At 71.1% G+C, this 57,671-nt stretch carries 46 protein-coding genes and 1 tRNA gene (2 of these 47 only partly in view); 22 read left to right on the forward strand and 25 right to left on the reverse strand.

Annotated features, from left to right (window positions below):
* The 7 genes from rho to P2L57_RS01855 all read right to left on the reverse strand — a co-directional run.
* On the reverse strand, positions 1 to 4 hold the 5' portion of the coding sequence (rho, locus tag P2L57_RS01825) for a transcription termination factor Rho (protein ID WP_275807025.1). Its footprint begins 2,009 nt before the window's first position; 4 of the gene's 2,013 nt are visible here — the first part of the coding sequence; it begins with the start codon at positions 2 to 4; the stop codon falls past the left edge of the window.
* 507 nt (positions 5 to 511) lie between these two features.
* On the reverse strand, positions 512 to 1,459 hold the full coding sequence (thrB, locus tag P2L57_RS01830; protein ID WP_275807027.1) for a homoserine kinase: 948 nt from the start codon (positions 1,457 to 1,459) through the stop codon (positions 512 to 514).
* Positions 1,460 to 1,794: 335 nt separating this feature from the next.
* The gene (gene thrC / locus P2L57_RS01835) at positions 1,795 to 2,859 is read right to left on the reverse strand and encodes a threonine synthase (RefSeq protein WP_275807607.1); all 1,065 of its coding nucleotides are present in this window, start codon (positions 2,857 to 2,859) and stop codon (positions 1,795 to 1,797) included.
* 61 nt (positions 2,860 to 2,920) lie between these two features.
* Positions 2,921 to 4,213: a homoserine dehydrogenase gene (locus P2L57_RS01840; protein ID WP_275807029.1), complete on the reverse strand. Its 1,293-nt coding sequence runs from the start codon at positions 4,211 to 4,213 to the stop codon at positions 2,921 to 2,923.
* 104 nt (positions 4,214 to 4,317) lie between these two features.
* The gene (lysA, locus tag P2L57_RS01845; protein WP_275807032.1) at positions 4,318 to 5,709 is read right to left on the reverse strand and encodes a diaminopimelate decarboxylase; all 1,392 of its coding nucleotides are present in this window, start codon (positions 5,707 to 5,709) and stop codon (positions 4,318 to 4,320) included.
* A 16-nt stretch (positions 5,710 to 5,725) separates the two neighbouring features.
* Positions 5,726 to 6,751, reverse strand: coding sequence for an ArgS-related anticodon-binding protein NrtL (nrtL, locus tag P2L57_RS01850; protein ID WP_275807035.1), 1,026 nt, complete (start codon positions 6,749 to 6,751; stop codon positions 5,726 to 5,728).
* Positions 6,752 to 6,925: 174 nt separating this feature from the next.
* Positions 6,926 to 7,360: a response regulator gene (locus tag P2L57_RS01855; RefSeq protein ID WP_275807037.1), complete on the reverse strand. Its 435-nt coding sequence runs from the start codon at positions 7,358 to 7,360 to the stop codon at positions 6,926 to 6,928.
* A 200-nt stretch (positions 7,361 to 7,560) separates the two neighbouring features.
* Here P2L57_RS01855 and P2L57_RS01860 point away from each other — a divergent pair.
* The 3 genes from P2L57_RS01860 (at position 7,561) to P2L57_RS01870 (ending at position 9,061) form a co-directional block, all read left to right on the forward strand.
* Positions 7,561 to 7,632 (forward strand) — tRNA-Arg (locus P2L57_RS01860).
* A 618-nt stretch (positions 7,633 to 8,250) separates the two neighbouring features.
* The gene (locus tag P2L57_RS01865; RefSeq protein WP_275807040.1) at positions 8,251 to 8,421 is read left to right on the forward strand and encodes a hypothetical protein; all 171 of its coding nucleotides are present in this window, start codon (positions 8,251 to 8,253) and stop codon (positions 8,419 to 8,421) included.
* 37 nt (positions 8,422 to 8,458) lie between these two features.
* Positions 8,459 to 9,061 carry an AAA family ATPase gene (locus tag P2L57_RS01870; protein WP_275807042.1) on the forward strand — a complete coding sequence of 201 codons (603 nt, stop codon included), beginning with the start codon at positions 8,459 to 8,461 and terminating at the stop codon, positions 9,059 to 9,061.
* On the opposite strand, the gene P2L57_RS01875 is transcribed toward P2L57_RS01870, so the two are convergent.
* The 4 genes from P2L57_RS01875 to P2L57_RS01890 form a co-directional block, all read right to left on the reverse strand.
* Positions 9,005 to 9,481: a hypothetical protein gene (locus tag P2L57_RS01875; protein ID WP_275807046.1), complete on the reverse strand. Its 477-nt coding sequence runs from the start codon at positions 9,479 to 9,481 to the stop codon at positions 9,005 to 9,007. The two genes, P2L57_RS01870 and P2L57_RS01875, sit on opposite strands and share 57 nt — an antisense overlap.
* Positions 9,478 to 10,437 carry an FAD-dependent oxidoreductase gene (locus P2L57_RS01880; protein ID WP_275807049.1) on the reverse strand — a complete coding sequence of 320 codons (960 nt, stop codon included), beginning with the start codon at positions 10,435 to 10,437 and terminating at the stop codon, positions 9,478 to 9,480. The genes P2L57_RS01875 and P2L57_RS01880 overlap by 4 nt, the downstream gene beginning before the upstream one ends.
* A 17-nt stretch (positions 10,438 to 10,454) precedes the next feature.
* A complete protein-coding gene (locus P2L57_RS01885) occupies positions 10,455 to 11,933 on the reverse strand; it encodes a cellulase family glycosylhydrolase (protein ID WP_275807052.1) in 1,479 nt (492 codons plus the stop codon).
* 254 nt (positions 11,934 to 12,187) lie between these two features.
* Positions 12,188 to 12,841, reverse strand: a complete 654-nt coding sequence (locus tag P2L57_RS01890; RefSeq protein ID WP_275807055.1) for a pentapeptide repeat-containing protein — start codon at positions 12,839 to 12,841, stop codon at positions 12,188 to 12,190.
* A gap of 407 nt (positions 12,842 to 13,248) precedes the next feature.
* Between P2L57_RS01890 and P2L57_RS01895 the strand changes: the two genes are divergently transcribed.
* Positions 13,249 to 14,613: an FtsW/RodA/SpoVE family cell cycle protein gene (locus tag P2L57_RS01895; RefSeq protein WP_275807610.1), complete on the forward strand. Its 1,365-nt coding sequence runs from the start codon at positions 13,249 to 13,251 to the stop codon at positions 14,611 to 14,613.
* Positions 14,610 to 16,067 carry a penicillin-binding transpeptidase domain-containing protein gene (locus tag P2L57_RS01900; RefSeq protein WP_275807058.1) on the forward strand — a complete coding sequence of 486 codons (1,458 nt, stop codon included), beginning with the start codon at positions 14,610 to 14,612 and terminating at the stop codon, positions 16,065 to 16,067. Before P2L57_RS01895 ends, P2L57_RS01900 begins: the two co-directional genes overlap by 4 nt.
* A gap of 20 nt (positions 16,068 to 16,087) precedes the next feature.
* Here the strand turns inward: P2L57_RS01900 and P2L57_RS01905 are convergent, their stop codons facing one another.
* Positions 16,088 to 17,260 carry a carboxylate-amine ligase gene (locus P2L57_RS01905; protein WP_275807061.1) on the reverse strand — a complete coding sequence of 391 codons (1,173 nt, stop codon included), beginning with the start codon at positions 17,258 to 17,260 and terminating at the stop codon, positions 16,088 to 16,090.
* Between the two features lie 21 nt (positions 17,261 to 17,281).
* Positions 17,282 to 19,756 carry an ATP-dependent Clp protease ATP-binding subunit gene (locus tag P2L57_RS01910; RefSeq protein ID WP_275807063.1) on the reverse strand — a complete coding sequence of 825 codons (2,475 nt, stop codon included), beginning with the start codon at positions 19,754 to 19,756 and terminating at the stop codon, positions 17,282 to 17,284.
* 213 nt (positions 19,757 to 19,969) lie between these two features.
* Between P2L57_RS01910 and P2L57_RS01915 the strand changes: the two genes are divergently transcribed.
* Positions 19,970 to 20,773 (forward strand): hypothetical protein, encoded by an 804-nt coding sequence (locus tag P2L57_RS01915; RefSeq protein ID WP_275807066.1) that lies wholly within the window; start codon positions 19,970 to 19,972, stop codon positions 20,771 to 20,773.
* Between the two features lie 21 nt (positions 20,774 to 20,794).
* Here P2L57_RS01915 and P2L57_RS01920 read toward each other — a convergent pair whose 3' ends face one another.
* On the reverse strand, positions 20,795 to 21,922 hold the full coding sequence (locus P2L57_RS01920) for a ferritin-like domain-containing protein (RefSeq protein ID WP_372515570.1): 1,128 nt from the start codon (positions 21,920 to 21,922) through the stop codon (positions 20,795 to 20,797).
* Between the two features lie 182 nt (positions 21,923 to 22,104).
* On the opposite strand from P2L57_RS01920, the gene P2L57_RS01925 reads away from it, so the two are divergent.
* The 5 genes from P2L57_RS01925 (at position 22,105) to P2L57_RS01945 (ending at position 27,726) form a co-directional block, all read left to right on the forward strand.
* Complete coding sequence (locus tag P2L57_RS01925) at positions 22,105 to 23,037, forward strand: AurF N-oxygenase family protein (RefSeq protein WP_275807069.1); 933 nt, start codon at positions 22,105 to 22,107, stop codon at positions 23,035 to 23,037.
* A 138-nt stretch (positions 23,038 to 23,175) separates the two neighbouring features.
* Positions 23,176 to 23,913 carry a TetR/AcrR family transcriptional regulator gene (locus P2L57_RS01930; RefSeq protein WP_275807072.1) on the forward strand — a complete coding sequence of 246 codons (738 nt, stop codon included), beginning with the start codon at positions 23,176 to 23,178 and terminating at the stop codon, positions 23,911 to 23,913.
* A 31-nt stretch (positions 23,914 to 23,944) separates the two neighbouring features.
* The gene (locus P2L57_RS01935) at positions 23,945 to 24,196 is read left to right on the forward strand and encodes a DUF8847 domain-containing protein (RefSeq protein ID WP_275807075.1); all 252 of its coding nucleotides are present in this window, start codon (positions 23,945 to 23,947) and stop codon (positions 24,194 to 24,196) included.
* Between the two features lie 253 nt (positions 24,197 to 24,449).
* On the forward strand, positions 24,450 to 26,474 hold the full coding sequence (locus P2L57_RS01940) for an outer membrane protein assembly factor BamB family protein (protein ID WP_275807078.1): 2,025 nt from the start codon (positions 24,450 to 24,452) through the stop codon (positions 26,472 to 26,474).
* Between the two features lie 202 nt (positions 26,475 to 26,676).
* Positions 26,677 to 27,726: a C40 family peptidase gene (locus P2L57_RS01945; protein ID WP_275807081.1), complete on the forward strand. Its 1,050-nt coding sequence runs from the start codon at positions 26,677 to 26,679 to the stop codon at positions 27,724 to 27,726.
* Between the two features lie 300 nt (positions 27,727 to 28,026).
* Here P2L57_RS01945 and P2L57_RS01950 read toward each other — a convergent pair whose 3' ends face one another.
* The 5 genes from P2L57_RS01950 to P2L57_RS01970 all read right to left on the reverse strand — a co-directional run bounded on the left by P2L57_RS01950 (position 28,027) and on the right by P2L57_RS01970 (position 33,543).
* Positions 28,027 to 29,256, reverse strand: a complete 1,230-nt coding sequence (locus tag P2L57_RS01950) for a styrene monooxygenase/indole monooxygenase family protein (RefSeq protein WP_275807084.1) — start codon at positions 29,254 to 29,256, stop codon at positions 28,027 to 28,029.
* A gap of 139 nt (positions 29,257 to 29,395) precedes the next feature.
* The gene (locus P2L57_RS01955) at positions 29,396 to 30,034 is read right to left on the reverse strand and encodes a GTP-binding protein (RefSeq protein WP_275807087.1); all 639 of its coding nucleotides are present in this window, start codon (positions 30,032 to 30,034) and stop codon (positions 29,396 to 29,398) included.
* A complete protein-coding gene (locus P2L57_RS01960; protein ID WP_275807090.1) occupies positions 30,015 to 30,413 on the reverse strand; it encodes a DUF742 domain-containing protein in 399 nt (132 codons plus the stop codon). The genes P2L57_RS01955 and P2L57_RS01960 overlap by 20 nt, the downstream gene beginning before the upstream one ends.
* Positions 30,413 to 30,946 carry a roadblock/LC7 domain-containing protein gene (locus P2L57_RS01965; RefSeq protein ID WP_275807093.1) on the reverse strand — a complete coding sequence of 178 codons (534 nt, stop codon included), beginning with the start codon at positions 30,944 to 30,946 and terminating at the stop codon, positions 30,413 to 30,415. The genes P2L57_RS01960 and P2L57_RS01965 overlap by 1 nt, the downstream gene beginning before the upstream one ends.
* Positions 30,943 to 33,543, reverse strand: a complete 2,601-nt coding sequence (locus tag P2L57_RS01970) for a sensor histidine kinase (protein ID WP_275807096.1) — start codon at positions 33,541 to 33,543, stop codon at positions 30,943 to 30,945. The genes P2L57_RS01965 and P2L57_RS01970 overlap by 4 nt, the downstream gene beginning before the upstream one ends.
* A 521-nt stretch (positions 33,544 to 34,064) precedes the next feature.
* On the opposite strand from P2L57_RS01970, the gene P2L57_RS01975 reads away from it, so the two are divergent.
* Complete coding sequence (locus P2L57_RS01975; protein ID WP_275807100.1) at positions 34,065 to 34,931, forward strand: hypothetical protein; 867 nt, start codon at positions 34,065 to 34,067, stop codon at positions 34,929 to 34,931.
* An 82-nt stretch (positions 34,932 to 35,013) separates the two neighbouring features.
* Here P2L57_RS01975 and P2L57_RS01980 read toward each other — a convergent pair whose 3' ends face one another.
* On the reverse strand, positions 35,014 to 35,508 hold the full coding sequence (locus tag P2L57_RS01980; protein ID WP_275807103.1) for a MarR family winged helix-turn-helix transcriptional regulator: 495 nt from the start codon (positions 35,506 to 35,508) through the stop codon (positions 35,014 to 35,016).
* A gap of 567 nt (positions 35,509 to 36,075) precedes the next feature.
* On the opposite strand from P2L57_RS01980, the gene P2L57_RS01985 reads away from it, so the two are divergent.
* Complete coding sequence (locus tag P2L57_RS01985; protein WP_275807106.1) at positions 36,076 to 36,939, forward strand: lysozyme; 864 nt, start codon at positions 36,076 to 36,078, stop codon at positions 36,937 to 36,939.
* Between the two features lie 64 nt (positions 36,940 to 37,003).
* On the opposite strand, the gene lon is transcribed toward P2L57_RS01985, so the two are convergent.
* A complete protein-coding gene (gene lon / locus P2L57_RS01990; RefSeq protein WP_275807109.1) occupies positions 37,004 to 39,472 on the reverse strand; it encodes an endopeptidase La in 2,469 nt (822 codons plus the stop codon).
* Between the two features lie 198 nt (positions 39,473 to 39,670).
* Between lon and P2L57_RS01995 the strand changes: the two genes are divergently transcribed.
* The 9 genes from P2L57_RS01995 (at position 39,671) to P2L57_RS02035 (ending at position 52,708) form a co-directional block, all read left to right on the forward strand.
* The gene (locus P2L57_RS01995) at positions 39,671 to 40,432 is read left to right on the forward strand and encodes a TnsA-like heteromeric transposase endonuclease subunit (RefSeq protein WP_275807112.1); all 762 of its coding nucleotides are present in this window, start codon (positions 39,671 to 39,673) and stop codon (positions 40,430 to 40,432) included.
* A complete protein-coding gene (locus P2L57_RS02000; RefSeq protein WP_275807115.1) occupies positions 40,429 to 42,465 on the forward strand; it encodes a TnsB C-terminal domain-containing protein in 2,037 nt (678 codons plus the stop codon). Before P2L57_RS01995 ends, P2L57_RS02000 begins: the two co-directional genes overlap by 4 nt.
* Positions 42,462 to 43,547, forward strand: a complete 1,086-nt coding sequence (locus tag P2L57_RS02005) for a TniB family NTP-binding protein (protein WP_275807118.1) — start codon at positions 42,462 to 42,464, stop codon at positions 43,545 to 43,547. The genes P2L57_RS02000 and P2L57_RS02005 overlap by 4 nt, the downstream gene beginning before the upstream one ends.
* Complete coding sequence (locus tag P2L57_RS02010) at positions 43,547 to 44,746, forward strand: hypothetical protein (RefSeq protein WP_275807120.1); 1,200 nt, start codon at positions 43,547 to 43,549, stop codon at positions 44,744 to 44,746. The genes P2L57_RS02005 and P2L57_RS02010 overlap by 1 nt, the downstream gene beginning before the upstream one ends.
* A gap of 71 nt (positions 44,747 to 44,817) precedes the next feature.
* The gene (locus tag P2L57_RS02015) at positions 44,818 to 45,609 is read left to right on the forward strand and encodes a GNAT family N-acetyltransferase (RefSeq protein ID WP_275807124.1); all 792 of its coding nucleotides are present in this window, start codon (positions 44,818 to 44,820) and stop codon (positions 45,607 to 45,609) included.
* A gap of 211 nt (positions 45,610 to 45,820) precedes the next feature.
* Positions 45,821 to 46,507: a spermine/spermidine synthase domain-containing protein gene (locus P2L57_RS02020; RefSeq protein WP_275807127.1), complete on the forward strand. Its 687-nt coding sequence runs from the start codon at positions 45,821 to 45,823 to the stop codon at positions 46,505 to 46,507.
* Positions 46,508 to 46,571: 64 nt separating this feature from the next.
* A complete protein-coding gene (locus P2L57_RS02025) occupies positions 46,572 to 47,318 on the forward strand; it encodes a response regulator transcription factor (protein WP_275807129.1) in 747 nt (248 codons plus the stop codon).
* 120 nt (positions 47,319 to 47,438) lie between these two features.
* Positions 47,439 to 48,611, forward strand: coding sequence for a sensor histidine kinase (locus P2L57_RS02030; protein ID WP_275807132.1), 1,173 nt, complete (start codon positions 47,439 to 47,441; stop codon positions 48,609 to 48,611).
* Positions 48,612 to 48,871: 260 nt separating this feature from the next.
* Positions 48,872 to 52,708, forward strand: a complete 3,837-nt coding sequence (locus tag P2L57_RS02035) for a multifunctional oxoglutarate decarboxylase/oxoglutarate dehydrogenase thiamine pyrophosphate-binding subunit/dihydrolipoyllysine-residue succinyltransferase subunit (RefSeq protein WP_275807135.1) — start codon at positions 48,872 to 48,874, stop codon at positions 52,706 to 52,708.
* Between the two features lie 169 nt (positions 52,709 to 52,877).
* On the opposite strand, the gene fxsT is transcribed toward P2L57_RS02035, so the two are convergent.
* From fxsT to P2L57_RS02055, 4 genes are all read right to left on the reverse strand, one after another.
* Positions 52,878 to 55,865, reverse strand: coding sequence for an FxSxx-COOH system tetratricopeptide repeat protein (fxsT, locus tag P2L57_RS02040; RefSeq protein WP_275807138.1), 2,988 nt, complete (start codon positions 55,863 to 55,865; stop codon positions 52,878 to 52,880).
* A 27-nt stretch (positions 55,866 to 55,892) separates the two neighbouring features.
* Positions 55,893 to 57,179 carry an FxsB family cyclophane-forming radical SAM/SPASM peptide maturase gene (locus P2L57_RS02045; RefSeq protein ID WP_275807143.1) on the reverse strand — a complete coding sequence of 429 codons (1,287 nt, stop codon included), beginning with the start codon at positions 57,177 to 57,179 and terminating at the stop codon, positions 55,893 to 55,895.
* 97 nt (positions 57,180 to 57,276) lie between these two features.
* A complete protein-coding gene (locus P2L57_RS02050; RefSeq protein WP_275807146.1) occupies positions 57,277 to 57,492 on the reverse strand; it encodes a YxD-tail cyclophane-containing RiPP peptide in 216 nt (71 codons plus the stop codon).
* Positions 57,489 to 57,671, reverse strand: the final stretch of a protein-coding gene (locus tag P2L57_RS02055; RefSeq protein ID WP_275807149.1) for an SAV_2336 N-terminal domain-related protein. 3,117 nt of this gene lie beyond the right edge of the window; the window shows 183 of its 3,300 coding nt (coding positions 3,118-3,300); the start codon falls outside the window, past its right edge; its stop codon occupies positions 57,489 to 57,491. The genes P2L57_RS02050 and P2L57_RS02055 overlap by 4 nt, the downstream gene beginning before the upstream one ends.

A 57,671-nucleotide genomic window follows, 5' to 3' on the forward strand; every position in this document is an offset into this window, starting at 1 on the left:
TCACGAAGGGTCCTTCCCTGGAGCGGGCGTCGGCCTGATCGGCTCGGCGACCGGTTGTGCTGTCCGGATTCCGGGCTTTCATTGCGGTGCCCGGATCCGGGGCGGTGGTCCGCCTGACGGCGGGAGAAATACTGCATGGTGGTTCGGTGCGATGAGGTCACACGGAGGTGGCCGGTCCTTCGCACCGACTCCGGAGCGTGCTCGGCACTGCAAAGGCAGGCTGCTCAGGCAGTGAGGGAGGCTCCCGGAAGAATGGCGATCCCGCTACGGAACACCCCGATACGGGACACACAACACCGCGGCACCATACACAGGTATGGTCCGTCGAGTGCAGACTTGAGGTTAACACTACCTGATCCAACAAATATTCCCCCTCTCCGCGCCCGGCAATCGTGCTTCGGGACTGTGCCGGTCGTACCGCCGGTCCGGCCGGCACGGGGCGCGGTGCTGCCGCGCGCAGTTCTTCCCTTGTCGCCCATTGGCTCAAACCCCCGCCTCGTCCCCCGGGTCATCAGACGGCCGCTCCCGAGCTGTCCGCCCCAACACTGGCCAGCGGGAGCACCGTGGCCCCCGACGCGTCCATCGTCAGCCGATTGGCCGCCCAGCCCGCTCCGGCCACCGCGGCGACCTTGTCGGCCGTGCCGTCCTCCGTCAGCGCCAGCACGGTCGGCCCCGCGCCGGAGATGACCGCGGGGACCCCGTCGGCGCGCAACCGGTTGACCAGCGCCACGCTTTCCGGCATCGCCGGTGCCCGGTACTCCTGGTGGAGCCGGTCCTCGGTGGCGGCGAGCAGCAGTTCCGGGCGCCGGGTCAGCGCCTCCACCAGCAGCGCCGCGCGCCCGGCGTTGACCGCCGCGTCCACGTGCGGGACGGTGCGCGGCAGCAGGCCCCGTGCGGTTTCGGTCAGCACCGGCTTGGCGGGCACGAAGACCACCGGGACGACGGACGGCGCCGGGTCCATCCGGATCGCTCTGGCCGCCCCGGACTCGGTCCAGGCCAGGGTGAATCCGCCGAGCAGACAGGCCGCCACGTTGTCGGGATGGCCCTCGATCTCGGTGGCCAGTTCCAGCATCGCCGTGTCGTCCAGCTTCTCCGGGCCGCCTATGGTCACCGCGCGGGCGGCCATGATGCCCGCGCAGATGGCGGCGGAGGAGGAGCCGAGGCCGCGGCCGTGCGGGATGCGGTTGGCGCAGACCACCTCAAGGCCGCGCGGTTGGCCGCCGAGCAGGTCGAACGTGGTGCGCAGGGACCGTACGACCAGGTGCTTCTCGTCACGGGCCAGGGTGTCGGCGCCTTCACCCGCGATGTCGACGTGCAGGCCGCAGTCGGCGACCCGGACCACGACGTCGTCGTACAGCCCCAGGGCCAGGCCGAGGGCGTCGAAGCCGGGTCCGAGGTTGGCGCTGGTGGCGGGGGTGCGCACTCGGACGGCGGCTGCGCGGAAGGCTGGACCGGCCATCGGTCGAAGAGTCTCCTTGTGTGGCAAGTGCAGTGCTGCCTTGGGGCCTTGGCGTCATCAGCCGGTGGCAACGCGAGGGCTTGTCCGTCGCCCGGGGGCGACGACGGTGGCGACACGGGCCAATGCCAACGGCATGGGCCGAAGCGGCACACGACGGCGCCGATGGGTGCCAGCCTATCGAAGGAAGGTTCTGCTGCGACATAGGGCGCACGAACGGCGCGCGATGCGTGTCGCACGCCGTGCCATGCGCTCCCCGCAGGTCGGGCGGTCCTTCGCCGGGTCGCGGTGCCCCCGGCCGGGGCCGCTGACAGCTGCTGCGACACCGCCGGAGAGGCTTACGCCAGGCCCAGCCGTTCCGCGGCCGCGTCGGCGTCCACCGGAACGGTGATCGGCTGCGGGGCGCCCGCGACGGCCCAGTCCGGGTCCTTCAGGCCGTTTCCGGTCACCGTGCAGACGATCCGCTGGCCCGGGTCGACCTTGCCCTCCTCCGCGGCCTTGAGCAGACCGGCCACCGAGGCGGCCGAGGCAGGTTCCACGAAGACGCCCTCACGCGAGGCCAACAGTCGGTAGGCGGAGAGGATTTGACGGTCCGTCACCGCCTCGATGAGGCCGCCGGACTCGTCCCGGGCCGCCTCCGCGAACTTCCAGGAGGCGGGGTTGCCGATCCGGATCGCGGTGGCGATGGTCTGCGGCTGGCGTACCGGCGCGCCGTTCACGATCGGCGCCGAACCGGCCGCCTGGAAGCCCCACATCCGCGGAGCGCGGGTGGAGATACCGTCAGCGGCGTACTCCTGGTAGCCCTTCCAGTAGGCCGTGATGTTCCCCGCGTTGCCCACCGGGAGGACGTGGATGTCCGGCGCGTCGCCGAGCGCGTCCACGATCTCGAAGGCGGCGGTCTTCTGCCCCTCGATACGTGCCGGGTTGACGGAATTGACCAGCGCCACCGGGTACTTCTCGGACAGTCCACGCGCGAGGTCCAGGCAGTCGTCGAAGTTGCCGTCGACCTGCAGGATCCGCGAACCGTGCACCAGCGCCTGGCCCATCTTGCCGAGCGCGATCTTGCCCTGCGGCACCAGCACGGCGCAGACCATCCCGGCCCGTACCGCGTAAGCCGCCGCGGAAGCGGAGGTGTTGCCGGTGGACGCGCAGATGACCGCCTGTGCGCCCGCCTCCTTGGCCTTGGAGATGGCCATGGTCATGCCGCGGTCCTTGAACGAGCCGGTGGGGTTGGCCCCCTCGACCTTCAAGTAGACGTCGCAGCCGGTGCGTTCGGAGAGCAACTGTGCGGGAACGAGCGGGGTGCCGCCCTCCAGCAGCGTGACCACGGGGGTCACGGCGGTCACCGGGAGGCGGTCCCGGTACTCCTCGATGATGCCGCGCCACTGGTGGGTGCCGGACATTCGCCCGGCGACGGAGCCGCCCGGACCGGCAGGGTGATCGACAACGGCGTTCATGACTGGATTACTCCCCTTCCACACGCATGATGCTCGCGACGCCGCGTACGGTGTCGAGTTTCCGCAGGGCCTCGACGGTTGCCGACAAAGCGGCGTCGGGCGCGCGGTGGGTGACGACGACGAGGGAGGCTTCCCCGTCCTTGCCCTGCTGCCGAACGGTGTCAATGGACACCTGGTGCTCGGCGAAGACCGTGGCGACCTGGGCCAGCACACCGGGTTTGTCGGCCACGTCCAGGCTGATGTGGTAGCGCGTGACCACCTCGCCCATCGGGCTCACCGGCAGCCGGGTGTACGCGGACTCACCCACTCCGGTGGTCTTCGCCAGCTTGTTGCGGCAGGCCGCGACCAGGTCACCGAGGACCGCGGAGGCGGTGGGCGCACCGCCCGCGCCGGGCCCGTAGAACATCAACTGCCCGGCGGCGTCCGCCTCGACGAAGACCGCGTTGTACGCCTCGCGGACGCTCGCCAGCGGGTGGCTGAGCGGAATCATCGCCGGGTGCACGCGTGCGGTCACCGACCGGCCGTCCGCGCTGCGCTCGCAGATCGCCAGCAGCTTGACCGTGCAGCCCATCCGCTTGGCGGAGGCGATGTCGGCGGCGGTGACCTCGGTGAGGCCCTCGCGGTGCACATCGTCGATGGTGACCCGGGTGTGGAAGGCGATTCCGGCGAGGATCGCGGCCTTGGCGGCGGCGTCGAACCCCTCGACGTCGGCGGTCGGGTCGGCCTCCGCGTAACCGAGCGCGGTGGCCTCGTCGAGCGCCTCGGAGTAACCGGCGCCGGTGGAGTCCATCCGGTCCAGGATGAAGTTGGTGGTGCCGTTGACGATGCCGAGCACCCGGTTGACCTTGTCACCGGCGAGCGACTCGCGCAGCGGCCGGATCAGCGGGATGGCACCGGCCACCGCGGCCTCGTAGTACAGGTCCACACCGTTTTGGACGGCGGCGGCGTGCAGCGTGGCACCGTCGGCGGCGAGCAGCGCCTTGTTGGCGGAGACCACGCTGGCGCCGTGCTCGAACGCGGTGGTGATGAGGGTGCGTACCGGCTCGATGCCGCCGATTACCTCCACGACGACGTCCACGTCCCCGCGTTTGACCAGGGCGGTCGCATCAGTGGTGATCAGCTCGGCGGGCACGCCCTTGCGCACCCGGTCCGGGCGGCGCACCGCGATTCCGGCGAGCTCGACCGGGGCGCCGATCCGGGCCGTGAGGTCGTCCGCGTGCGTCGTCATGATGCGCGCCACCTCGGAGCCGACCACCCCACAGCCCAGCAGCGCCACCTTCAGCGGACGCGTACGCATCATCCGACCTCGTTTCTGAACAACTCTTTACCAATTGGTGTGGAACCAGTCTCACCCACCGGACGCGAGTTTCTATGCTCCGTCCAGCATCCGAGACCAAGATCTTGCTAGCCGATATCGAGACGCAGGAGATCCTCCTCCGTCTCGCGCCGGACGATCACCCGCGCCTGCCCGTCGTCGACCACCACGACCGGCGGGCGCAGCGCGTGGTTGTAGTTGCTCGCCATGGAGCGGCAGTACGCACCGGTGGCGGGCACCGCGAGCAGGTCGCCGGTCGCGAGGTCCGCGGGCAGGAACGCGTCCCGCACCACGATGTCGCCGGACTCGCAGTGCTTGCCGACCACCCGGGTGAGCATCGGCTTGGCCTCGGAGGACCGCGAGACCAACGCCACGGTGTACTCGGCGTCGTAGAGGGCGGTACGGATGTTGTCCGACATGCCGCCGTCGACGCTGACGTAGGTCCGCAGACCCTCCAGCGGCTTGATGTTCCCCACCTCGTAGAGCGTGAACGCCGTCGGGCCGACGATCGCCCGGCCGGGCTCGACCGACAGCCGGGGCACGGAAAGCCCCGCCGCGGCGCACTCGCGGGTGACGATCTCGGAGAGCGCCTCGGCGATCTCGTGCGGCTCACGCGGATCGTCGTCCGAGGTGTACGCGATACCGAGACCGCCGCCGAGGTCGATCTCGGGCAGCTCCACCCCGTGCTCGTCCCGGATCTGCTTCAGCAGCCCGACGACACGGTGGGCAGCCACCTCGAATCCGGAGGTGTCGAAGATCTGCGACCCGATGTGCGAGTGGATGCCGATGAGTTCGAGGCTGTCGAGCTTGAGCGCACGGCGTACCGCCTCGGCGGCCTGGCCGTCGGCGAGCCCGATGCCGAACTTCTGGTCCTCGTGCGCGGTCGCGATGAACTCATGGGTGTGCGCCTCGACGCCGACGGTCACCCGGATCTGCACCCGCTGCCGCCTGCCGAGCCGCTCGGCGATACCGGCGACCCGGACGATCTCCTGGAAGGAGTCGAGGACGATCCGCCCGACACCGGCCTCGACGGCCCGCTCGATCTCCCGAACGCTCTTGTTGTTGCCGTGCAGGGCGATGCGCTCGGCGGGCATGCCCGCCGACAGCGCCGTCGCCAGCTCGCCCTCCGAGCACACGTCGAGGTTGAGCCCCTCCTCGTGCAGCCAGCGCACCACGGCGCGGGAGAGGAAGGCCTTGCCCGCGTAGAAGACATCGGCGTCCGTGCCGAACGCCTCACGCCAGGCGCGGCAGCGGGCCCGGAAGTCCGCCTCATCGAGTACGTATGCCGGAGTGCCGAACTCCGCGGCCAGCGCCCGGACATCGATCCCGCCGACCTCGACCGCGCCATCGGCGTTGCGGGCGACGGTACGGGACCAGACCTTCGGGTCCAGCGCGTTGAGGTCGGCGGGCGGCGCCGTGTAGTGGCCTTCGGGCAGTACGTCGGCGTAGCGGGGCCCAGCGGGGTGTGCGGAACGGGACATGGTGCTCTGAAACTCCTCAGAGGTGTTCGGGCGCGGAGATGCCGAGCAGGGTCAGGCCGCCCGCGAGCACCGTCCCGGCCGCGTCGGCAAGCGACAGCCGGGCCCGGTGGGCGGCCGAGGGTTTCTCGTCACCGCGGGGCAGCTGCGGACACATGTCATGACAGGCGAAGAAGGCGTCGGCCGTGAGCTCCAGATGCCGGGCGATCCGGTCGGGGGAACGGTGCCGGGCGGCAGCCTCGACGATGCGCGGGAAGTCGGCGAGCACGCCGAGCAGCCGGTGTTCCGCCGGATGTGCGTAACGGCCGTCGGGGTCCGGCTCGATGCCCAGGTCATGGGCGTTGCGCAGCAGGGCTCGGGCGCGGGCGTGTGCGTACTGGACGCGGAAGAGGGGGTTCGACTCGCGCTGCGCGAGCAGTTCGCCGGGGTCCAGCCGGGGGGCGTCGCCCGGCGGCGGGCGCAGGAGGCCCCAGCGGGCGGCGTCGGGGGTGAGACCGGGGATGAGGTCTGGGGCGCGGCCGGGGGCGCGGGAGTCGCCGGGGGGCATGTCGGGCGCGGGCCGGGCCGCGCGTACCCGTACCGGCTCGGGCGGCCCCTCCTCGGCGCCGCAGGCCCGCAGCAGCCGGTTCCCCGCCTCGGCGACGGCGGCGGCACGCGGCTCGCCGTCGTGGGTGAGGGTGGTGCGGGTACCGGCCAGCGAACGGTTGTGGCCGTAGGCCGCCCCTCGTGCGAGAACCTCGCGCACCAACCCGGCCTGCGCGGTGGCTTCCAGCGTGATGTTCAGGAATCCGGGGTCCGTGATCTCCACCCGGGCGATGCCGGGGCAGTCCGCGAGGCGCCCGGCCAGTATCTCGGCGACCTGCCGTGGCTGCCGCCCCGCCGACTTGGCGAGCCGCAGCGCGACGTTGGTGGCGTAGTCCCCCTGCCGTGACCCGCGCGGACGCTCGACGATGACCCGCTCCGGCACGGGCACGCGCAGTTCGTCAGCCTCGACGGCATGACGAACCGCGCTCAGCACGGTACGGGAGAGCTCGGCGGGGGTCACAGGGAAAGCGTAGGCGAGGTGGGGGGTGATCCCGCGAATGGGTTTCGAGTAGTGGGCACCCGACACCCAGGCCCCAGGAGCACCACTCGCCCCACAGGACCACCACTTGAGCCCGGAGCACTGCGGGCTGGCCCAGGAGCACTGCGGGTTGACCTAGGAGCACTGCGGGCTGGCCTAGGAGCACTGCGGGCTGGAGGCGGGAAGCTCCTCCGCCTCCTCAGGGACGGCCGCCGGACCAGCGTGCATCAGCCGTCGCACCAACCGCACCAGCTCGGCCGGTTCGAACGGCTTGGCGAGGAAAGCATCCACCGCGGCCCGCTCCCCGTCCTCAACCTCCGGCCGGCTACAGGCACTGATGATGGCGATCCGCAGATGCCGGGTCCGCGGATCCGCCCGCAACCGCTCCGCTGCCCGCAGCCCGTCGACCCGCGGCATCACGACGTCCAGCGTGACCACGTCGGGCCGCACCTGATGCACGATGTCCAGGCACTCCGCACCATCAGCCGCGGTCACGACCTCGAAACCCTCCAGTTCGAGGTTGACCCTGATCAGCTGTCGGATGACCTTGTTGTCGTCGACAACAAGAACCCGCCCGGGCGCGCCCTGCACACCCTGAAGACTAGGCGTGCGCCACCGGTTGCGTCCGCGTTTTACCCACTTCTTCCCCGTGCGGGGGAGGTTTCCCGGACGATGGGACGCACCCCCGGCGGATGGGGTAGTCCCCCTCCATCCCCCCGCAAAAACCCTGTACACGTGCACCCTCCCAAAGCTGGTAGGGTTCTACCCGTCGCCGCCACCAAGGTCGACACGCCCCCGTAGCTCAGGGGATAGAGCAACGGCCTCCGGAGCCGTGTGCGCAGGTTCGAATCCTGCCGGGGGCACCCCTTATGGAGTGCCTAAAGACCCCGTGACCAGCGAGAACGCTGGCGGCGGGGTCTTCGCGTATGTGCAGGCGAATGCCGCCCGATGCAGACCTATGACAGTGATCACGTTGCAATAGCGTGATGACCTTGGAAGGTCTTCCTGCGGGCCGGTGAGGGATTCGCGGCACCCCTAGCGCAGCGTGCGGACTCCTGCATGCCGGGGGGCAGCCACGCTGTGGCACCTCCCAGCGGTCAACCCCCAGGGCTGATCAACTTCCCCCATCCTCGGTCCACCAACAACCTCTTGAACTCGGAGCGTTGTTCATCGTCGAGCGCCCGCATCGGGAGAAGGACGAACTGTTCTGCCCGCCGCTTCCGGATGCCAGCCACAGGGCAGCGGACAGCCCAGTGACTCCCGGTGAGGAAGCACCTATGTCCCACAGTGGCACAGAACCTTCTGCCGAACCGAGCACTCCGGCAAACAGCCAGCAACCGCCGCACAAAAGGGAACCCCCCGCCCGGCGGGCCGCCGCACCTGTCCAGGGGTCTCAACCGGCCCATGAGCCGGGCCCCCAGTCACCGGCCGAATGCCGCCACGACCGCTGGATACGCCTGGCCCGCCGCGCACTGACCGCCATGTTCATCATCGGCTGCTGCATCCTTGTCGTGCTCTTCTTCGGCGCCGCCTGCATCGCCACGTACGACGGCGCATACCCGCGTGCGGTCGCCTGCACCGGACTTGGCGCGTTGTGCACGAGTGTGCTCGCCTTGACCATCAATGTGATCGCCAGGAGGAGCCCTCGATAGCAACAGGCGGCACGCGCCTCGTGGGTATCGTCGTCGCATGCTGCTGTGGATCAACGGGCCGTTCGGAGGCGGTAAGACGCAGACCGCTTATGAGCTCCAGCGGCGGTTGCCGGGGAGCGTGGTGTGCGATCCGGAACATGTGGGTTACGGGCTGCATCGCATGCTGCCGGTCGGGATGCGCGGGGACTTCCAGGACCTGGTGAGCTGGCGGCGTGGGGTGCGGGAGGTGCTGGACCTGGTTCTGCGCGGGTATGACGGGCCGGTCATCGCGCCGATGACGCTTGTCGACCCTGGGTACTTCGCGGAGATCGTCGGTGAGTTGCGTGCTGACGGTCATGACGTACGGCACTTCGCTCTTCTCGCTGAGCGCGACACCGTGCTGCAGCGGCTGAAGGAACGCGGGCTGGGCCGGGGGCTGAAGCGGGAGAGCTTCGCCGTGGCCCGGCTCGACGACTGCCTGCGGCGGCTGCGGGGCGAGGAGTTCGCCGAGCACATCCACACAGACCGGTTGACGGTGCCGAAGGTCGCCGACCGTATCGCCCGCTCGGCCGGGCTGCCGATCACCGAGAACACCGACGGTCCGCTACGGGCGCGACTGCGGCGGTACGCGATCGGTGTTCGCCACATCCGCTTCCACTGACGCCACCGGCTGCGAAGGAGGCCAACCGCCCCCCGGATGGGCCAGCTTGGACGTGTCGACGAACAGGCCGGCGAACGCCAGAACCGCCGCCGTGAGCGCGGGCACGCTGTTCGGATGGTTGCCGTGCACCGTGACCGCGACACCGGTGGCGATCACTCCGGCCAGGCCCGCGACGGTCAGGGCGATCCAGATCCAGCCCTCGGCGTTGCGCCAAGGCCCCTGCTGGGTCTTCCCGTTGGGGTTGATCACCGCTCCGAACAGTGCCGTCGCCACGATGGAGAGGTCCCTGGTGAGTGTCGACAGATCGGCGTTCGCCGTCTTCCAGGCGGTCACGCTGAGGAAGGCCATCAGGGCGAGGAAGCCCAGGGCCAGCACGACCGCCGTGACTCCCCGCTGCACCGCGTTGAGTGCCGCCGTCACTTCCACACCTCCCCCGCCGCCTCGTCCGCACAGCCCCAGGAGACGGTGATGCCCGCGCCGCCGTGGCCGTAGTTGTGGACGCACACCGCCCCCTTCGGGGTCGCCAACTCCTCGCGCTCCAGCCGGACTTCGTCGCGCACCGGGCGTAGGCCCACCCGATGCCGTAGCACCCGGGCGGTGGAGATCCGGGGGTCGATCAGGGCGCAGCGGGCGATGATCGCGTCGGCCGTGGCGGGGTCGGGGGCGGTGTCCCACACGCCCTCGTGGGCGGTGCCGCCCAGCAGGAGGCCGTAGGGCTGGGGAAAGAGGTAGACCGCCTCGGCGTCCTCCTCGCCCGCGCGGACGAACCACTCGGTCAGCCCTGGGTTCTCGACGACGACGATCTGTCCCCGAACCGGGCGCACCCGCGGATCGGGGACCAGGTCGCGGGCCGCCAGTCCGGTGCAGTTGGCGATGCGAGGGGCGTGCCGGGCGGCCTCGTCGAGGCTGATGGCCGTGCGCTGTTCCAGCGTGCCGCCCGCCGCGATCAGGCGTCGGGACAGGTAGTCCAGGTGCGTGGGCATGTCGACCAGCGGGAGTCGGGCGCGGAAGCCCGACTTGTAGCCCGGCGGCAGTTCGTCCGGTTCCGCGGGCCGCAGGCCGGGGACGGTGTCCGCCCAGTAGGGCAGCGGAAGGTCGCCGTCCAGCGCCTGGACGCCCGCCACCAGGCGGACGCCCGTCTCCTCGGGCCGCTCCGCGAGCTCGGTGAGGACCTCGAAGGTGCGGCGCGACCAGGCGGCGACCCGGTGCCGCGGCTCGATGCGGTACGGCTCCCACAGCGCCCCGGCGATCGCGGACGTGGTGCGGTCCACCGGGTCGCGGCTCCACACCCGTACCCGCGCGCCCGACTCCGCGAGGCGGATGGCCGTGGTCAGTCCGATGACCCCGCTACCGATCACGATCACATCGCATGGCATGTTCCGGACGCTACCGTTCATCGACCGTACACGGCGATGGTTTTCCGCTCGCCGGGCCGCCCGCCGACCGGCAACACCCTGGCCACTCCCGGCCGTTGCCGCGTCGGCTGCTCGATCCGGATCACCGCTTTCGCGGACACGACCACCCGGACGCCGTTCGGGAAGGCGGTGTTCGGAAGGGTGATCTCCGTTTCCGCCGGGCCGCCGGCGCGTCGGAGCGCCATCGTCAGGCGGTAGACGCGCCGCGCCGGATCGTACGACTCCGCCGCCGGGGCTCCCGCCACCGTCGTCGCGTACGGCCAGAACGCGGGCTCCTTGCCCGGTGCCGGGCGGCCGTCGGCGCCGTAGGCGCAGTAGCCCGCGCCGCGGGCGGCGCGGCAGTCGTACCACATGGTCCAGCCGGTCGCGAAGGCCCGCATGGAGGCGACCTGGCGGGCCACCAGCTCCGCGTTGCCGGGTGTGGCGGCGGACGGCGGGCCCCACTCGCCGACCACCACCGGTAGCCGGTGCGCGGCGGGGTAGCGGCCGATGGCGGACTCGTAGGCGGCGATGAAGCCGTCCTTGGGGTTCCAGTCGGCGCCGGACTCGACCGCGGTGTCGTAGTAGTGCGGTGCGTAGCCGAGACGCGCCGGTCCCGGCCGCGGGTCGGTGAAGCCGGGCAGCCTGGTCGGTACGCCCTCGCCGACCAGGACGGTCGGCTCGACGAACAGCCAGGCGCGCTGGTCCGCGCCGCGGACGGCGGCGACCACCCTGCGGTACATAGCGGCGAGACGGCCGCGTTCCAGCGCGGCGGAGGCCGCGAGCTGGACCTTCGGGTCGGTGGGGTCGCCGGGGAACGGCCCGCTCGGCTCGTTGAACAGGTCGTATCCGAGCAGTGAGCGGTGGCCGCGCAGCGCCCGGGCCACCGTCCGGTACGCGGCCGACTGGGCGGTACGCAGATCCGCGTCGTCGTACAGGTGCCGGAAGGCGGCCTGCACCGCGGGCTGGAAGTAGTCGGCGAACCAGTCGCCGGGGTTGTGCTGGAACGGCAGGCCATCGGTGCGGGTGGCCCAGCGCGGCAGCCCGTCGCCGCCGAACCGCGGCCCGTACACATCCTGGTGCCAGTCGACCAGCACCAGCACCCGGTAGTGGTCGGCCCAGCCCAGGACGTGGTCGAGGTAGCGGAGATACCCGGTGTCGTAGTGGCCGCGCCGCGGTTCCACATGGCTCCACTGGATGTCCAGACGCATCAGGTTGAAGCCGCCGGCGGCCAGATCGGCGACGCTGGATTCGGTAACCGCGTCGGATTTGCCCAGGTTGAGACCGTGGAGTTGCAGGGCGCGGCCGCGCGCGTCCGCCAGATAGGTGTGGCCACCGATGGTGACGGTGCCCACCGGTGGCGGCGCGGAAGGCGCGGCTCCCGCGGGCACGGCGGACGCTCCCAGCAGACCCAGGGCCGCGGCGCACGCCACCGCGATCCGACCCGGCCATCTACCCCGCCACAGACCCAGGCGCATGGCCCATGAGCATGACGGCCAATCATGCTCACGACAAGGTGCCGGGCACAAGGACTTCGCCTGGCCTTCACGCCGCCTCCCACCCGACGTCTACAACCGTGTAGTAGATTGATCGCACTCGGTCCGGGCGCGGCAGCACCCCCCGGATGCGCCCGGGCCGAGTCGCAAGGCTCCGCCTGACGATGCCGCCCCGGGCGGCGCGGCGGGCCCGCGGTTCGGCCGGGGCCCTAGGGTCGGCCTTCCGGGACACCCAGTCAGCGGTCCTCCACCACGATGCCCAGCGCGCCCGCCAACCCCGGTGCCAGCTGGACGAGTTGGGAACTGTTGATCATCGCACCGCTCAGGGCTTCGTAGCCGTCGGCCAGATCGAGCAGGCTGGCGCCCCGCAGATCAACCCGCTTCAGCGCGGCCCGCCCGAGCCGGAGCCGCTCCAGGGCCGAGCCGGGGAACGACACATCGGCCAGCCGGGCGCCGCCCAGATCGACATCGCGCAGCACACAGTCCTCGAAGACGACCTCGTGCAGCGCGGCGGACCGCAGGTTGACCGAGTCGAACTTGCACCGGCGGAAGGACACCCTCCGCAGCTGCGCGCCGAACGCCTCGACACCCGCCAGCACGCACGAATCGGCGGTGGAATCCAGCCAGTTGGTCTCCGCGCAGCCGGTGCCGACGAGGCGGGTGCCCTGTATCCAGACCTCGTTGAAGCGGGCGGCGCGCAGCGAGCCACCGGTTATCGCGCACTCCGTGACGGCGCATTCGAGGAACTGCGCGTCATCGGCCCGCTCCTCCTCCAGGGTGAGGCCGTCGAAATGCACCGTGTCATACCGCTGCCGCGCCGCCAGGCCGCCCGCGTGCGGCTGGAGCAGATCGGCGTACGGCAGGTGGGACAGTTCCCCGGGCACGTTCATACAGACCACGCTAGCGAGGGGGTCTGACAACGCCCGATGCCTGTCGGCGGATCCGCGGATGCGCACATGGGTGCCGCTGGTTCGGCACCGCGGGGTTGCACGGTAGGGCCATCACCCCGACGGCCCCGAGCGAACACCTCTGGATATAAGCCGCATAACGCCCAGCGCTTGCTAGGTTGCCAGCCATGAGCCACTTCCTCCTTCCTGTCGCCGCCTTCGGCTCGGGAGGGGCCGGACGTCCCGGACGCGGACGCGCTGGCGACACCGGACGATCCGGAGGTGCCGCCTCCGGGACGGGAGGCGCGGGACGCGCGGGAGAGCCGGGAGGCGCGGGAGAGCCGGGAGGCGCGGGAGGCCCGGGAGACCCGGGACGCACGGGAGGCACAGGAGGCTCCCGGCCCGCTCCGCTGCCCGCCGTACGACTGCCCAGGCGGCGCGGTGTCGAGCTCTCGCTGCTGGCCGTGGCCGTACTGATCAGCGTGTACGGCTATGTCGCCGTCGGACTCGCCAAGCACGGCGCGGTACCGCGGGGCGCGGGGGGCTACGGCGCCGCCCTGGCGGTACTGGCCGTACTCGCCCACCTCGCCGTGCGGTGGCGGGCCCCGTACGCCGACCCGCTGCTGCTGCCGATCGCGGTGCTGCTCAACGGGCTCGGCCTGGTCCTCATCTACCGGCTCGACCTGGAGACGCCGGGGAACCCGGCGGCCCCGACGCAGATGGTGTGGTCAGCGCTCGGCGTCGGACTGTTCGTCGCCGTCGTGGTGCTGCTCCGGGACCACCGGACCCTGGCGCGCTACGGATATGTGTCGATGGCCGCCGCGCTCGTCCTGATGGCCGTTCCGATCTTCTTTCCGGCGATCAACGGGGCCAGGATCTGGATCCGGTTGGGCCCGCTCTCCTTCCAGCCGGGCGAGTTCGCCAAGATCCTGCTCGCGGTGTTCTTCGCCGCGTACCTCGCGGCCAACCGCCATGCGCTCGCGTACACCGAACGCACCCTCTTCGGCAGGCTTCAACTGCCCACCGGCCGGGTGCTCGGGCCCATCCTGGTGGTCTGGACGCTGAGCATCGGCGTGCTGGTCCTGGAGACCGACCTGGGGACCTCGCTGCTGTTCTTCGGGGTCTTCGTCGTCATGCTCTACGTGGCCACCGGCCGCACCGGCTGGATCGTCATCGGTCTGCTGCTCGCCGCCGCGGGCGCCTACGGCGTCAGCACCGTGGAGACGCACGTGCACAGCCGCATCGACAACTGGCTGCACCCGTTCGCCAGCATCGCCGCGGGCCAAGGGGCGGGGCAACTCGCGCAGTCGCTCTTCGCCTTCGGCGCGGGCGGGCTGCTGGGCACCGGACTCGGCCGGGGCCACTCGATCCTGATCGGCTTCGCCGTGAAGTCCGACTTCATCCTGGCCACCGCGGGCGAGGAGTTGGGGCTCACCGGCCTGCTCGTGCTCTTCCTGCTGTACGCGCTGCTGGTGGAGCGCGGCTACCGCGCCGGGCTCGCCGTCCGCGACTCCTTCGGGCGGCTGCTGGCGGTCGGGCTGGCATCGATCCTGGCGCTCCAGGTCTTCGTGATCGCGGGCGGGGTGATGGATCTGATCCCGCTCACCGGCATGGCGATGCCGTTCCTGGCGCAGGGCGGCTCGTCCGTCGTCACCAACTGGATCATCATCGCGCTGCTGATCCGGCTCAGCGACTCGGCCCGCAGGCCACGCCCGCTGACCGCGGAGACCGGCGAGATCGCCACCGTACGGCCCGTGGAGGACGACGAACGGTGATCCGCTACATCCGGCATGCCGCCGTCCTCTGCCTGCTGATGCTCGTCGCACTGCTGGTCAACGCCACCCGGGTGCAGGTCGTCAACTCCGACTCGTACGCCGCCAACCCGGCCAACCGGCGCACGGTGCTGCTCCGCTACGGCCAACCCCGCGGGAACGTCTACGCGGGTGCGACGGCCGTCACCGGCTCCAAGGACACCGGCGGATCGCTGCGTTACCAGCGCACCTACCCAAACGGCCCGCTGTACGCGCCCGTTACCGGCTATGCCTCGCAGACCTACGGCAGCACGCTGCTGGAGAACGCCGCGGACGGCATCCTGTCCGGCACCGATCCGCGGCTCGCCGCGTTCCCGCTGTGGAACGCGATCGCCCGCGAGCAGAACCCGGGCGGGCAGGTGCGCTCGACCATCCTCCCGGCCGCGCAGCAGGCCGCGTTCAGCGGTCTCGGCGGCAGCAAGGGCGCGGTCGCCGCGGTCGAACCAGCCACCGGCAGGATCCTGGCGCTGGTCTCCTCGCCCTCCTACGACCCGGGAAGCTTCGCCGGAACGAGCCGCTCCGACGTCGCGGCCTGGCAGCGATTGACCTCCTCCGCCGACCAGCCGCTGCTCAACCGGGCGATCCGGCAGACCTATCCGCCCGGCTCCGCCTTCAAGGTCGTCACAGCCGCCGCGGGCCTGGACAGCGGCCGGATCACCGACATCAACGCGGCCACCACCTCCCCCGACCCGTACCCCCTGCCGAACACCGCGACCCAGCTGACCAACGAGGCCGGCGGCTGCGCCAACGCCACGCTGCTCTACGCCTTCCAGGTCTCCTGCAACACCGTCTTCGCCGAGCTCGGCGATGACGTCGGACTGTCGCGCATGGTGAGCACCGCGCAGGCCTTCGGCTTCAACGACAAGAACCTGGGCATCCCGTCCCGGGTCAGCGAAAGCGTCTTCGACACCGACATGAACGCCGCACAGCTCGCCCTGTCGTCCATCGGCCAGTACGACACCCGCGCGACGCCCCTGCAGATGGCGATGGTGGCGGCCGCGGTGGCCGACGGGGGCCAGGTGATGCGGCCCTATCTGATCGACAGGGAGACCCGGGCGAACGGCTCGGCCGTCGCCGTGACCCGCCCCAAGGCGCTTCGCCGCGCGATGAGTTCACACACGGCGTCGCTGCTGCAGCAGATGATGGTGAACGTGGTGACCCAGGGCACCGGTACGAACGCCCGGATTCCCGGGGTGGACGTGGGCGGCAAGACGGGCACCGCGCAACACGGTGTGGGCAACGCGGGGACGCCCTACGCCTGGTTCATCTCCTGGGCACGGCCCAAGGGGTCGGGCACCGCACCGGTCGCGGTGGCGGTGGTGGTCGAGGACGCGGCGGCCAACCGCGCCGACATCTCCGGCGGCGGCAACGCGGCGCCGATCGCACAGGCGGTGATGCGGGCGGTGCTGGGCCTGTGAGCGGGCCGCCGGGCCGCGCCTCACAGGGTTCCGGTCGGAGTCTGCGCCAGCAGGAAGTCGACCACGTCGGTCAGCAGACCGCGATGCGCGTACGCGGCGCGCTGCCGGACCGCCCCCGGGCCGACCGCGCGCAACCGCCGCAGCCCGACGGTCACCGCCTGTACGTCGCCGAGTTCCTCCAGCGCCGGACGGATGTGGCGCAGCAGGGCGTCGACGAGGCTGCCCGGTTCGGTGGCCCGCCCGGTACGCGGATCGATGCCCACGGCGGTCAACTCGTCGCGCGCCGCCCGCCAGCAGGCGGCGCGCAGCAGCGGTGTGGGCAGGTCGGGGCCGGGGTCGCCGCGCTCCACGGACCGCAGCGCGGTGACCACCAGCGCCCTGACCACGGCGGCGAGCAGGGCGCTCTCCTCGGCGGTCACCGGCATGTCGCAGGCCCGTACCTCCAGGGTGGGGTAGCGCGTGGAGAGCCGGACGTCCCAGAAGATCGTCCGCCGGTCCACCAGCGCCCCGCCCTCCTCCAGCGCGTTGACCAACTCGTCGTGCTCGCGCAGCGAGTGGAAGTACGGCGGCGGCCCGGACACCGGCCACCGCTGCCAGTGCAGCCAGCGCCAGCTGGCGTACCGGGTGTCCCGGCCCTCGTGGAACGGCGAGTTGGCGGACATCGCGATCAGCGCCGGAAGCCATGGCCGCAGATGGTTGCCGACCAGTACCGCCTGCTCCCGGTCGGGTACGCAGGTGTGCACCTGGCTGGCGCAGATCACATGCTCGTCCACCAGTGCGCGGTAGGCCTCCAACTGGGCCCGGTAGCGCGGCTTCTGGGTGATCTGCTGGGGGACCGCCCCGCCGAGCACCGACGCACCGGTGGCCACCGCGCCCAGCCCTTCGATGGCCGCCGCCGCGGCGACCGCCGCCCGCGACTCGCGCAGATGCCGCAGCAGGTCGGCGTGTTCGACACACGGCGGGGTGTGCGTCTCCAGCTGGACCAGGCCCAGCTCCGAGGTCACGGCGTCACCCAGATCCACCGCTGCCCGCTTCACCACCATCGCCGAGGTCGCGGCGACATCGCGCGTCGCGGGGTCCACGAGGAGGTACTCCTCCTCCACGCCCATCAGCGGCTTGCCCGTGAGGGGTTCTCCCGTAGCGGGTGTGCAGGGCCCGGTCTCGCGCTCCTCGCGGTCTGTCTGGTCTGTCATCGCCACTCCGCCCAGTGAAGGTCATGACGTCTTCTCGGGCCGACGGACCGCACAGCTGAGTGTGCCGTCGACGACGGCGACGATTACCGTGTCGCCGGGTTCCGCGACGCCGGACAGCAGCAACGAGGCGACCCGGTTGTCCAGTTCGGTCTGGATGACGCGGCGTAGCGGCCGGGCGCCGGCCTCCGGCTGGTAGCCGGTGCCGGCCAGCCACTGCCTGGCTGCCTCGGTCACCTCCAGTTCCAGGTCCTGGGCGCGCAGTCGTCGGCGGCTGCGTTCCAGCATCATGTCGAGGATCACCGCGATGTGGTCCCGGCTGAGTGGATGGAAGACCACGATGTCGTCGATGCGGTTGAGGAACTCCGGGCGGAACTGCGACTCCAGCTCCGGCTGGATCACGTCCCGGATCGCGGCGATCGGCCGATCGGCCAGGTCCTGGATGCGGCGCGCGCCGACGTAGCTGGTCATGATGACGACCGTGGTGCGGAATTCGACGGTGCCGCCCTGGGCGTCGGTCAGCCGCCCGTCCTCCAGGATGCGCAGCAGCACGTTGAAGGCGTCCGGGTGCGCCTTCTCGATCTCGTCGAACAGCAGGACGCAGTACGGTTTGCGGCGCACCGCGTCGGTCAGCAGGCCGGCCTCCTCGTGGTCGGTGTATCCGGGCGGGGCGCCGACCAGGCGGCTGACGGTCTGCCGCTCCTGGTACTCGTTCATGTCGATGCGGATCAGGCGGTCCTCGTCGCCGAACAGCACCTCGGCCAGCGCTTTGGCCAGTTCGGTCCTGCCGACGCCGGTCGGCCCGAGGAACAGGAACGAGCCCACCGGCCGGTCCGGGTCGCCCAGTCCGGAACGGCTGCGCCGTACCGCCTCGCAGACCGCGGTGATCGCCTCGTCCTGGCCGACGACCCGGGCGTGCAGCGCCTCCTCCAGCTTGAGCAGGCGCTCGCGTTCGGTGGCGGCGAGCTTCTCGACGGGGATGCCGGTACGGGACGAGACGAGGGCGGCGATGTCGTCGGCGGTGACGGCGGCCACGCCCGCGCGCTTCTCCGCGAGCTTGGACAGTTCCTCCTCGGCCTTGAAGATCTCCGCCTTCAGCTCCTCGGCGCGCCCGTAGTCCTCGTCGGCGACGGCCTGGTCCTTCTCACGGCGCACCTTGTCGACCCGTGCCTCGGCGGCCGTGAGTTCGGCGCCGCGGGCGAGTGAGCGCAGCCGGACCCGGGCGCCCGCCTGGTCGGTGAGGTCGATGGCCTTCTCGGGCAGGAACCGGTCGCTGATGTAGCGGTCGGTCAGTTCGGCCGCCGCGACCAGCGCGTCATCGTAGTAGCGGACCTGGTGATGGGCCTCGTACACGTCGCGCAGCCCCTCCAGGATCCGCACGGTCTCCTCGACAGTGGGCTCGCGGACCAGCACCGGCTGGATCAGGCGCTCCACCGCCGGATCCTTCTCCAGGTGCCTGCGGTACTTATCGACGGTGGTCGCGCCCACCAGGTGGAGTTCGCCGCGGACCAGCGCCCGCTTGAGGGTGTTCCCCGCGTCCATCGCGCCCTCGCGGCCGCTGCCCGCGCCGACCGCGGTGTGCACCTCGTCAATGAACAGGATCAGACCGCCCGTGGTGGCCTTGCCCTCGTCCAGCACCTTCTTGATCCGCTCCTCGAACTCCCCCCGGTGCTTCGCTCCGGCCGCCAGGCCGACCAGGTCGAGCTGGACGACGGGCTTGTTCGCCAGCGACTCGGGCACGTCGCCGTCCGCGATCCGCTGCGCGAGCCCCTCGACGACGGCCGTCTTGCCCACGCCCGGCTCGCCGATCAGCACCGGGTTGTTCCGGGAGCGGCGGGAGAGGATCTCGACGGTCTGCTCGATCTCGTCCGCCCGGCCGACCACGGGGTCGAGGCGGCCCGCCCGCGCCTCCTCGGTCAGATCGCACCCGTACTCGTCCAGCGTCGGGGCCTTGGCGCCGCGGTCCGTGGGTTCCGCGGTGGTCCGCAGGGCGTCGGGGGTGGTGGCGTGCGAGGTCAGTGCCCGGATGGCGGCGCTGCCGGGTTGTTCGACCAGGGCGCTGAGGATGTGCTGCGGCCCGATGTACGAGGCGCCGCTGGACCGGGCCAGGGTGTGCGCGGTGCTCAGGGCGCGTTTGGCGGCCGGGGTGAGCTGCGGCCGCTCGCCTTCGGCGAGCTCGCCGATGGGCAGCGCCTCGGCGAGTTCCGCGGCGAGCCGGTCGGGTTCGACGCCCGCCTTGGCCAGCAGGCTACGGGACGGTTCGACCCGGGTGGCGGCCCACAGCAGGTGGTCGGTGTCCAGGTCGGCGCTGCCGTCGTCCGCGGCCCGCCGGGCGGCCGAGGATGTCAGCTCTCGGGCGGAGTCGCTGAGCAGTCGGCCGATCGGTGCGCGCTCCGTGGCGGAAGCCGCAGTTCGAGGGCTCAGCCCCAGGAATCTCTCCAGCAGATCGAACGGGTCGAGCCGGTCGCGGCGGGGCCCGCGAGAGGTACCTGGCAGCATGGGCGTCATCTCCTTCGGCCCTGCGGCGGAAGGCGCGGCGAGCCGCACGGAAGCACGTCGTGCGCACGTACGATTCCCAGTCTCACCCGGCGGCCGTCAGCCCGCTAGGCGGGCGCCCGCGGGGGCCGGGGGGCCTGATCCCGGCACCCTGGCGGTACGAGAGGATGCGGGCCGGCGTTCGTCCGTCATTCACCGCAGGGGGGACCTGTCACCGTGAGCACACCACCGGGCCCGTACGTGCAGCACCCGTACGGCCAGAGCCCGTACGGGCAGCCCTACCCGCAACCGCAGACCTATCCGCAGGGGCCGCCGAGCCCGTACGGCCCGTACGGCCAGGCGCCGCAGGCCGGTTGGGGCGTCCAGCCCCCGCTGCCGCCGCTGCCGCCGCAGCGGAACACCGGCAAAGTGATCGCCGTCGTCGTGGGCGCGATCGCGTTCTTCGCCGTCGGCGGTGCGGGACTGCTGGTGACGCTGGGCGGTGGGGGCGGCGGTACCAAGGCCGATTACAAGTTGACGGTCCCGCGGTCCCTGGAGAGCGGCAAGTACACGCTGCAGCAGGACATCTCGCAGAAGCTGGACAGCGACATGGCGGGCCAGCGCAGCGGCTACGGGGCGCACGACATGAGGGGCGCCGCCGGTGAGTACCAGTCGGCGTCCGGCAGCTCGCTCGACCGGATGTCCGTGACGGGGCTTTACGGCACGATCGACGACCCCGATGTGGCCAAGGACCACTTCCTCCACGGCATGGAGACCAGCGGCACCACCACCGTCGCCGTCCCCTCGAAGGTGATCACCCCGAGCGGCTCCACCGAACCGCTGACCTGCGAGGTCCTGAACGCCCAGGTGGGGGTGCGCACCCTGCCGACACCGGTCTGCGTATGGGCCGACAACGGCACGCTCGCCGCCGTGATGAAGCTGAGCGCCACGAACCTGACGACGAGCGCCGACTCCATCGACCTCAACGCCTTCGCCGAGGAGGCCAACACGATCCGCGAAGAGGTACGGGTCAGGCTCTAGGCCCCCCGCGGCGGCGCTCCGTCAGGACGCCTCCGCGCCCTGGCGGATCGTTTCGGCCACCTCCTGGGTGCGGGCCGATTCCTCGGCGGAGAAACGTTCCGCGTCCAGCTTTTCGGCGATCTCCTCGTCCTGGGCCATCAGCAGGTCCAGGTTGGAGTCGCCCAGCTCGAAGACGCCCATGTCCACGTACGCCTGCTGCAGGCGTTCGCCCCACAGTCCGATGTCCTTGACGCAGGGGACGATACGGCTGAACAGCAGTTTGCGGAACAACTGCAGGTATTCGGACTGCTCGCTCAGTTCGTCGGCCTCCTTCGCGGGTACGCCGAAGTTCTCCAGGACTTCGGCGCCGCGCAGGCGGTCGCGCATCAGATAGCAGCCCTCGATGACGAATTCCTCGCGCTCCCGCAGTTCGGCGTCGGTGAGCTGCTTGTAGTAGTCACGCAGCGCCATTCTGCCGAAGGCCACATGCCGGGCCTCGTCCTGCATGACGTAGGCGAGGATCTGCTTGGGCAGCGGCTTGTCCGTGGTGTCGCGCAGCATGCCGAAGGCGGCCAGCGCCAGTCCTTCGATGAGGACCTGCATTCCCAGATAGGGCATGTCCCAGCGCGAGTCGCGCAGTGTGTCGCCGAGCAGGGCCTGCAAATTGTCGTTGATCGGGTAGAGCATCCCGACCTTTTCATGGAGGAACCGGGCGTATATCTCGGCGTGCCGGGCCTCGTCCATGGTCTGGGTCGCGGAGTAGAACTTCGCGTCGAGATCGGGGGCGGATTCCACGATACGGGCCGCGCAGACCATCGCGCCCTGTTCGCCGTGCAGGAACTGGCTGAACTGCCAGGAGGCGTAATGGCGGCGCAGATCCCGCTTGTTCTGCTCGCTCATCTTGTCCCAGTACGGGGTGCCGTAGAGCATCAGGTTCTGGTCCGGGACGCCCAGCGGGTCGTACGGGTCGACCTCAAGGTCCCAGTCGATGCGCTTGGCGCCGTCCCACTGCTTGTCCTTGCCCTTCTGGTAGAGGGCGAGCAGGCGGTCCCGCCCGTCGTCGTACTCCCAGGCGAAGCGGGCCTGCCCGGTGGACTGGACGGACCAGTCGGTCGGAGCGGAGGCGCCGGACCGACCGGGGCGTTGGGCGTACAGCTCGTGCGTCGACACCGACGTCTCCTCCTCTTGCGGGATGACTCTGCACCAGGACGGCTCTTGGGGCAGCGTCACATGCGGGTTACCAAAGGGTCAACAACTTCGGCCCGAGGTATTGACGACCTTGCTGACAACGCGTCTCATAAGGATGTGACCGCCGGTAACCACAAGTCCGACCCGCCAGAGGTGGCAGCCACATGACCGTGACCAATGGAACGCCCAGCGGCCCACACGACGGGATCGGGGTGCTCAAGGAGCGCGAGCAGGTGGCCGAGCGGCTGCTGGACGCATCCGCCAAGCACTCCTTCGACCCGGACCGGGAGTTGGACTGGGACGCCCCCTTCGAAGAGGGCAAGTGGTTCTGGCCGCCCGAGCTGTGCTCGCTCTATGACACCCCGCTGTGGCGGAACATGTCCGAGGAACAGCGGATCGAGCTGAGCAAGCACGAGTCAGCATCGCTTGCCTGCGTGGGCATCTGGTTCGAGGTCATCTTGATGCAGCTGCTGATGCGGCACATATACGACATCGATCCGACCAGCCGCCATGTCCGCTACGCGCTCACCGAGACCGCCGACGAGTGCCGCCATTCGATGATGTTCGCCCGGCTGGTGAAGAAGTACGGCACGCCGGTCTACCGGCCGAGCAGGCTGCACCACAATCTGGCCCGGCTGATGAAGTCGGTCTCCACGACGCCCGGTTCGTTCACCGCGACGCTGCTGGTCGAGGAGATCCTGGACTGGATGCAGCGCCAGACCTTTCCGGACGGGCGCGTCCAGCCGCTGGTGCGTGGGGTGACCCGGATCCATGTGGTCGAGGAGGCGCGCCATGTGCGGTACGCGCGCGAGGAGTTGCGCCGCCAGATGGTCTCCGCGCCACGCTGGGAGACCGGGCTGACCCGCCTGATGTCGGGCGAGACCGCGCGGGTGGTCGCCATGTCGCTGATCGGCCCGAAGGTGTACGAATCGGTGGGCCTCAACCCCCGGTACGCGATGGAGCAGGCACACAACAGCCCGCACCGCCGCGAGGTCATGCGCCGCTCGGCCGTACGGCTCACCGATTTCCTGGAGGAGATCGGCGTCCTACGCGGGCCGGGGCGTCGGCTGTGGGTCAGCTCGGGGCTGTTGGGGTGAGGCGGTAGGCGGCTTTCGTCGGGGTACGGCAGGTTTGGCACCACTGGTCCGCGCCGTCGTGGTCACGCGCCGTCGCGGCGGAACTTCTTGGGGGCAAGCCCCCGAACCCCACGGTTGCCCGGCCGTTAAGCTGCCGGTATGGGCAGCGGTGCGGAAGGGCGCGGGACGGGCACCTACCGGCGGCTGCCGGTCGCGGAGCGGCGGCGCGAACTGCTCGTCGCGGCACTGGACCTGTTCAGCCACCGCGCTCCCGAGCAGGTGTCCATAGACGACATCGCGGCCGCCGCGGGCGCCTCCCGCCCGCTGGTCTACCGCTACTTCCCCGGCGGCAGGCAGCAGATCTACGAGGCGGCGCTGCGCAGTGCCGCCGAGCAGTTGGTGGGGTGCTTCGCGGAACCGCCGGTGGGCACGCCCACCCAGCGCCTGTCCAACGCCCTGGACCGCTACCTGGCGTTCGTCGCCGAGCATGACGCCGGGTTCTCCGCCCTGGTGCGCGGCGGCTGTGTCACCGAGACCAGCCGTACGACGGCGATCATCGACGAGGTGCGGCGGGGCGCGGCGGAACAGGTCTTCGTCCACCTCGGTGTGCCCGAGCCGGGGTTGATGCTGCGGATGGCCGTACGGTCCTGGATCGCCGCGGCCGAGACGGTCTCGCTGATCTGGCTGGACGAGGGACGGCAGCCGCCCGCCGACGAGCTGCGCGGCTGGCTGATCGACCAGTTCGTCGCGATACTCGCCGCCACGGCGGCGGGCGATCCGCAGTCTGCCGCGATCATGTCGGCGTTCCTGGCCCACGAGCGCGCGGACAGCCCGGCGGGCGGCCTCGCTCGGCGGGCACTGCCGCTGACCGGGGCGGCGGCACACCTGCTCCGGTAGCGCCCGCGGGTGCGGGTGCGATCCTGAAGACGTGCGAAGCGAGGAGACCGAGTTCAGCGGCGGGCCGCTGGACGGACGGGTCATGGCGGTACTGGTGGGCCCCACCGGAAGACCACCGAAGGTGTACACGGTCCCGGTGCCCGGCGAGGACGGCGCGCCGGAGACCGTACTGGTGTACCGGCTGGCGCCCGCGGCCAGGCCGCGGCGGACCCGCTGGCGGTACGAGTACGACCCCGAGGGGCGTCGGCACACGGGGCTGAAGTGGCCCTGGAGCAAGCGGTGACGGCGGCACGCGGGTCTGCCGTGCCCCGCATCCGCCGCCCGAAACCGGCCGGTCGCTCCGGTATCCGTCCAGACCGTTGACAGCGGTGGCCGGGGCCGATTGGCTTCTGCGAGCGGGCGCGCGGCCGGTCCGCCTCCCACGCCCTGGCGGTCCGCCGGGACCGGCACGCCGCCCGCCCCTTAGCCCCGCGCCGGCGCACCTGGCAGTGGCCGGTCGGGGAAGACGGCCCGTACGCGACCCGTGGGGGGAGCGGATGATCCCGGCGCACCTCCAACCGCTCGCCGCCGACGACCCTGCCCGCGTAGGCGGCTTCGAGCTGCTGGGACGGCTCGGCGACGCCGATCCCGACGGGATGGTGGTCAGCTACCTGGCCCGCGCCGCGGAAGGCGGTACGGCCGCGCTCTCGGTGGCGCGGGAGCACTGTCCGCCCGAACGGTTCGCCGCGGCGGTGCGGGCCGCGCGCGCGATCGGCGGCCGGTACGCGCCCGAGGTGCTGGCCGCACAGGTGTCCGGCGGCCGGTCATGGCTGGCCACCGAGTACCTCCCCGGCCTTGCGCTCGCCGACGCGGTCGCCGGGTACGGGCCGCTGTCCGGCCGCGCCACGCTGGCGCTTGCGGCGCCGCTGGCACGGGCGTTGAGCCGCGCACGCCGCGCCGGGACCGCGCGACTGCGCCTGACGCCCGCCTCCGTCACGCTCACCGCGTCCGGTCCGAGGATCACGGGGGTGGACATCGCCACCGGTCCGGCGGACGACGTCCAAGCGCTCGGTGCGGTACTGGTCTTCGCCGCCACCGGCCGGCCGCCCCGCCCCGCCGACCTGCCCGGCCTGACCGCCGTACCGCCCGAGGTGCGGCCACTCGCCGCCCGGCTGCTGGCCGCCGAACCGCACCGGCGGCCGGACCCGGCGGAGCTGGCCGAGGAGATCGAGGCGCCGGTGGAGCTCTCCCGCGAGCTGCCGCCCGCGCTGGTCGCCGAGATCGTCCGCCGGACCCGCGGCCACGGCGAGCCACGTCCGGCGGGCACCCGGCCGTCGGACGCGTCCGAGCGCGGTCCGTCCCGCCGGGCGACGGTCGTCGCGGCGGCGGGCTCCGTGGCGGGCGCCGCCATAGCGGGCATCGTGTCGGCACTGGTGCACGGACGGCCGCCGACCGCTGCCGGGGTCGGCGTCAACCCGTCAAGTCCGGTGCCGCTGACGCCGACCGCGACCCGCCCGCCCGGTGTCGCGCCGCGCCCGCTGTGGACGTACGACACGGTGCCGCTCGCCGACGCCCCGCCGTTGCCGGTGGACCAGCGCACGGTGGTGCTCGCGGGCGCCGACGGCTCGCTGGTCGGCGTCGACTGCGCGAGCGGTCAACGGCGTTGGCACACCGGCGGGTTCAACCCGGCGGCAGCCGCGCAGATCACCGGTGACGGGCTGGTGGCCGGGCGGTCCCAGGGCGCCGGGCCGCCGACCCTGGCCGCGCTCGCCCCGGCCAACGGCCACCGCCGCTGGGAACTGCCGGTCCCCCGCGGCCTCGCCCTGATCGGCGGCGGGCTCGTCGCCTCGGACACCGAGGCCTGCTACCTGGCGGCAACGGCCGGCGGGCCGGGCCGACATGGCGCGGCGCCACAAGGCCCCGGCCAGACCTGTCTGGTCCGCTACGACCTGGGCACCCGCGAGGAGCGCTGGCGCACCCCGCTGGCGCACGCCGACCGTACCGCCACCCCGCAGGCCACCGTCGACCGGGCCCGGCTCGTCGTGGTCGACGGCGGGTACCTCACCTCGTACGACACCCGCGACGGCCGCCAGCAGTCGCGGACCCGGCTGCCCGGCGGGCGGGACGGCCGTCCGGCCGCCGACGGCACCCGGGCGTACGCGGCGACCGGCGGCGAGGTCGCGGCCGTCGACCTGGGCACTGGACGCATCGCGTGGCGCACCTCCGGCACATCGCGCAGACCCGCGTACGGCGATCCGGCGGTGCTCGGCGGTGTCGTGTACGTGGCGGAGCGGACGGCCGGGTTGGTGGCGCTGGACGCCGGCTCCGGTCGCAGGCTGTGGAGTTGTGCCTCGCCGGTACCGCTGCTGACCGCCGACGCTCCGGTGGTCCACCGCGACCGGGTGTACGCGGCCACCGGCGACAGCCGGGTCTGGGTCAGCGTCTTCGAGCTCTCCGGCCGCCGGATCGCCTGGACTTACCGTTCACCCAGGGCCGGGTCAGGGCGCACCCGGATCGCCTTCCTCGGCGACCAGTTGTACGTCCGCAACGGAGACATCCTGCAAGCCCTGCCCATGGACTGACCCCACGGCGTCGTCTGCTGCGTGCGTGCGACCCTGAATCCAACCAATGAGTGATGGCGCACGTCCGATTCGCACGTACGAATTCCGCTTTCTCTAACGAAGTTATGACGAGTCATGACAGGATCGGACGCGCCCGACGAAAGGTGATTCATTCGCACCCGGAGGTGATGGGATGTCAGCGGTACGTCGGCCCAGTAGGTGGGTGCGATCCGCGCTGCTGTGTGCCGGGATAGCCTGCTCCGCCGCACTCGTACTGCCCGCCGCGCCGGCGATCGCCGCGCCGCCACCCGACGACCCAGCACAGGGCCCAGCACAGTCCCCTTCGCTCATCGATCTGCTGACCCGGCTGCAGACGCTCTACCAGCAGGCTGAGCAGGCCACGGAGACATACAACGGTACACAGGAGCGGCTCGGCAAGGAGCGCGCGCGGGTCGACATGTTGAACAAGCAGCTCGCCGACCAGCGTTCGGCGGTCCAGTCGGGCCGCGACATCGCCGGAGCGCTCGCCCGCAGGCAGTACCAGGACGGCGGAATCTCCGCCTACACGCGGCTGTTGCTCACCGACGATCCGGCGACGGCCCTCTCCCAGGCCCATGTCCTCCGCCAGCTGATGAGCAGCCAGGCATCGCTGGTGGGCAGGCTGCAGGCCGGAGAGCGCAGGCTGGACGAGCTGACGACCAAGGAGCGGGCCTCGCTCGCATCGGTGCGCCAACTCGCCGACCAGCAGCGGAAGGACCGCGACGACGTCAAGGGCAGGCTGGGTGATGTGGAGAAGCTGGTCTCCTCGTTGACCGGCACCCAACTCGACCAGCTGCACCAGCTGGAGCAGCAGGGCATCGACCAGGCGCAGCAGGCGCTGCTCTCCTCCGGAAGGCTCGGCTCGGACAGCAGGCCGCCGTCCGTCCGCGCCCAGCAGGCCGTCTCCTACGCGTACGCGCAGCTGGGCAAACCGTATATGTGGGGCGCGCAGGGCCCGAACGCGTTCGACTGCTCCGGGCTCACCTCGCAGGCCTGGGCGCACGCCGGGCGGCCGATCCCGCGCACCAGCCAGGAGCAGTGGGCGCAACTGCGGCACGTACCGCTGAACCTGCTGCGCCCTGGTGACCTGATCGTCTACTTCTCGCGCGCCACGCATGTGGCGCTTTATGTGGGCAACGGGAAGGTGATTCAGGCGCCTCGGCCGGGCGAGGCGGTGAAGATGACGGCCGTTGCGGCGAATCCGATTCTCGGCGCGGTCCGGCCGGACGCGTAGCGTCCGGCCGGTTTTCGGGTTCAGCTTCGGGGGCTGCGCCCCCAAGCCCCGCCGGTGGCTCCGCCCCCAGACCCCCGGGGGGCTGGCCTGGCGCTCCCAGGTCCCGCCCGGGCGGTTCGCTGGCTACGCCCTCAGGTTCTGCTGGGGCCGCGCCCCCGCACCCCGCCGGGGGCTCCGCCCCCGAACCCCCAGGGGGCTGCGTCCCCAAGCCCGTTGGGGGCTCCGCCCCGACCCCCGCGGGGCCGTGCCACCCCACCCCGCCGGGGGCCGTGGGGGCTGTGCCCCGCGCCTCCCGGGGGGTTAGCTCGCCTCGGAGAGGTAGGCCTCGGCCAGGGTGGGGTCGAAGAACCAGGATTCGAAGTCGGCTGGGTTGTCGAAGCCGTTGGCGAAACGGTTGGCTACCGGCGGCAGTTGGCCCGCCGCGCCGATCAGGTTCAGCACGTGCTCGGGCGGCGGGGCCAGCATCGCGTTGGTCCACTTGGTGACGTGCTGGGCGTACTCCCAGTAGCGGTCGAAGGTGGCCTGCATCCAGTCGCGGTCGAAGGGCTTGTCGCCCTGCGCGACGATGCTGTCGAGGTACGAGGCCGCGCACTTGGCAGCGTTGTTCGAACCCTGGCCGGTGATCGGGTCGTTGGCGACGACGACGTCGGCGACGCCCAGCACCAGCCCGCCGGACGGCAGTTCGCCGATCGGGTTGCGGACCGTCGGGGCGTAGCGCCCGGCCAGGGTGCCGTTGGCGTCGGTGAGTTCGACCTTCCGCGCCCGGTCGTACTCCCAGGGCAGGAAGCGCTCCATCAGCTCAAGGGTGATCCGCAGGTGCTCACGCGGGTCCTTGACGCCCTCGAAGACATCGAGCGGACCGCCGGGGATGCCCTCCCAGAACAGGATGTCGGCCGGGCCCGAGGTGGTCAGGGTCGGCATGATGAACATCTCGCCGACGCCCGGCACCAGGTTGCAGCGCACCGCGTGGTAGTCCGGGTGCTCGGGGCGCGGGCCCAGCCCGTGCACGTAGGCGACGGCCAGCGCGCGCTGCGGGCTGTCGTACGGCGAGCGGGAGGCGTCGCGGCCGAACATCGACACCAACTCGCCCTTGCCCGCGGCGACCAGCACCAGGTCGTAGCGGCGGGAGAAGTAGTCGAGGTCGGAGACGGCGGCACCGTGGATGACGAGCTGGCCACCGCGCTGGGCGAAGGCCTCCATCCAACCGGCCATCTTCACCCGCTGGTCGACGGACTGGGCGTAGCCGTCGAGTCGGCCGACCCAGTCGATCGGGCGCGACCCGTCGGGCCCGGCGACGGAGACGCCGAGTCCCTCGATGCGCGGGGCCTGGCTCTCCCAGAAGTTCAGCTCCAGGTCACGCTCGTGCTGCAGCGCGGTGGTGAACATGCACTGGGTGGACATGACCCTGCCGTCGCGGATCTCGTCCGCGGTGCGGTTGGTCATCAAGGTGACCTCGTAACCGCGGGACTGCAGACCAAGGGCCAGTTGCAGGCCGGACTGCCCGGCTCCGACGATGAGTATCTTGCGCATCGCGAAATCCTCGCAAATAGGTGTTCCGGGACCAAGCCCCCGGGAGTGGGGGGCTCAGGGGCCTGGCCCCAGGCGGGTCCGGGGGCTCGCCCCCGGGGGTCGATCTGGGTGGGCCCGAGGGCCCGCCCCCGGAGAACGGCTACTCCGGAAGCACCGTCAAAGCGTGTCCGCACAGGGCGAGAAGTGCCTCGACAACCGTGTCCCGCTTCCGGGCGTCGCACACCACGACCGGTATCTCCGCCGGTACGGACAGCGCATCGCGGACATCCTCCGCCCCGTACTCCGGCGAGCCCTCGAAGTGGTTCACCGCCACCACGAACGGCAGTCCGCAGGTCTCGAAGTAGTCGAGTGCGGGAAAGCAGTCGGCCAGTCGCCGGGTGTCGGCCAGCACGATTCCGCCGATGGCGCCGCGGGCGAGGTCGTCCCACATGAACCAGAAGCGCTGCTGGCCCGGTGTGCCGAACAGGTAGAGGACCAGGTCCTCGTCGAGAGTGATCCGGCCGAAGTCCATGGCGACCGTGGTCGTGGTCTTCTCCGGCGTCGCCTCCAGATCGTCAACGTCCTCACTGGCCCTGGTCATCAGGGCCTCGGTGGTGAGCGGGGTGATCTCGGAGACGGACGAGACGAAGGTGGTCTTGCCCACGCCGAAGCCGCCCGCGATGACGATCTTGGCGCTGGAGGGGGCCCGGCTGGTGTCCTTCTGCCAGGCCTGGATGCCCTCCTCCGCTTCCGGGAGCGCGGACAGCACCGGCGCCGCCTCAGAGCTTGCGAAGTCCACTGAGCACCCTTTCCACCAACGCGCGGTTGGGCTGTACCGGTCCCTGGCCGGCGCCGTAGACGCGGATCTTTCCCTGGTCCGCGAGGTCACTGAGCAGTACCCGGACCACCCCGAGCGGGATGCGCAGCAGCGCCGAGATCTCGGCGACCGACCGCATCCTGCGGCACAGTTCGACGATGGCCCGCAGCTCGGGCATCACCCCGGCGGCCACCCCGCCGGAGGTCAGCTCAAGACGCTCTTCGGGTCCGTCGATCGTCGCGACGAACGTCTCCACCAGCAGTACGTGCCCGAAGCGGGTCCGTCCGCCGGTAAGGGCGTAGGGACGTACGCGGGAGGGTTTGCGGTCCGCGCCGCGGACCGGTAGCGGGGACGCGGGCATCACTGCTCGCTTTCGGTCTGGGTAGCCGCCGGATCGGCGGTACGGGCCTTGCTGAGCTCGCTGCGCAGCTCAGGGGTGAGGACGTGTCCGGCACGGCCGACGAACAGGGCCATGTGGTACGCGACCACGCTCATGTCGCACTCGGGCGAGGCGTGCACGCCGAGCAGCGAGCCGTCGCTGATCGACATGATGAACAGGCAGCCGTTGTCCATCGCGACCACCGACTGCTTGACGATGCCCGCCTCCATCAGCCGGGCCGCGCCGTCGGTGAGCGAGGCGAGCCCCGAGACGACCGTCGCCAGGTCGCCGGAGGCCTTGGCCGGTCCCGAACCGGGTTCCCGCCGCGCTGGTTCGGCGCCCACTACGGTCCCGCCGTCCGCGTCGGAGGAGCACAGCAGCAGTCCGTCGGAGGAGATGACGGCGACCGAACGGACGCCTGGCACCTCCTCGACCAGGTTGCCCAGCAGCCACTGGAGGCTGCGCGCCTCGTGGCTGAGCGGGACGGTGCTGGATCCGGTACTCGACTGGTTCACCCGCGTGCCTCCTCGGAGGGTTCCCCGTTTTGTGACTGCCGGTGCTGGGATGTCTGCTGGGCCTGCTGGGCCTGCTGGGCAGCGGGCCGCGGGACCGCCGCGGCGGGCGGCACGGGCAGCTCCACGGTGCCGGTCGCCTCGGCCTCGGCGTCCCGCCGTCCCTCGCGCAGCCCCTGCGCGAAGCCGCCGAGCCGCCGCCGCAGGGCGTCGGCGTCAACCGGCCCGCCCTGCCCTCGGGTGGCTGGTTCCCCGGTGAGCCCACTGGCCTTGGGCACCCGCTTGGGCAGTCCCTTTCCGGTCAACCCGCCCTGGTCCTGGGCGGTTTGTTCGGTCTCTTCGGTACGGGCGTGCCGCGGCCGGGCAGTGGGCTCGGCCTCGACCGTGTGGGCCCGGGCCCGGGTGTGCTCGTCCGGCTCGGGGGCGAGGCGTCCGGCCGCGGCGGCCGGGCCCTGTCCGAGCGGCGCACGGGACGGCGCGGGCCCGCCGTACAGCGCCTGGCGGGCGCGGGCCGCCTCCGCCGGGCTGGCCTCCTCGACGCGGGGCGGGCCCGGGACGGACCTGACGCTGGCGTCCGCGGTCTGCGGGGTGCCGACCGTCGGCGTGGGACGGCCGTCCTCCGGCGACGGCAGGCTCTCCGCCGGTTGGACGATGAGCGTGCGCGGCAGGACGACGACCGCCGTCACACCGCCCTGCTTCTGCTCGCGCAGCTGCACCCGGATCCCGTGGCGTCCGGCGAGCCGTGCCACCACGTACAGACCGAGTCCGGCGGTCGCGTGCGACTCGTCCGGGTGCGGGTCGGCGAGCAGCTGGTTCAACTCGGTCAGCCGGGGGTCCGGGATCCCGATCCCGGCGTCCTCGACCGAGAGCATCGCCTCGCCGTTCTCCAGCAGCCAGCCGTTGACCTGGACATCGGCGTGCGGCGGGGAGAACGCGGTGGCGTTCTCCATCAGTTCGGCCACCAGGTGGGCGGTGTCGTCGGCGGCGAACCCGGCGACCTGGGCGCGCGGCAGGAACGAGATCTGCACCCGCTCGTACCGTTCGACCTCGGAGACACCGGCCCTTACCACATCGAGCAGCGGTACCGGCTTGGCGAGCGCGCCACCGCTGGTGTCGGCACCGGCCAGCACCAGCAGGCTCTCGCTGTTGCGGCGCATCCGGGTGGCCAGGTGGTCCAGGCGGAACAGCGTCTGCAGCTCGTCCGGGTCGTGTTCGCGGTCCTCCAGTCCCTCGATCAGGGCGAGCTGCCGCTCGATCAGGGCCAGGGTGCGCAGGCTGAGGTTGACGAAGGTGCCGTGTACGGCGCCGTGCAACGCTCCGACTCGGGCGGCGAGTTCGTCCTTCTCGGCGATGAGGGCCGCCTGCTGGCCTTGCAGTTCGCCCTGCTGGCTGCGCAGTTCGTCGCGCTCGGCGGCCACCTTCTGGCGTTCGCCGACCAGCCGGACCCGCTCCTTCTCCTGCTCCGCGGTCTCCGTGCGCAGCCGGGCGGTGTCCTCGCCGAGCCGTTCGATGGCCAGCGCGATCGCCGCGAACTCGTCCCTGCTGGCGGTCGGCACCGGCGGCTGCTGGTCGCCCGCGTAGCGGCGGAGCCTGGCGAGCGGGTGGGTGATGGAGCGCGTGGTGCGGACCCCGACGCCGAGCGCCAGCAGCGCGCACAGGCCCACCAGGGTGATCCGCAGCTCCAGCGCGGTCACGTCGTCGTCGCGCAGCGAGGTCAGCCGGGTGGTGTCCGCGCCCGCCAGCGAGGCCTGAACGGCGCGCATCCGGTCGGTCCTGGCGGACAGCGCGGTGTCGACGTCCGCCGTCTTGAGCGTGTTGTCGGCTGTGCTCAGGTACGGCTTCGCGGTGAGCCGCCGCAGGTACGACTCGGCGGTGGCCACATCGGTGCCGGTGACGGTCTGCGCGTACTGCGTCTGGGCGGGGGTGGTGGCGGTGGCGGTGAAGTCGGCCAGCTCGGACTGCTCCCGCAGCCGGGCCTGCTGGGCCTCGCCGACCAGGGCCGAGGAGCTGCCGCCCGCGGTGAGCGCGGCGACCAGCAGGCCGTGTTCTGACGAGGCCTGGGTGACGGCGTGGGCGAGAGCGGGTCCGGCGCCGGTGTCGGCGGCGGAGGCCCGGGCGGGCAGCGCGCGGGCGAGTGCGGCGCTGATGCCGTCGAGGGCGTCGATGACCGGGCCGTAGGCGTCGAAGGCGTCCTTCGCGGAGCCGGGCCCGGACAGTGCGCTCTGCCGGATGTGCCCGAGGTCGCCCAGTGCCGAGCGCACCGTCCGGGTGGTGCGGGCGAGGTCGGCCGAGCCCGCGGTGTCGAGCCCGGCGACGGCCTGGGTCACATCGGTGACCTGGCGGTCGACGCGGGCGCGTTCGTCCTCGGTGAGCCCGTGCCCGGAGGCGGTGCTGCGCCCGGCTGCGACATAGGCGGTCATGTCGTCGCGCTCGTCGGCGAGCGAGTGGGACAGGGCTATCGCCGAGGTGTTCAACTCGGTGAGCCGCAGGAGCCGTTGGGACTCGGAGAGGTCGCTGATGGCGGCGGCCAGCCCCGGGGTGCCGGCGGCGAGTACCGCGATGACGGACACCAGCAGGGCACCGAGCAGCCGCTGGCGCACCCGGCTCCTGGGCGGCGGGGTCCGGGTGGGCGTGCCGCCCTCCGTGGCCGCGACCGCGGTTTCCGTGCGCGCTTGAGAGCGCCCTCTCCTCAGTGTCCGCACCGGTTCTCGCATTCCTGTCTCGTACGTCGGTACGGCCGTGGGCACAGCCGAAATGACGCCAAATCAGTTGGGCATCCGACGCCCGGAACGACCGTATGGCCGTCCTTGGCGCTTTCCCCCGATGCGTGTGGTGTTACGGCAGAGCTGTCGCGATCCTTACGCGCCGCCTGAGCGCGGACCCCCCGCACACCTGCCGTGCCGCCTGAAGGAGTGAACAGCAACCGGAAGTTGACCTTCAACTCCCCGCGCCGGTCCACACCCGTTCTTCACGCGTGGCGGTTTGGAGAAGCGGCAGGGTCCTGGAAGGATGCCCACCCACACCGGCACTGGCCGGCTCATCACCCGGTAGTCCCGTGATCCCGGCCCGCTCAGGGCCCACATCACCGGCATTCGAACGGGCACTCAGGCAGACTTGCGGCATGCGCATCGAGACCGCCACGGAGCCCGGCGACCCGGAACGCCCCAACGAGGACTTCGTCGCTGTCGCCCTGCCCGCCTCCGGGCAGGGCGGAGTGCTGGTGCTGCTGGATGGCGTGACGCCGCATCCGGAAGGCACCGGCTGTGTCCATGGCGTGCCGTGGTTCGTGGCGCGGCTCGGTGGTGCACTGCTCGAACTGTCCGGTTCGCGACGGGATATGACGCTGCGGGAGTGCCTTGCCGAGGCCATCTCCCGCGCGGCGCGACAGCACGGCGAAACCTGTGAGCTTTCTCACTTGCACACACCGCAGACAACCGTCGTGGCGGTCCGGTGGAATCGGGACGCGGTGGAGCATCTGGTGCTTTCCGACTCGGTGTTGCTCATTGAGGGCGCCGGGGCACGAACGGGGCACGGCTCAGGGGACATCCGGGCCGTCCTCGACGACCGCCTTGACCATCTGCCGGAACCCGTCCCCTCGTTGCTGGCGGCGGTGCGGGCACTGCCCCGCGGTTCGGCCGAACGCGAGGCGGCGCGCGCCGCGTACGGGCGCGCCGTCGAGTCGCTGCGCAACGCGGAGGGCGGCTTCTTCACCGCCGCCGCCGATCCGTCGGTCGCCGCACGCGCGGTGACCGGCAGCACGCCGCGCGCCGAGGTACGGGCGGTGGCCGCGCTGACCGACGGGGCCTCGCGGCTGGTCGAGGTGTTCCACGAGCGCGACTGGGCGGGCGCGTTCGCGCTGCTGCGCAAGGAGGGCCCGCAGGCGCTGATCTCCCGGGTCCGAGCGGCCGAGGCGGCGGATCCGCTGAGGAAGGCGTTCCCCCGCGGCAAGTCGCACGACGACGCGACGGCGGTACTGGCGGAGCTGTGAGGTCTCCTCGGCGGCTTGCCCCCAAACCCCCGACGACATTGGGGGTCTGTAACGGAAAGGCCCTTTTCGTCCGCCCCGGCCGTTAGGCGCCGGGGCAGCGGTCGTCCGGGATGTTGATGGAGTTGAGCGCCTCCAGCAGCCGGGCGAGCTCGGTGACGTCGCCACGGTCCCACGCGGACAGCCGCCGCCGGTAGCGGGCCCGCCGGGCGTCCCGTACCCGGGTGAAGCGGTCGTGCCCCTCATCCGTGAGCCGGACCAGGAACGCCCGGCCGTCCGCCGGGTCCTGCTCCCGGCTGACCAGGCCCAGTTGTTCCAGCGCGCGCAGCTGGCGGCTCATGGTCGCCTTGCCGACGCCGAAGTACCCGGCGAGGTCGGTGGCCCGCTCGGGACCGGCCTCCTCCAGCCGGACCAGCAGCCCGTACGCGGCGGGCTCCAGCTCGGGGTGGACAGCCCGGGCCATCTCACCGGACGAGGCGCGGGCGCGCCGGTAGAAGACGGTGATCTCCCGCTCCAGCGCCTCCAGGTCCCGATCGCCCTCGGGATACTCCGCGATGCCCGGAGCGGCGGTCGGGTTCACTCCATGCTCCACACCGTGGCCAGCCGGGCACGGAGCCGTCCCCTGGTCCACACCGCTTCCACCCGCCCCTTGGGCAGCGCCTTCGTCCTCGGCATTCCGCACGTCAGTGCCCTCTCGCCCTTCCCAGGGCTGAATTTTCGTTTCAGCACCTGCCATCGCCGCAGCTCCTTCAGTATTTCGCAGGATTAGACCAACGGCAGTGGCCGGTTCCTCTTCCACCCCACCGTTCTACGCGCGTATCGTCAACATGTCATGACCACACCAGGTCGCCTCCGGCGCGGTTCGGCACCACCAGAGGCCGACACTCTCCGGTCCCCCCACCCGTCCCGTCCGCCCGGCGAAGTCCGCCGCCGCCCAGGGGCACGCCCCTGGAACGCCGGACCGCGCCGCCCCGACCCGGCCCGCTGACCCCGAGCGCCGACATCCCCGGCACCCCGAACCGCGCTACCTCGTCCCACCGACCCCGCGGGCTGGTGAACCGGCCCCGGGCGAGGCCCCGCCCGCGGTGCGGGCGCGGTGTGGACATGACGATGCCGAACACTCTGGCGGCACAACCCTGGAGGACACATGTCCCCTGCCGACAGCACCCCGCGACTCCTCCGGCTCAGATCCGGCGCCGCGGCCGCGACGCTGGGCGGTCTGAGCGTCCTGCTCGTGCTGCTGCTGGCGTCAGCCGGCGCGGCCGCCGCCGTGCGGGTCACCGGGCGCGACCACATCACCCATCCCCAACTCGACTGGACGGGCTCGACCGTGCTCCGCCACGAGGGCGGCGACCCGTCCAACCACCCGGTCTTCCCACTGGTCGTCCAGACGCCCGGCATGGACGTCAGCGGCTACCAGGGCAACGTCGACTGGGCCGCCGCGTGGAACAACGGCGGCAGGTTCGCCTACGTCAAGGCCACCGAGAGCACGACGTACACCAACCCCTACTTCGCGCAGCAGTACAACGGCTCCTTCGGCGTGGGCATGATCCGCGGCGCCTACCACTTCGCCACGCCCGACACCTCAGGCGGCGCCGCCCAGGCCGACTACTTCGTCAGCCATGGCGGCGGTTGGTCCCGCGACGGCAGGACGCTGCCGCCCGCGCTCGACATCGAGTACAACCCGTACGGCGCGAACTGCTACGGGCTGAGCCCGTCGGCGATGGTCAACTGGATCGCCGACTTCAGCGACACGGTGCGCTCGCGCACCGGCCGCTACCCGGTGATCTACTCCACCACCGGGTGGTGGTCCGGCTGCACCGGCAACAGCGCGGCGTTCGCCGGCACCAACCCGCTGTGGATCGCCCACTACACCGCCACCCCGGGCACGCTTCCGGCCGGGTGGGGCTACCGGACCTTCTGGCAGTACGCCGACACCGGTGCCTTCCCGGGAGACCAGGACTACTTCAACGGCGCGTACAGCCGACTGCAGGCACTCGCCAACGGATGAGAACGCAAGCGGACGGCGGCCCCTGCCCTCGTAGGGCAAGGGCCGCCGCCACGCCGCGGGGGGCCTACGCGGCGGCCTGCACCGCGTGTTCGGCCGACTGCTCCAACGCCAGTTCGAGCACCTGGCGGACGTCCGACACCGCGTGCACGTCGAGCTTGTCCAGCACCTCCGCCGGAACGTCGTCCAGGTCAGCGTCGTTCCGCTTCGGGATGATCACCGTGGTGACCCCGGCCCGGTGTGCGGCGAGCAGCTTCTGCTTCACGCCGCCGATGGGCAGCACCCGTCCGGTCAGCGACACCTCGCCGGTCATCGCCACGTCCTCACGGACCCGGCGGCCGGACAGCAGTGAGGCCAGTGCCGTCGTCATCGTCACACCGGCGCTCGGCCCGTCCTTGGGGACCGCGCCCGCGGGGACGTGCAGGTGCACCGCGCGGTCCTTCAGGTCGCCCACCGGAAGCTCCAGTTCGGCGCCGTGCGAGCGCAGGAAGGAGAGCGCGATCTGCGCCGACTCCTTCATGACGTCACCGAGTTGGCCGGTGAGCGTCAGGCCCGTGCCGCCGGTCTCCGGATCGGCCAGCGACGCCTCGACGTACAGCACGTCGCCGCCCGCGCCGGTCACCGCCAGTCCGGTGGCCACCCCGGGGACCGCGGTGCGCCGCTCGTCCGGGTCCTGCGCGGACTCCGGTACGTGGTGCGGCCGGCCGATCAGCCGCCGCAGGTCGTCCGGGCCCACCGCCAGCGGGAGTTCGGCCTTGCCCAGCGCGTGCTGCGCCGCGATCTTGCGCAGGATCCGGGCGATCGCCCGCTCCAGGTTCCGTACTCCCGCCTCGCGGGTGTACTCACCGGCGAGCCTGCGCAGGGCCGCGTCGTCGACCGTCACCTCGTCGGCGGCCAGGCCGGCGCGCTCCAACTGCCGGGGCAGCAGGTGGTCGCGGCCGATGGTGACCTTCTCGTCCTCGGTGTAGCCGTCCAGCTGGACCAGTTCCATCCGGTCGAGCAGCGGCTGCGGGATCGCCTCCAGCACGTTCGCGGTGGCGAGGAACACCACGTCGGACAGGTCGAGTTCGACCTCCAGGTAGTGGTCCCGGAAGGTGTGGTTCTGCGCCGGGTCGAGCACTTCGAGCAGCGCCGCGGCGGGGTCGCCGCGGTAGTCGGAGCCGACCTTGTCGATCTCGTCGAGCAGCACCACCGGGTTCATCGACCCGGCCTCCCTGATGGCCCGTACGATCCGGCCGGGCAACGCGCCGACGTAGGTGCGCCGATGGCCGCGGATCTCCGCCTCGTCCCGTATACCGCCGAGCGCGACGCGGACGAACTTCCGCCCCATGGCGCGCGCCACCGATTCGCCCAGCGAGGTCTTGCCGACGCCCGGCGGGCCGACCAGTGCCAGCACCGCGCCGCCTCGGCGGCCACCGATCACGCCCAGCCCGCGGTCCAGTCGCCGCTTGCGCACCGCCAGATACTCGGTGATGCGCTCCTTGACGTCGTCCAGGCCCGCGTGGTCGGCGTCCAGCACCGCGCGTGCGCCCGGAATGTCGTAGGCGTCCTCGGTCGTGGTGTTCCACGGCAGTTCCAGGACGGTGTCCAACCAGGTGCGGATCCAGCTGCCCTCGGGGGACTGGTCCCCCGCTCCACCTCCGGCGACACGCTCCAGCTTGTCGACCTCCTTCAGCGCGGCCTCGCGGACCTTCTCGGGGAGGTCGGCGGCCTCCACCCGGGCCCGGTAGTCGTCGGACTCGTTCTCGGGGTCGCCGTTGAGCTCGGCCAGCTCCTTGCGCACCGCGTCGAGCTGGCGGCGCAGCAGAAACTCGCGCTGCTGCTTGTCCATGCCCTCCTGGACGTCCTTGCGGATCGTCTCGGCGACATCCTGTTCGGCGAGGTGGTCACGCAGCCAGCCAATAGCCAGCCTGAGGCGCTGGACCGGGTCGATGGTCTCCAGCAGTTCGATGCGCTGCTCGCCGGTGAGGAACGGCGAGTAGCCGGAGTTGTCGGCGAGCTGCGAGACGTCCTCGATCTGCTGGACGCGGTCCACCACCTGCCAGGCGCCGCGCTTGCGCAGCCAGCTGGTGACCAACGCCTTGTACTCCTTGGCCAGTTCGGCGATCACACCCGGCGCCTCGGTGGGCTCGGGTTCGCCGATCTCGGTGCCCTCTACCCACAGCGCGGCGCCGGGGCCGGTAGTGCCGGCGCCGATGCTGACCCGGCTCAGGCCGCGGATGACCGCGCCCGGGTCGCCGTCGGCGAGCCGGCCGACCTGCTCGACCGCGCCGAGGGTGCCGACCGCGGCGTACCGGCCGTCGACCCGCGGCACCAGCAGGACGCGCGGCTTGCGCGCCAGGGCGCCGGACCGGATGCCGGGAACATGGGTCCCCTCGGACCGGTTGCTCTCCACAGCCTGCGCCGCCTCCACGGCGGCCCGCACCTCGCCGTCCGTCAGGTCCAGTGGCACGACCATGCCGGGCAGGACGACCGCGTCATCGAGCGGCAGCACGGGCAGGGTGAGCGGCGCGGCCGCTGGGGACTCTGTAGCCATGATCTCTCCCTAAGCAATCAAGTTGAGCAATACCGACTCAATGCTTTTGATGGCACCAATGTTCCCCACGCCGTGTTCGCCCTGAGCGATCGGCCGCTGATGTCCTGTGGCGGTCAACCTTTCGCTTTGCAGCTTTACTCTGCGTGTGATCTTGCGTTGTGCAGGGTGACCTTTCGTCGGGGGCGGGGTTAGCTGGTTGTGGTGCGTGCGTTAGGGGTGCTGCCGGGCGGTGCTGCCGGGCCGTCGGCGGAGGGGTTCGAGGTCGCGTACATCGACCCGGGCGGGTCGGAGCTTCGGCGTCCGTTGGCGGATGTGTGGGCGGTGCGGTTCGAAGATGCCGCGCCGGTACGCGAGTTCAAGTCGTACGAAGGGCAGCGGCATCTGCCGGGGCTTTGGTGGTCGTCCACGGCAGGCGGGCACGTCGGGTACGAGTCCTGGCTGGAGCGCGATCATGTGATGCTGCTGGATTTCGACCCCGCGGTGGTGGGGATCTCCTCACAGCCGTTCTGGCTGTTCTGGGCCTCGGAGGCGGGCAAGGGCATCTCGCATGCACCGGACTACTTCGCCCGCCGCGGCGACGGCTGCGCGGTGGTGGTCGATTGCCGCCCGGCGGATCGCCGCGGGCCGCGGGACTGGGCGAAGTTCGAGGCGACGCAGACGGCCTGCGATCAGGTGGGGTGGGAGTTCCGGCTGGTGGGGGCGCCGGACGCAGTCGTGGTGCGGAATGTGCGGTGGCTGGCGGGCTACCGCCACCCTCGGCACTGGCTGGAGCCGGTCGTCCGCGGGCTGCGGGAGGTGTTCGCCGAGCCGCGGCCGCTGATGGAGGGGGCCGCGGCGGTGGGTGACTCGGTGGCAGTGCTGCCGGTGCTGTTCCACCTGCTGTGGTCGCACGAGTTGGCGGCGGACGTGGCGGTGCCGTTGCGCGCCGAGTCGCTGGTGTCACCAGGGGTGCGGCGGTGACGGCCGGGCGGGGCAAGCCGGTTCTGCGGCCCGGGGATTGGATCACCTACGACGGCGGCGAATTCCAGGTGGTGGCACTGGCGGGAACGTCGGTGCGACTGCGCTCGCAGAGCGGGGCGGAGTCGGCGGTGCTGGCGTCGTATCTGATGGCGGTGCCGGACTTCGCTGTTACCGGCACGGAACCGCTGCCCGCGCTGGAGCCGTTCGGTCTGCTGGCGACGTTGCCCCAGCAGGTCCGAGCGGCGGCGGCCGAGTGGGAACGGCACATGGTGGAAGTCGAAACGGGCCTGCCGCCCGGCGCCGAACCGGGCACCCAGCCGCGGCCCGAGTACGACCCGGCTTCCTGCTCGCTGATGGAGCGGATGACCACGAAAGCTAGCGAGTTGGGGGTGAGCGTTCGTACGGTGCAAAGCCGTCGGTCGCGCTACGTCCAGCAGGGGGTCTGGGGGCTCGTTGACCAGCGGGCGACTCGGACTTGGGAGGCGACGGGGCGGGCGGATGCCCGGCTGGTGGCGGCGATCCGGGAGGCCCTGGAAGCGGAGACCTACGTCTCGACGGGGACCCGCTCCCGGCTGATCCGCCGGGTGGTCAGGATGGTGGAGGCCACCCACGGCGAGGGAGTGGTGCCGCTGCCGAGCAAGCGGACCTTCTACAAGCTGATCGAAGCACTGTCCGCGGGAAAGCACAGCTTCGGCTCGGCGGTCACACGCAGGCAGACGGCGAACCGCCCCGAAGGGCCGTTCACACCGACGTTCGCGGACCGGCCCGGGGAACAGGTGCAGATCGACTCCACCCCGCTGGACGTGATGGTGGTGCTCGATTCGGGGCTGACCGTCCGCGCGGATCTGACGATCGCGGTCGACGTCGCCACCCGCACGATCTGCGCCGCGGTGCTGCGGCCGGTGGGCACCAAGGCGGTGGACGCCTCGCTGCTGCTGGCGCGGATGCTGGTGCCCGAGCCGATGCGGCCGGGCTGGGCGGCCGCGTTGCGGATGGCGGCCTCACGGATGCCGCACCGGCGGCTGCTGGACGTGGATACGCGCATGGAGCAGGCCGCGGCGAAACCGGTGATCGTGCCGGACACCGTCGTCATCGACGGCGGGAAGGTGTTCATCTCCGACACGTTCCTGCGGGCCTGTGACCGGCTCGGCGTCTCAGTGCAGAGATCGCGCCCGCGCACGCCGACCGACAAGGCCATCGTGGAGGCGACGTTCTCCGCGATCAACACGCTGTTCGTTCAGCACCTTCCTGCCTACACCGGGCGGGAAGTTTCCCGCCGCGGCGAGCGGGTCGAGGACCGGGCCGTCTGGACGGTCCCCGGCCTCCAGGATCTGCTGGACGAGTGGGTGCTGGCCGGGTGGCAGGCCAGGCCGCACGACGCTCTGCGCGACCCTTTCCGCCCGAAGAAGGCGATGTCACCGAACGACAAATACGCCTCGCTGGTCGCGGCCTGCGGCTACCTGCCGCTGGTGCTGCGTGGGGAGGACTACCTGGAACTGCTGCCGGTGACCTGGCGGGTCATCAATGACTACGGCGTCCGGATCAACTACCGCACCTATGACAGTGCCGAGTTGGGTCCCTTGCGGCGCCAGCACTCCGGGCACGCGGCCAAGCGCGGGCTCTGGGAGGTCCACTACGACCCCTACGACCTGTCCCAGGTATTCGTACGCACCCAGCAGGGCTGGATCACCGTCCCCTGGGTTCATCTTCCACTGGTGAACGCGCCGTTCGCGGACTTCACCTGGCAGCACGCCCGCCGCTTGGCCGCCGGGGCCGGCCTGGACGACACCAACGAGGCGGCAGTCGCCCGCGTCCTGGACGAGTTGCTGACCCGCGCCGAGCACGGCCCGGACACAAGGTCGGCCAAGGTGATCGGCCGCACCCGCACCGCAGCCGCCGTTCACACGCCCGCTGCAGCACCCGAGATCGAGTGCCAGACGGAGCCCGAGCCGGAGCCCAAGGCCCAACCCTCCGTGGCAGTGGCGGGGTTCGGGGTCTTCGACGCCCACGCAGAAGCTGAAAGGTGGCTATGAGCAAGCCCGCCCAGGCCCGCACCTCGCATAAGCAGACCGCGGACCAGGCTCCGCCCGACAGTCCGCTGACCACCAAGGAGGGATGGCGTCACTTCGTCGACCACGAGCCGAACCCGCCCCGGCTGTTGACGGCCACCGAGCGGGCAGCACTGAGCCAGCGCGAGCGGATGCGCGAGGACGAACGGCGCCGGGAGTATCACGCCGATCTGCCGATGGTGAACACGCCGACCATCCGCAAGGTCATCGCCACGTCCCGGCTGCTGATCCAGCTCAACCGCAACCAGATCTCTGCCCGCCGCGGCGTGATCCTCTCGGGCGCCTCCGGCACCGGCAAGACGACCGCCCTGACCCAGCTCGGCCGGGCCCATGAACTCGCCGTCCGCAAGCGCCATCCCCGCGACCTGAACCGGCTCCCGGTCCTCTACGTCACCGTCCCGCCGGCTGCCACTCCGAAGATGCTCGCGATGGAGTTCGCCCGCTTCTTCGGGCTGACCTTCCCCACCCGGGTCAACGTCACCGACATCGTGGACGCCGTCTGCGCGACCGCCGCCCATGTCCATGTCGACCTAGTCCTCGTCGACGAGCTCCACAATCTCAACCTGGCGACGCGGTCCGGCGCCGAAGCCTCCGATCAGCTGAAGTACTTCGCCGAACGGCTGCCCGCCACCTTCGCCTACGCGGGCATCGACATCGAGTCCCAGGGCCTGTTCGCCGGAACCCGCGGACGGCAGATCGCCGGTCGTTTCGTAGTGATCCCCGCCGCCCCGTTCTCCCACGCCACCACCTCCGACCACGAGACCTGGCGGGCCCTGGTGGGGACCCTGGAGTCCATGCTCCGGCTGCACCGCCACACCCCGGGCACCCTCACGGAGCTGAGCGAGTACCTCTTCCACCGCACCGGTGGCATGATCGGCAGCCTCTCCCAGCTCATCCGCGGCGCCGCCGTCCTCGCCATCGAGGACGAGAGCGAGCGCATCATCGAAGGCCTGCTGGAGCTCGTCCCCATCGACTTCGCGGCCGAGCAGTCCGAGAAGCGCACCGCACCCGCCAACTCCACCACCCGGCGCAGGCGCGCGGCCTGATGCGCATGCGCCGACTGCCCGACCCCGCCCCGCCCGCCCGGCACGAGATCCCCGCCTCCTACATCAGCCGCCTGGCCACCCTCCACGGTCTCGACATCAACGACCTGTGGGTCCAGGTCACCGAGCGGGAGGAGTCCGGCGGCTTACGCCGCGTCGTCATCCCCGAGCGACTCGCTGCCCTCACCGGCCGAAGCCTGCACGACCTCGCCGGGGCCCTGCCCGAACTCCGCGACCCGCCACCGGACTGGGCCATGTTCCGGCACCAACCGCAAACCGGCTGCCAGCTCTGCGACGCCAAACACCCCGGCGGCAAAGTCACCCGGCTCCTGCCGCACCACCGCTACGTTTGCACCCGCCACCGGCGCTGGATTGGCCCTCCCGACATCGACCGACCTGCGGCTGACCTGGGCGAGATCCCTGCTGTCGTCCACGCACAGCAGCAGCATTTGCGCATCCTGCGACAGCATGGCTGGGCCGCCACCTATGACGCTGTGCTGACCGCGTTCACCTTCTGCGGACACATCTGGTCCGGCGTCAGCCCGCCCCAAGACCCCGGCCATGTCTGGCACACCTGGGACGCCCGAGCCCGCGTCCTGGTCCCGCCGGGCGAGGAATGGTCAACGTTCAGCACATCGAAGCTGTTCGCCGCGGTCTACCCCGAAGCCGTCCGTCTCGCCGCCATGATCGCCTCACCGTTCTGGCGCCATCTCGCCAGCGGAACCCCTGGCGAACGCCGCCAATTTGACCGAGAGATCAGCCGCCGCGTCAGCTACTCCTACGACAACACGCCCGAGTACGGCGACGCCATAGCGCACTGGGCCCACGCTGACTCCTGGCGCCCTCCAGCGCAACCACGGGCCAACTACTCCCCGTCCCGCACGAAAGGCGCTCTGTCGCCCATCCACGGCGGCAGCATCCGACGCCATGAGAACAGCGCGCTGTGGTTCGGCCGGACCCGAAAAGCCGGCTCCACCCTCCTCCACCACAGCCACGTCAAACCTGTCCTCCTCCGCCCCTGGCGACCCGACTACGAACAGATCAAGGGAGCCATCTGGCACAGCACTCGAACCGACGCGGACCTGCAATCCGAAACCGCGCGAGAGCGGGCCGCGCAGGGCAGCCCAACGTCGCTCCCTCTTCCACCTCAACGTTCATCGCCACCCGCTGTGTCCGACGGAGCCCGACCATCAGCCAGGTGACGCACAACGTCCACCCCATACGGTGCTTCACACTCGACCGAGGGGTTGCCACGGCCCGTACTGTCTTGATCATGACGGACATCAACGGCTTACTCGCGGCCTACGACGAGCAGATGCGTGGAGCACCACCCAATCCGCGCGCCGGTGTCACATTCGAGCAGGACGGGCCGCTGCTGCGGAGAGTCGGACCACCCCACGGCTTCGTCTTCGCCCCGCGGGACGTCGGAGCACGTGGCCCTGAACTCGACCGGCTCATCGCACGGCAGCGTGATTACTTCGCGGCGCGTGGCGAGATGGTGAAGTGGAAGGTCCGCGGGCACGACGAACCGGGCGATCTCACCGACCGCCTGCGAGCCGCGGGCTTCGTTCCGGAAGAGCAGACCACGGTCCTCATCGGTCTCGCGAAAGAGATGGCCGCACAGCCCGTTCTGCCGGACGACGTCGCCCTCCGTCAGGTCACCGCAGACGCCGACATGCATCGCATATCCGTCTTGCAAACGGCCGTCTGGGGGCCGGAATGGAGCTGGCTCGGCGATGATCTCATCGCACGCATCGCCACAGCCCCGGACGAGATCGCCGTCATGGTCGCCGAAGCCGACGGGGAGGTGATCTCTGCTGCGTGGCTGATCTTCCGCGCCGGAACCGAGTTCGCCCATCTGCTGGGCGGCACAACTCTGCCCGCATGGCGGAGTCGAGGCATCTACCGCGCTCTGGTTACCGCCCGCGCAGAACTCGCCGTCGCCCGTGGCGTCAGATTCCTGCTCGTGGACGCCTCCGAGGACAGTGCCCCGATCCTGCGGCGACTGGGCTTTCACGCCGTGACCACCGCCACACCATACGCGTGGTCACCGCCCCAGCTTTGACTCGGACGGCAGAGCCGTGCCCGACAACCAGTGAACGGGCGCGGCTCGCCGCACAGCACACCTCAAGCCAACGGAAAATGCAAAATAAGTCTGCACAGACCGACCGCTAAGAGCGCTGAACCACTCTGCATCCCGCAGCTCACGATCACCACCGGCTGCAAGGCTGAATCGCACAGGACAGCTGATCGGCGGCTCGTGCGAGCCTGTCGGCATGGACGACACGACCGACGAAGTGACGGTGGTCGACCGCCGGGAGGGCCCGTACGGAGAGGTCGTACTGCGCCGGCGGCTGGTCGAGGGCGTCGAGCGGTTCGAGATCATCGAGAACGGCTGCTTCCTGATGGACACCTCCGACGGCCGCTCCGAGCGGCTGCTGGTCCTGGCGTCGCTGCGGGCACTGGAGGGCGATCGGCTGTCGGTGCTCATCGGCGGCCTGGGGGTCGGCTTCTCGCTCGCCGAGGCGGCGGGCGAACCACGGTGGGCCGACATCACGGTGGTCGAACGGGAGCGGGCGGTCATCGACTGGCACCGCGGCGGGCCGCTGTCGCACTTCTCCGGGAACGCCCTGGATGATCCGCGGGTGACCGTCATCGTCAGCGACCTGGTCTCCCATGTGCGCGAAGCGGATGTGACATACGACGCGCTCTGTCTGGACATCGACAACGGCCCGGACTGGACCGTCACCGCCTCCAACGACTCGCTGTACTCCGCCGCGGGCCTCGCCGACTGCCGGGCGCGCCTTGCCCCCGGCGGCGTCCTGGCCGTCTGGTCCGCACAGCCCTCCGAAGGCTTCGAGGACGCGTTGCGCACCGCGGGATTCGGACAGGTCCGGACCATTGCTGTCCCTGTTGCCCGAGGTGTCCCGGATGTGGTCCACCTCGGGATACGGCCCGCGTAGCCGCAGGCCATCCGCGCCCTTTACGCTGCTTGCCAAGCAGCGCGACCAAGTGGGGGCGGGCCCGATGGACAACACACAGACGAGTACGGCGAACGGCGGGGCCGGAACACCTCTACCTGGTACACAGCGGCGGGTACTCGTCGTCGAGGACGACCCGACGATCGCCGAGGCGATCGCCGCCCGGCTGCGCGCCGAGGGATTCCAGGTGCACACCGCGGGCGACGGCCCGGCCGCCGTGGACACCGCCCACGCCTGGCAGCCCGACCTGCTGGTCCTCGATGTGATGCTGCCCGGCTACGACGGCCTTGAGGTCTGCCGCCGGGTCCAGGCGCAGCGGCCGGTGCCGGTGCTGATGCTCACCGCGCGGGACGACGAGACCGACATGCTGGTCGGCCTCGGCGTCGGCGCCGACGACTACATGACCAAGCCGTTCTCCATGCGGGAGCTGGCCGCGCGGGTGCACGTACTGCTCAGACGGGTGGAACGGGCAACGGCCGCCGCGCGCAGCCCGCGCGGCGGAACGTTGCAGCTGGGCGACCTGTCCATCGACCACGCGCAGCGCCGGGTGCGGGTGCGGGGGGACGATGTCCATCTGACCCCGACCGAGTTCGACCTGCTGGCCTGCCTGGCGCAGACCCCGCGCGCCGTGCTCTCCCGTGAGCAGCTGCTCGCGGAGGTGTGGGACTGGGCGGACGCCTCGGGTACCCGGACCGTGGACAGCCACATCAAGGCCCTGCGCCGCAAGATCGGCGCCGAGCGCATCCGCACCGTCCACGGGGTGGGGTACGCCCTGGAGACGCCTGCTCCGTGAGGCCGGTTATGCCCGCCCACCCACCCGTTGCGGTTGTGCCCACCCGTTTCCGCCCTGCGGAACGGGTGCCCACGGCCTGGACGGCCGCGACCCGCTGGAAAGTGCCGGAGGTAGGTGGGAATGAGTCGTAGCTGGGCACCGGGCAGAACCGGGCGGCGGAGCCGACGGACACCTGCCGAGCGTGCCAAGCGGCGCAGCCGCTCCGGCACGTGGCAGCGGATCTGGGACGGGCTGCGGCCGGTGGATCCGTTCCGGTCGATCAAGGCGGCGCTCGGGCTGCTGGTGATCAGCTCGGTGTTCCTGACCACGCTGCTCGTCCTGGTGGCCATCCACTCGGATACCGAGCTGCGGGTGATCACCATCTTCTCGATCATCACCTCGATGCTGCTGATGCAGTTCGTCTCGCACGGGCTGACCTCGCCGCTGCGGGAGATGACCGCGGTCGCCCGGGCGATGGCGCAGGGCGACTACAGCCGCCGGGTGCGCACCGGGCGGCGGGACGAACTGGGCGAGCTGGCGATCACGTTCAACAGCATGGCCGCCGACCTGGAGGCCGCCGACCGGCACCGCAAGGAGCTTGTGGCCAATGTCTCCCATGAGCTGCGCACCCCGATATCGGGCCTGCGGGCACTGCTGGAGAACGTGGTGGACGGCGTCAGCGAGGCCGACCCCGAGACGATGCGGGTCGCGCTCGCGCAGACCGAGCGGCTCGGCCGGCTGGTCGCCGACCTGCTGGACCTCTCGCGGCTGGACAGCGGCGTGGTGCCGCTGGACGCCCGCAGCTTCGAGGTGTGGCCGTATCTGTCCGGCGTGCTGAAGGCGGCGAGCATCAAGCCGGGAGTGGCGCTGGCGTCCCCCTCGCACTTCCGCTCCCGCGGCGACGTGCATCTGCACCTCGATGTCTCCCCGCCCGAGCTGACCGCGTACGCCGACGCCGAGCGGCTGCACCAGGTGGTCTCCAACCTGATCGACAACGCCGTCCGGCACAGCCCGCCCAGCGGCCGGGTCACCGTCCGCGCCCGGCGCGGCGCGGGCCCGGAGAGCCTGGAGCTGGAGGTGCTCGACGAGGGCCCCGGTATCCCGGAGTCCCAGTGGTCGAAGGTCTTCGAGCGGTTCAGCCGCGGCAGCATTCCGTCCCCGCACGGTTCGGGCAGTGACGGCGGCACCGGGCTCGGGCTGGCGATCGCACGCTGGGCCGTGGAGCTGCACGGTGGCCGGATCCGGGTGGCCGAATCCCCGCGCGGCTGCCGCATCCACCTCACCCTTCCGGGTAAAGGTCAAGCACTGAATTGACGTACGGTCTCGAACAGGAGATCCACGGCAGACCTGGAAAGTGCAGGCAGCAGGCCGGATCGACGCCCACGCGAGTGCCCGGGCAGCGTGCGGGCGCCCAAAAGAATGCCGATTTCCCGCCAAAGGCAGTCGCCAAACCAACTTTTCGGTGTGACGTACACGACGACTGCCCCTCGTAACCTGCGCGTACCCGCCCGGTAGGCGTAGCCTTTATTTCCGCTGTCCACCACCTTGTGAAGCGGAAGAGGGCGGTTGCCGCCGTGTCGTCACAGTCCCCCAACACATCGAGTGTCTCGACCGACTCTGATGGGCAGGGCAAGAGCCCTGCATCCGGTTTCGGGCCGAACGAATGGCTCGTCGATGAGATCTACCAGCAGTACCTCCAGGACCCGAACTCGGTAGACCGAGCCTGGTGGGACTTCTTCGCGGACTACAAGCCGGGTACCGACACCGGCTCGGCGGTCGCAACGCAGCCGCCGACCGGCGCAGCCGCCCCCGCGGCCCCCGCCCCGGCCGCGCCAACGACGCCGCCCGCGGCCCCGGCCGCGCCGTCGACGCCGCCCGCGGCCGCCGCCCCGGCGCCCGCCAAGCCCGCCGCTCCGGCCGCCCCGGCTCCGGCTGCCCCCGCACAGCAGCCGGCCCCGGCCGCCCCCGCGGCGAAGCCCGCGCCCGCCGCGCCCGCGCCGAAGGCCGAGGCCAAGGCGGTGCCGACGGCCGAGGCGCCGGTCGGTCCGGAGTTCGTCACGCTGCGTGGCCCCTCCGCGGCCGTCGCGAAGAACATGCACGCCAGCCTCGAACTGCCGACGGCGACCAGCGTCCGGGCGATCCCGGTCAAGCTGCTGTTCGACAACCGCATCGTCATCAACAACCACCTCAAGCGCGCCCGCGGCGGCAAGGTGTCCTTCACGCACATCATCGGCTACGCGATGGTGCAGGCGCTGAAGGCGATGCCCTCGATGAACTACTCGTTCGCCGAGAAGGACGGCAAGCCGACGCTGGTCAAGCCCGAGCACGTCAACCTGGGCCTGGCCATCGACCTGGTCAAGCCGAACGGTGAGCGCCAACTGGTCGTCGCGGCGATCAAGAAGGCCGAGACCCTGAACTTCTTCGAGTTCTGGCAGGCCTACGAGGACATCGTCCGCCGCGCCCGGGTCGGCAAGCTGACCATGGACGACTTCACCGGCGTCACCGCCTCGCTGACCAACCCCGGCGGCATCGGCACCGTGCACTCCGTGCCGCGCCTGATGCCCGGCCAGTCCATGATCATGGGCGTTGGTTCGATGGACTACCCGGCCGAGTTCCAGGGCACCTCCCAGGAGACCCTGAACCGCCTGGGCATCTCCAAGGTCATGACTCTGACCAGCACCTATGACCACCGGGTGATCCAGGGCGCCGCGTCCGGCGAGTTCCTGCGGATCATGCACCAGCTGCTGCTGGGCGAGGACGAGTTCTACGACAAGATCTTCGAGTCGCTGCGCATCCCCTACGAGCCGGTCCGCTGGCGCCAGGACATCGACACCGCGCACGACGACGACGTCACCAAGGCCGCCCGGGTCTTCGAGCTGATCCACTCCTACCGGGTGCGCGGCCATGTCATGGCCGACACCGACCCGCTGGAGTACAAGCAGCGCAAGCACCCCGACCTCGACATCATCGAGCACGGGCTGACCCTGTGGGACCTGGAGCGCGAGTTCGCGGTCGGCGGCTTCGCCGGCAAGTCGATGATGAAGCTGCGCGACATCCTCGGCGTGCTGCGCGACTCGTACTGCCGCACCGTCGGCATCGAGTTCATGCACATCCAGGACCCCAAGCAGCGCAAGTGGATCCAGGACCGCGTCGAGCGCCCGCACACCAAGCCGGAGCGCGAGGAGCAGCTGCGCGTCCTGCGCCGGCTGAACGCGGCCGAGGCGTTCGAGACCTTCCTGCAGACCAAGTACGTCGGTCAGAAGCGCTTCTCGCTGGAGGGCGGCGAGTCCGTCATCCCGCTGCTCGACGCGGTCCTCGACTCCGCGGCCGAGTCGCGGCTGGACGAGGTCGTCATCGGCATGGCGCACCGCGGCCGCCTCAACGTGCTGGCCAACATCGTCGGCAAGTCGTACGCGCAGATCTTCCGCGAGTTCGAGGGCAATCTCGACCCGAAGTCGATGCACGGCTCCGGCGACGTGAAGTACCACCTGGGGGCCAACGGCACCTTCACCGGCCTGGACGGCGAGCAGATCAAGGTCTCGCTGGCCGCCAACCCCTCGCACCTGGAGACCGTCGACCCGGTCGTCGAGGGCATCGCGCGGGCCAAGCAGGACCTCATCGGCAAGGCGGGCACCGACTTCACCGTCCTGCCGGTGCAGCTGCACGGCGACGCGGCCTTCGCGGGCCAGGGCGTGGTGGCCGAGACGCTCAACATGTCGCAGCTGCGCGGCTACCGCACCGGCGGCACCGTGCACATCGTGATCAACAACCAGGTGGGCTTCACCGCTCCCCCGGCCGCCTCCCGCTCGTCGATGTACTGCACCGACGTGGCCCGGATGATCGAGGCGCCGATCTTCCACGTCAACGGTGACGACCCGGAGGCCGTGGTCCGCGTGGCGCGGCTGGCGTTCGAGTTCCGCCAGGCGTTCAACAAGGACGTCGTCATCGACCTGGTCTGCTACCGCCGCCGGGGCCACAACGAGGCCGACAACCCCTCGTTCACCCAGCCGCAGATGTACGACCTGATCGACAAGAAGCGCTCGGTGCGCAAGCTCTACACCGAGTCGCTGATCGGCCGTGGCGACATCACCCTGGAAGAGGCCGAGCAGGCGCTCCAGGACTACCAGGGCCAGCTGGAGAAGGTCTTCACCGAGGTCCGCGAGGCCGCCGCCGCACCGGCCGCCGAGGCCGAGGTCCCGGCCGCGCTGCCGGAGTTCCCGGTCAAGCTGGACACCGCGATCTCCCAGGAGGTCGTCAAGCGGATCGCCGAGTCGCAGGTCAACCTCCCCGAGCACGTCACCGTCCACCCGCGTCTGCTGCCGCAGTTGCAGCGCCGCGCGGCCAGTGTCGAGGACGGCACGATCGACTGGGCGACGGGCGAGACCCTGGCGTTCGGTTCGCTGCTGATGGAGGGCACCCCGGTCCGGCTCGCCGGCCAGGACTCCCGGCGCGGCACCTTCGGCCAGCGGCACGCGGTCCTGGTGGACCGGGAGACCGGCGAGGACTACACCCCGCTGCTCTACCTGTCCGAGGACCAGTCGCGGTTCATGGTCTACGACTCGCTGCTCAGCGAGTACGCGGCGATGGGCTTCGAGTACGGCTACTCGCTGGCCCGCCCGGACGCGCTGGTGCTGTGGGAGGCCCAGTTCGGCGACTTCGCCAACGGCGCGCAGAACGTCGTCGACGAGTACATCTCGGCCTCGGAGCAGAAGTGGGGCCAGACCTCCGGCGTCACCCTGCTGCTGCCGCACGGCTACGAGGGCCAGGGCCCGGACCACTCCTCGGCCCGGATCGAGCGCTACCTCCAACTGTGCGCGCAGAACAACATGACGGTCGCCATGCCGACCGTGCCGTCGAACTACTTCCACCTGCTGCGCTGGCAGGTGCACAACCCGCACCACAAGCCGCTGATCGTCTTCACCCCGAAGTCGATGCTGCGTCTGAAGGCCGCGGCCTCGAAGGTGGAGGAGTTCACCAGCGGCGGCTTCCGCCCGGTGATCGGCGACGACGCGGTGGACCCGGACAAGGTGCGCAAGGTCGTCTTCTGCTCCGGCAAGGTCTACTACGACCTGCTCGCCGAGCGGACCGCCCGCAAGGCGGAGGACGTGGCGCTGATCCGCATCGAGCGGCTGTACCCGCTGCCCGGTGAGGAGATCCAGGCCGCGCTGGCGCCGTTCACCAAGGCGCAGAAGTTCGTGTGGGCCCAGGAGGAGCCGGCGAACCAGGGTGCCTGGCCGTTCATCGCGCTCAACCTGATCGACCACCTGGACCTGGTCCTGGGTGCGGCGCCGGACAACGCGGACCGGCTGCGCCGCGTCTCGCGTCCGACCTCGTCGGCCCCGGCGGTCGGCTCCGCCAAGCGGCACCAGGCTGAGCAGGCTCAGCTGGTGAACGAGGTCTTCGAGATCTGACGCCTCCCGCTGAGGGTTTGACGGTTCAACGCCCCGGCCCCCGCTGCTCGTTCAGCGGGGGCCGGGGCGTTTTTCGTTGGCCGGGGTGGGTTGTGACACCGCCGGTCCCCGCCGTTGGGGTTGCTTCCCTGGGGGTCTGGGGGCTTGCCCCAAGGAGAGACCTGCCGCCTCAGTTGGGCTGGGGCTCGAAGTCCCAGTAAGGCCGTTCCCGACGTCGAACGGCCATCGTGTGCGGGTGCTGGGCGCCCAGCGTCTCGCTAAGTTGCTGGAGGGCCTCGCCTTCCAGCTTCGCCGCCTCCTGCGAGCGGCGCAGCGAGCGCAGGTCGTCCGCGAGCGCCGCCTTGCAGGACAGGGTCAGCGGATGGGTGTCGCCGAGCACCGCCTTGGCCAGCTCCAGGTTCTCCCGGCTGAGCCGCAGCGCGCCCTCCTCGTCACCGGCGAGGTTGCGGGCACCGGAGGTGTTGAGGGCGCAGCCCAGCGTCCAGGGATGGTCCTGGCCGACGGCCCGGGCCATCTCGTGCCAGCAGCGCTCGGCGTTCGCCAACGCCTCGTCCCGCTCGCCGTACTCCCACAGCACCAGGCCGACGTTGCCCGTGGTGCCGATCGCATACGGGTGGTCCTTGCCGACCAGTGCCTGGTACCGCTCGGCGACTGCGGTGGCCAGTTCGCGGGCGTGGTCGAGGTCGCCGTGCGCGCGCAGGAAGGTCGCGTAGTCGGCCTGCACCATCAAGGTGTCGGGGTGGCGCGGCCCCTGCGTCTGCTGGAAGCGCTCCACCACGCTGCGCATCAGCGCCTCGGCCGCGGGCACCGCCCCTGAACGCCGCATGCACAGCGCCAGGTTGAGTTCGGCGCGCATGGTCTGCGGGTTGAACTGGTCCATGACCTGGCGGTGCAGCCGTACGTTCTGTTCCTGCCGGGACATCGCCTCCGCGAACCGGCCGAGCAGCCGCAGCGTCCACGCGTACTGCAGACCGGAGTGCAGGGTGAGGTGGTGGCGCGGGTGCAGTAGCCGGTCCCTGATGCGCAGGTTGACGCCGTGCAGGTCCAGCGCCTCCTGGTAGCGGCCGAGCAGTCCCAGTGCCAGGGCCAGGTTGCCGCGGTCCTGCTGGGTACGCGGTGCCTCCTCGCCGAGCAGCCGGGTGTAGACCGCCACCGAGGCGGCGTAGAGCTGGCGGGCCTCCTCGTAGGAGCCGAGCGCCATCATGCTGCCGCCCAGGCTGTTCTGGGCCCAGAGCAGCTCGGGGTCGTCGGGCTCGCGTACCGCGGCGAGTTCCTCGACCGCCGCCCGGCCCAGCGCTTCGGCCTCCCGGTAGCGACCGCAGCGCCGCAGCATGTTGGCGTGCATGCGGTTCAGCTCCAGCAGCGCCGGGTCGTGCGGCGGCAGCGCGGCCCGCCAGCGGGCGACGGTCAGTTCGCACAGCCGCAGGCCGGTGCTGTTCTCCCCGCGCAGCTTCAGATACTGCAGGCAGTTGAGGATCAGCTGGCGGACGTCCTGCTCGGTGCTGTCCAGCGCGCCCGAGGTCTCCAGGTGCGGGATCAGCTGCGCGTAGCGGGCCCACTCGCGGGTGTCGCCGGGGCTGCGCGGATCGGCGCCCGCGAGGACCCGGCAGGCGGTGGCCGACAGTTCGTCGCGCTCCGCCTCGGACAGGTTGCTGAGCAGGAAACCGTGGTAGAGCCGGTGCATCTGCACGGTGTCGACGACCGGGTCCTGCTCCGGGGTCTCCACGTAGTCCATGCGGACCGCGGTGGACTCCGAGAGCCGGCGCAGCGCGGTGTGCCAGCGGATCTGGTCGGCGGCCAGCGCCGCGAGATGTTCCGGCAGGTCGGAGGGGCGGGCGGTCTGGATCAGCCGTACCGGGATGGCGTCGGGCGCGAAGAACGCGAAGAGCTGCAGCAGCTCGGTGGCCTCCGGGCTGCGCTCGGAGAGCGTGTTGAGCGTTATCGACCAGCTCGTCTGGAAGCCCATCGAGTAGTCGGGGGAGATCCGGATGGCGATCTGGCTGGGGCTGCCGCGCCGGATGAGGTCGACGTAGTCCTTGACGGACATCGAGTTGGTGGACAGCCATGCCGAGGTCTGCGCCAGCAGCAGCGGCAAGTCCTGTACCGCGTCGGCGAGTTGGTCGGCCTCTTCGGCGGTCAGCCGTTCGGCGCGACGGCGGGCGTAGGCGATGGACTCGACCCGCTCGAAGGGGCGGACCTCGATCTCCGAGACGGTTCCGGTCGCCGCCCAGTCCTGGGTGAGGGTGGTGAGCAGGACGTGCCCGTTGCCTTCCGGCAGCAGGTCCTCGATCTGCTCCATGTCATCTGCGCTGTCGAAGATCACCAGCCATTTGCGGTACGGGGTGCCGGTGCGCAGCGCCTCGTGGACGGCGCGGATGCGGTCGCCGAGCTCGGTGCCGGTCTCCAGGCCGAGCCGCGGGGCGAGGGCGGCGAACTGCTCGCGGGCGGTGGCCCGGAATCCGGCGCTCACCCACCACACGATGTCGTAGTCGTTGGCGAAGCGGTGCGCGTACTCGGCGGCGATCTGCGACTTGCCGACCCCGGAGATCCCACGCAGCGAGCACCGCGCGCCGCCGCGACCGCCCGCGGTGAAACGCTCGTGCAGCGTCTCCAGCGCGGTGTCCCGCCCGGTGAAGCGGACGTTGCGGCGCGGCAGGCTCCACACCGCGGGCGGGTCGTTGGGGAACCGCGGCGCCGCCGGATCGGGTTCGCCGTCGGGGGCCACGTCGCCGTCGATGCCGAGGCGCCGCATGATCCTGCGCTGCGCCTCGCGCGAGTCGAGGTCGCGCAGATCGACCGGGCTGAGCGGGGCGGCGGTGGGCGGCAGCGCCCGGGTGGCGACACTGACCGCGGCGAACCGGTCGGTGTGCGGCGGTACGACGCTGTGCAGAGCGTCGGTCCATTCCGCGTCACTGCGCGGGCCGAGCGAGAAGTACCAGTCGTCGAGGACCAGCAGCACCCGTCCCGGAGACATCAACAGGTTGCCGAGCGCTTCGGCGAGCGGCATCTCGACCGGCGGGTCCCAGCGCAGCATCGCCGTGCCGTGGCCCTGCCGTTCCAGCCGGTGCGCGATCCAGGCCGCCCAGGGCCGGTTGAATCCCGCGTAGCTGATGGTGAAGTGCTCGCGGGGGCCGCGGACCTGCGTCTGCTCGGCCATACGACCGTCTCCCTCTGCCTCTTGACCCTACGACCTGAAACCCTTGTCCGCCTGGGAAAATGACCCCCTGTCAGGCAGCGTAACGGAATCGCGGGACGGAAGTGCCGCATCGAGCCGACGTGCGATGTGCCGGATCAGATGCTCCAGATCGGCGCAGTACACCGAGGGATGGCGGAATCCGCTGCCGACGCGGTACCGGTGCGTGTAGTTGCCGCCGCCGCACACCCGCACCACGGGACACCTCCGGCAGGTGGCGGCGAGACCGTCGGCGCCGAGCTGCCTGGCGGCCACCCCGGGGTGGTCGAGGGCCTGGTCGAAGGTGTGGTGGAAGACGTCGAGGCCGGTCGCGGGGGCGTGCTCGTACGCGGTCTTGAGCGAGTCGACCTGTTCGATGGCCCCGTCGGTGTCGACGACGAGCGCGGCGCTCGGTGACAGACCCACCGACTCCGTGGTGCTCGGCAGGCCGAGCAGCAGCGCGATGATCTCGGTGAACAACCGGATCCGCAGGTGCGGTCCGTCCGGCCGCCCGTCCCACCACAGGTCGAAGACGGTGGCCAGCCAGTCGCCGTACGGCACGGCACGGGCGGTCCGCGGCGCACCGGTCGGCAACCCCGGTGGCGGGGTCGACCAGTTGGCGTGTGGCAGCAGCAGGTCGAGGCTGGGCGGACGCAGGGCGGCCAGCGAGTGGTAGACCTTCGCCGGATCGGTGGCCAGGTCGATGGTGCACAGCAGCCCGGCGTACTGGTCCGGGCGGTCGGCGAGCAGCCGCGCGGCGCGGGAGGCGGCGGGCCAGGAGGAGCGTCCGGCATGGTCCGTACGGCGGGAGTTGAGCGCGGCCGTACCGCCGTCGAGGCTCAGCCCGACCCGGATCCGCGCGGCGCTGAGCCGCTCCAGCGTGCGGTCGGTGAGCAGGGTGCCGTTGGTCTGTACGGTGATGTGCGCCGTACAGCCCGCCGGAAGCGCCGAGCGTACGGCGTCCGCGTACTCGAGTACCGTGCCGGGGCCGGTCATCAGCGGTTCTCCGCCGTGCATGTCCACCCGGATCTCGGCCAGTTCGTGCCGGTGCACGTGCTCGGCGATCCGCTCGGCGGTGCGGCGCATGGTGGCGGCGGCGGTGCGCGCCGGGCGGTCCCGCCAACTGCGGTCACGTCCCTGGTAGATGTAGCAGTAGGTGCAGGCCAGGTTGCAGCGGCTGTGCACCTTCAGCACGAACTGCCGCAAGGGGACCGGCCGCCTGCCCGCCGCACGCAGTGCCGGTACGTCGAGTGCGGTGAGGGGCCAGGGGGCGAAGGCTGATCCGTCGACCTCACTCATGAAACGTGCATGGCCGCAATGCGGTTGCCGCAAACGTATTCGACCGACAACTGACCGATTCCCCCCGCACGCCACCCCGACAAGGGCCGGAAAGTGATCAGACGCTGGGCGAGTCCTCGTGGTATGCGACAGCCTCCCCGGCGTGCCGCGCTCTGCCGCGCAGCCCGGCGAGCACCGCGCCCAGCACCGGATGGGCGGTACGTTCGGCGAGATCGTCGACGTCGGCACCGCCGTAGTCGGGCAGCGGCTGCCGACCCGCATCGCCACTGCGTGTGTCCGAAGGACGGCCCCCGGGCCCCCAACCGTTGATCACTCCGGTTCCTCCAACGCCAGCATCCGCTCCCGGGTGGAGCGGGCCTGCGGTCCCCCGGCCGCCCCGGAACGCTGCCACAACTCCCATGCGGTGCGGTAGGCCTCCAGTGCCCTGGCCCGCCCCGCCGTGCGCTCCAGTACGGTGCCGCGCTGATGGTACGCCTGGGCGGCGAGCAGCAG

The organism is Streptantibioticus ferralitis, assembly GCF_029223525.1.
Lineage (GTDB): Bacteria > Actinomycetota > Actinomycetes > Streptomycetales > Streptomycetaceae > Streptantibioticus_A > Streptantibioticus_A ferralitis.

Coding starts and splice junctions, on each gene's coding strand:
- thrB (WP_275807027.1), bottom strand. CDS start 1,459: ATGGCCGGTCCAGCCTTCCGCGCAGCCGCCGTCCGAGTGCGCACCCCC.
- thrC (WP_275807607.1), bottom strand. CDS start 2,859: ATGTCCGGCACCCACCAGTGGCGCGGCATCATCGAGGAGTACCGGGAC.
- P2L57_RS01840 (WP_275807029.1), bottom strand. CDS start 4,213: ATGATGCGTACGCGTCCGCTGAAGGTGGCGCTGCTGGGCTGTGGGGTG.
- lysA (WP_275807032.1), bottom strand. CDS start 5,709: ATGTCCCGTTCCGCACACCCCGCTGGGCCCCGCTACGCCGACGTACTG.
- P2L57_RS01865 (WP_275807040.1), top strand. CDS start 8,251: ATGTTCATCATCGGCTGCTGCATCCTTGTCGTGCTCTTCTTCGGCGCC.
- P2L57_RS01870 (WP_275807042.1), top strand. CDS start 8,459: ATGCTGCTGTGGATCAACGGGCCGTTCGGAGGCGGTAAGACGCAGACC.
- P2L57_RS01880 (WP_275807049.1), bottom strand. CDS start 10,437: ATGCCATGCGATGTGATCGTGATCGGTAGCGGGGTCATCGGACTGACC.
- P2L57_RS01885 (WP_275807052.1), bottom strand. CDS start 11,933: ATGCGCCTGGGTCTGTGGCGGGGTAGATGGCCGGGTCGGATCGCGGTG.
- P2L57_RS01890 (WP_275807055.1), bottom strand. CDS start 12,841: ATGAACGTGCCCGGGGAACTGTCCCACCTGCCGTACGCCGATCTGCTC.
- P2L57_RS01905 (WP_275807061.1), bottom strand. CDS start 17,260: ATGACAGACCAGACAGACCGCGAGGAGCGCGAGACCGGGCCCTGCACA.
- P2L57_RS01910 (WP_275807063.1), bottom strand. CDS start 19,756: ATGCTGCCAGGTACCTCTCGCGGGCCCCGCCGCGACCGGCTCGACCCG.
- P2L57_RS01925 (WP_275807069.1), top strand. CDS start 22,105: ATGACCGTGACCAATGGAACGCCCAGCGGCCCACACGACGGGATCGGG.
- P2L57_RS01930 (WP_275807072.1), top strand. CDS start 23,176: ATGGGCAGCGGTGCGGAAGGGCGCGGGACGGGCACCTACCGGCGGCTG.
- P2L57_RS01940 (WP_275807078.1), top strand. CDS start 24,450: ATGATCCCGGCGCACCTCCAACCGCTCGCCGCCGACGACCCTGCCCGC.
- P2L57_RS01950 (WP_275807084.1), bottom strand. CDS start 29,256: ATGCGCAAGATACTCATCGTCGGAGCCGGGCAGTCCGGCCTGCAACTG.
- P2L57_RS01960 (WP_275807090.1), bottom strand. CDS start 30,413: ATGCCCGCGTCCCCGCTACCGGTCCGCGGCGCGGACCGCAAACCCTCC.
- P2L57_RS01975 (WP_275807100.1), top strand. CDS start 34,065: ATGCGCATCGAGACCGCCACGGAGCCCGGCGACCCGGAACGCCCCAAC.
- P2L57_RS01985 (WP_275807106.1), top strand. CDS start 36,076: ATGTCCCCTGCCGACAGCACCCCGCGACTCCTCCGGCTCAGATCCGGC.
- lon (WP_275807109.1), bottom strand. CDS start 39,472: ATGGCTACAGAGTCCCCAGCGGCCGCGCCGCTCACCCTGCCCGTGCTG.
- P2L57_RS02005 (WP_275807118.1), top strand. CDS start 42,462: ATGAGCAAGCCCGCCCAGGCCCGCACCTCGCATAAGCAGACCGCGGAC.
- P2L57_RS02010 (WP_275807120.1), top strand. CDS start 43,547: ATGCGCATGCGCCGACTGCCCGACCCCGCCCCGCCCGCCCGGCACGAG.
- P2L57_RS02015 (WP_275807124.1), top strand. CDS start 44,818: ATGACGGACATCAACGGCTTACTCGCGGCCTACGACGAGCAGATGCGT.
- P2L57_RS02020 (WP_275807127.1), top strand. CDS start 45,821: ATGGACGACACGACCGACGAAGTGACGGTGGTCGACCGCCGGGAGGGC.
- P2L57_RS02025 (WP_275807129.1), top strand. CDS start 46,572: ATGGACAACACACAGACGAGTACGGCGAACGGCGGGGCCGGAACACCT.
- P2L57_RS02030 (WP_275807132.1), top strand. CDS start 47,439: ATGAGTCGTAGCTGGGCACCGGGCAGAACCGGGCGGCGGAGCCGACGG.
- fxsT (WP_275807138.1), bottom strand. CDS start 55,865: ATGGCCGAGCAGACGCAGGTCCGCGGCCCCCGCGAGCACTTCACCATC.
- P2L57_RS02045 (WP_275807143.1), bottom strand. CDS start 57,179: ATGAGTGAGGTCGACGGATCAGCCTTCGCCCCCTGGCCCCTCACCGCA.